Here is a 57,671-nt window from a genome sequence, read left to right as displayed (position 1 = left end):
CCAAGTTGCGCGTGACTCAAAACTCAACTCGTTCGCAGGAGCACATTCAAATTGAACAAACGCATAACTTGTGGGATGTCCGAACTTGCCACGAAATTCGTGGTCAACAACCTGGGCTGAGGCAAGACGCATGTAGGCTCGTGATAGCTTCGGAGCCCGAAGCCGTTCCATTTCGTCATCTTGAAGCCGTTCCATTTCGTTCTGATTGAGATGAATGCCCATTGCCGGTTTCTGCGAGTATGTTTGCACAAAGCCTGTTGACGAAAACAGGCGATTACACCAACTACTTCGCCTCGGCCCTATAGGGCTGGCTTGTTGGTGTAATTGCGTTCTTCACCAAAGGTCCGCGTAGGCACGCTCAACGATCCTTTTGTCCCGAAGCACCTTAGTCAACGTTCGAGGACGAATTCGACTCGCACTTGCGTCCGCATCCTCACTGGCATACCGAGAATGCTATCTGGCTTGAATCGCCACTGCTGCACTGCATCCAAGGCTGACTCGATGAGTAACGGGTTGCCGGAAAGGGCGCTCAAACTAAGAACGGTCCCGTCCTTCGCGATCAGGGCGTCAAGGATCACCTGCCCTTGAATCCTTATATTTCTCGCCAGTTCTGGGTAAACGGGTTGAACCTTCCAAATCGGTAAAGACTGGGCCTCCGACTGAGAGAGTGTCCGTGTTCCATTCTCTGGTTGTTCACCAGTGGGTTGTCGCGTGTAGGTTGTCCTGATGTCCCTGCTTAGGAAGGCGATGACTTGATGTGAAGCAATCGCGTAGGCTCCGGTTGGCTGCAATTCAAGATATCTGTGGAGCAACTGCAATGCTTCATCAGGCACAGTCGCTTTTGCATGAACTACTTGCGCCTTGCTCAGTAGGTTTGTGCCTTTGAAGTAGTAAGCCATCGCGAACTGAGGATTTAACCTGATCGAGTCACTGTAGGCGGCATTCGCCTGCTCCAAATCTCCAGTGTTTGTCAGTATCGCGCCGATATTGAAATAGTATTGATAGGCGGCTGTGGAATCTACCGCCACAGCATTCTTATACGCCTGCACAGCTTCACCGGTCATGCGCAACTTGACATATGCTTCGCCTAAATTGTTGTAATAGGCCCCAATCGGCTTAATTACAATCGCTTTCCTATAAGCGGTGGCTGCTTCCTGATAGTTGTTGGCACCTTGATAGGCTTCCCCCAATTTGGCCCACAGCAGGTCCCTCGAAGGATCAAGCGTCGTTGCATCCTGCAGCACAGAAATCGCGCCCGCCCAGTCCCCCTTTTCTCTATCCGCCTTCGCTATCGCAAGCATCTTATTCAAACGCGCCTTGATTTTCTGGTCGCTCCGATCCGGGTGCGGTGGCGGAGTTTGCCCAAACAGCGTGGCTGCAAGCAATATCGCCATCAAGGGATTGATCGCTACCTGCATAACGCACGGTCCTAGTGTGAGGTTGTCTATAACGGTTGACGATTATATGACACTACACTCGTGCAATTGTTGAAAGCAGGCGTTTACACCAACTATTCGGAGACGGGCCACTCCGGTCGGCAGTACTTACCTCCCAGCCGCTTTCAGAATGACCATCGCGCACAGGCCTACGACACCGGAAACAATGCCCGTCCAGAATACCAACCGACAGAAACGCGGTAGGACGCTCCGGGGAAACAGGGCTTCATAGGTCTGCAAAACGTCATTACCGCCACGGAAACTCAGCCACTCGATTCTGTTTCTGGATGAATCCCCTTTCATCAACTGGACTCGCATGGCCCAATGGAACACAATGCTGACGATCGCCAGCATCACCAATGCCGAGAACGCGAATGCGACCATTTAACGGCCTCTCCGAGGCCCGCGAACGTCCGTATGATATGCCAATCAAGGGTAACTGGCGAAATCAGGCGTTAGCACCAACTACTCCAAGAGGGCATTGCGAGCGGAGTGTAGTTTCCGCCTAAGCAGCTGGGGCTCTTCATTGAGCCATCCGTCCCCAAGGGTCCGAGCCCTGTCAAACTCGGGAGCACGCGGCTGGCGAAATCCCATGGTCGCGACTTTCGTGGAACCCCACCACCCTTACGCAGAGAACGCGCAAGGATGGGGCACCCGGCTGGCCAATTCTGCTCAGACCCTGGATAAAGGAGACCGGAGGAGGGCTGGCCGAAATGAACTCTACTTGGAGGCCTTGGACGGAATTTGAGCCATTTCTCTTGCGCTTTGCGCAATAACTCAATAAGGACGCTCTAAACCAAGGAGATCCTCGGAGGGTGAAATGAAAGCCAATAGTCTGCGACTAGTCGTCGTACTAGCGAACATAGCGTTCCTTTTTCTCGGATTGAGCGCGCACGCCCAAAACAGCTGCACATACACATTCCAAACTAGCAAGAAAGGGAAGACATTCGAATTCTGTGTCAGCAGCACCGGAAACATCGCGGAAATTACTGCGAACGGCGTCAAACAACTTTCAACTTCAGGTGTGTCCGGGTATACGGTCAGAATCAATTCCGATTTTGGTGGCGGCTGTGGTTTCGATTACGGCTCTCTGGGCAATGGCGGCTGGGATGGACCAGTTCGGGTCACACAGCCAAATGGAACCGGCACCCTGCCTATCTTGGTTTTTTATGACATGGTTCCATACCATCTGACCGAGACGATTACCCAGGTCGCTGCCAGTAACTTGGTTCAGGTGAAGATGGCAGTCTTTAGCGAGGTGGGACGAGGTGTCAACCCCGCGACAGTCACAGTCACGCGAGTGGCAGATTTCGACATCGATAATACCGCCAATAACTGGCTCGATCATTCGCTAATCCTCTCATGGGCCTACAATCAGGATGGCACCCGGGCCACACTCTATCCCTCCAATTACGCAGCAGCATTCATTGAAGAGGCCGGAGTGGTAGCAAATCCGAAAGCCGGTTTCGACTTTTGCAATATCTCGAGTGCATCCACGCCATTTCACGGTGACGGGGCCGTCTATTCGCGCACCATTTTTGAGGTGCATCCACAAGCCACAAAATCGGTTACATTCGCGTATCAGATTTTTTGAGAGACGGCCAAAAGCAACGCCGCCGTGATGATGGACCTTTTCTTACCATGAATTCTTGGCTCAAGGCGGTGTTGCGACTAACAATTGTTGAAGTCAGGAAATTTCACTAAGGTCGCGACTTTCGTGGAATCCCACCCTTGCGCAGAGAACGCGCAAGGATGGGGCACCCGGCGATTGTTGGTGAGATTGCGATGTTACGTCAACTACGGTTAAGAGGGCTGCTTTCTGGCGAGTCGAGTGTACGACGGACCCTACTAGTCGAACCGGTGGCTAGCGAGCTTACGGGGGAGGCATCGCAAAGATTGCGTCATCTAGAGGTACGTTAACCTTGACCTCGGTGACGTCCGAGACATATTTCTTGCCGGTTGGCCTAACGACATTTTCTATGTGCCAGGGTAGTCTGGCCCCCTCGGTTTCTAGATAGTTTGAGTAATAGGTCTCGACCGGTCGGTCAAAACTGGTATCTTTCCTGAGCAAGAGACCCGTTTGCTGGTCAAAATAGAGAGTGGCCGGGCGACGGCCGACTACCGCCACCACGTAAGCCTGCCGATTGAGAATATCAACCTCCCCGCGAAAGTCAGTTTTCGTGAACTTATCGCTCCAGTGCACAATATCTTCGAAGTTCACTTCATCCTTGGGCCAGTTCTTGACTTGCTTGGGTTTATGATTGCCTTCCTTAACCCATCGTACTTTCCCGTCATATCCCTGTCGGAGTTCCACAGACTTGTGCTCGATCATTAACTCCTTATCGGGCAGCTTTGAATACTTCTCGACATGTATTCGATCCCCGTCCCAGTCGACAAGAGTGCCCTTGCTGAAGCTGGTTTTGATGCTATCGTGTGCCGTTGTACCGCCAACGGCTTGAACAAATCTAGCGAGAACTTGCTCAGCCGTCGGCAACGGTTTTGGATGGCTCTGTTGGGATAAACAAGGGAGGGTCAGGCCCAGAGTGAGTGTGAAGCACCCTAACAAACCCGCAATGCCGCGTTGCATTTGTGACCCCTTCCAGATCCTCCGGCAGGCTTCGAGTCGACAACAATGTCCGTTTCGCTCCGATAGTAGCCACAATTAAAGGGCACTACAAGTACAGCAATCACCCAATTCGGCTGATGATAACGATGATCCGTGTGGTAGTTGCTGTAATCAGGCGTTAGCACCAACTACTCCACAACGGCAATGCGAGCGCAGTGTAGTTTCCGCCTAAGCAGCTGAGACGCTTCATTGAGCGCATCCGTCCGCGAGGGTCCGAGCCTTGTCAAACTCGGGCGCGCGGCTGGAGAAATTCCATGGTCGCGACTTTCGTGGAGTCCCACCCTTGCGCAGAAAACGCGCAAGGATGGGGCACCCGGCAATCAATGTGCTGATTTGAGTTGGGCTAGGATCGTCTGAGCGTTGTTAGCTGAGCTCGCCGCACTCTCTCGAATCCCAACGTTGATGTCACTGTCATCTTTCACGCGGTTGAGCTGCGGAATTGCCCCTTCAGCGGTTGTTACGGCATCGGCGGTTTTACCCAGCCGGAAAAGTGCAACTGCGATCAGCACTCGCGCATTCGCCTGGTCCATTAGCTGAATCATCGCGAACTCATGGGAACCGCTTAACTTCTCAGCTTTGGAATAGTTCGTTTCTGCCTGTCGCAAGGATGCCAATCCACCTTCGAAATCACCAGCGTGCATCTTCGATACGGCAAGGTCTTGCTGGGCGCTTGCACATGTTGACACCGAGGTTGTCTCAGAGGCGCAATCCTCCTTCACGCTTTCTAGCAGTTTCTGGAAGATCGGTATCGCATCAGTGGGACGATTTGCCTGAACGTAGCCATTGCCAACTTTTCTCAAAACCCGCTGCTCCTGTTCCGCCAGAAGAGGCTCCTTGCGAACCATTTCTATGGCTGCCTCGTATTGCTTAACCGCATCGCCCGCGTGGCCAGCCTTAAGAGCTTGGTCCGCGTTGGAAAGAATCGTGTTGAGACGATCTTCCAAGGCGAGTTGGCCCTTGGAAATTCCACCTGACACCGTGACGGAGTCTTTGCGTTGCGGGAGCTGCGCCTTCTCCTGGGCGAATGCTCCGGCAGAGCAGAAAAGAATCAATGCGAGAAACACACACACTACGGGCATCAGACCGCCTACCTTCCCGTGGACTATAAAGCACTGGATGAGATTAGCAAAGATGGATGGAGCACCCCGGCGTTCGCACCAACAACTGCCCCATGGAGTCTGTCGCTCGATCGGTCTTATTCCAGTCGGACAACGAACACGTCCACCCTGTGGCGTCCTTTCGCATCGAGGCCCAGCGTCTTGAGCGCATCCGAAGTAAATGCGAGGAACTTTCCGTCCTGGGACACTACGCCAACCGCGTATTTGCCAATGAAGTAGCGGGACCTTCCACTGTTGTAGGTGCTGCTGAAGCGATAGACGATTCCGCTGACGGGATCGACACCGATCACCTCATCTTCCCATGGAGCCTCCGGAGGCCAGGGACGCGAGTTGGTGGAGAAAAACGGGTTCAGATCATTCGGATCGACATTATTCCAACTGGCGTGTTTGTCTCCTCTAACATTAGAAGGCAGCATACGAGCCGGAATGACAGTCCGGTTGTCGGTGGGATCGTCATACGGCTGAGCGCGCCATTGTCCGAAATGTTCTGCTGTGATTAATTGCAAATAGCCCTTCGCGCTGTGCCCGAGATCGACTCCTGCTTTTACGTTCAACGTCGGAATATTCCAGAAGTAAGGGCCGTCAGCGCAAGCAGTCCAACACTTGCCACTGGAGAGGATCGCCACATCGCCACCCGCAGATGCGCTCATGGCGTGCAGGCCAAACCTGTCCGGGACAGAAATTTTCCCGCTCGGTCCCCAGTCCCCGGTCACTTCGCCGGTCTTGGTATTCAACACGCGACATCCCTGGCCAATCGTATAGGTCCCTGCGTAGATGCCCAAATCCTGACCATTGTCTGAGAGCGCCGCGGTAAATACGGTGTCGTCATTGTTCACCGAAAGAGTTCCGGACCAGTTGATTTGGACGGAAGGCGGCAAGCAGTTCGCGAAGTCGTAAACTTCAGAAATCTTTTGTTGCCGGAAATCTACTCGTTGAAGGATCGTTTTGGGGCCGTCTGAATGCGCGCTCGTAAGTAGGAACAGGATTTGAGGGTCGAGATGGCTGAACGACAACGATCTGGTTTCGAAGGCATATTGCCAGTCAGTTCTTAAACGCGACTTCATCGTCGCAGGGTCAAATGACATGACCAGACTGGTCGCATTGGTATCGCGCACCACCAGCATGGTGGAATCTTTGTTCCACAGATTTGGAGTTCCAGAGTCGGCGGTCTGAAGAGATCGATTCTGGAATGTGGTGCGGTCGGTCATCCGGACAATCTGGCTTCCAAAGTTGGGATCGACGACGATGACATTGGCGCGGGACCATGTCATCTTGATCGGCTTGATTGGCTTGAGGTCAGTGCGCGCGTGGTAGAAGGCCTGAGCGCAGCAGAGCGCACTCATGAGCAGGATCACTGCCGCAAGTTGCATTTGCTTTCCGGTCATAGTGTCCTTGAACTGAACCAGTGGTCATTTTCCAAGGGGATCGCTAGCGCCAATGGTGGAGAGGCAGAACAATAACGGACGAGAGTGCTACTCCAAGGTCCACCATTGTTTTGATTGATTGTGCCGAAAACGAAGGCGCGAAACATACTCACAAGTGCATCGAATGCTCGCGGGCAGAACAGCCAGTATGATTTTTTTGGCGGGGGCAATGAGTGCAATCGCGATTTTTCGCGAATTGAGAGATCACTCGGAAGCATCGACTGGCTCACGTTTTCTTCGAACCCATGGTTCTCCGATCTTGTCGCGCTCGGCGTACCAACCTAAAGGTAGGTCTGCCAATTCAGCAATGCTGGGGTCGCGGTCGATGGGGTGGTGAAAGCATGAGATCACACCACCGGGGCCGCTCATACTGTTACCCAACAACTGCCACGCGCCATCTTCCGCATCGTGTGATACGAACGTCACCGGCTCGGTCCCCTCGTTGACTGTCTTGGACAGGTAGACTCCTGTGTGTGGAGGGTCCGGGAACTTCCAGCTGAATAGGCTGCTCGTCGGGTCAGTTGATGCCCAAAAATCATTTTCGGCTCTAGCCATTGGGGCGTTCGGCTGCATGAGCGGTTGCTCAAACGCTCGGTCAAACCCCTCGTCCTCAGGGAACCGGTTCTCAAGGTCTGGATACACGGCTTGCAGCACGGGAAACTCAACGCCGTCGTAGTACCAGACGGCCCAGTCCATCAGGTGTTCCACCCACTTTGGATCCACGGGTCGGAACTCGCAATCGACCTCCCCTATTAGATCGTGGCGTCGACCCTGACTGAGATCAACGCCGGACCGCAAAAGCTTCGCTCCTTCATTGAGAGCAGAGTGCGCGGTTTTTGGGGGTAGTCCGACGGTAATGATTTCCGGTTTGCCACACGTATCGAAAATGCCGATCGTGTATGACCACCCAAGATCGTGCTTCGAACCCGTAACGCTCACAACCGAGCAACCAAACTCCTCGACGTGACTGATTGTGCGATCGTCCTCCGGGCCTAACTTGCTTTCCCTGAACTTCCGCGTTCGCGCAGTTTGGAACTTGTTTTTACGGAGAGCCATATTGGACAGAAAGGCTATCATTGCTCAGTTGTTGTTAACAGGCGTCAACACCAACTACTCTCCCTGCTCGGGCCACGGGAGACTCGATGGCCGACGAGTGAAATTGATTCCATAGCAAAGTCGGCTCCAAGCTCCGAACAGACTTTGGGGGCAAACCAAAGGCTCGGGAGAAAGGAGCCGAACGACGATCAATATAGGAATCGGGACTTGCGGCAACTGCTGTGGCACCGGCCGTGGGTCACGCGAATAGTGTGCGGATCGCCGGGGCCGTCTTTGCCTCTGTTACTTGCCTGCAGCCTTCTTCTCTTTCGCTTCCAGTTCCCGCACCGCAGCCATGGTGGACTGAGAAAAGTCTTTGCGGTTGGTGTTCTTTGGACGGCGCTTGCTTTTGCTGACATAGTGATTTTGAGCCATGATTTCTCCCTGCTTTTGCTGGCGGTTGGGGACGCCTGCCCTTAATTAGATGAAGAGAATGCCGGAGGTTCCCCAGGCGGTTCCAATATCTGGACCTCCATCATAGCCGATAGGCGCCATAAACGGGCAATCGGGGCAGTGCGGGCGAGGCTGGCCTGGATTTCTGCGGCTTAGATATCGAGTCCAGCGGCGGCATTCCGGCTGCGCTGGCGTTCCAGTACTTCTTCCGATCCGGCCATCTGTTCGAGGATGTTCTGCAGGCGGCTGCGGCTTTCGTGGCTTTCCTCGACGAAGCGCAGAGCCGCTCCAATGCCCATATCCATGCGCACGACTTCGCCATTCAGCGCGACGGACGTATGCTCGACCGAGAAAGTCAGCCGTACTTGCGACTTGGGCAATAGGATCGAACTGGTCTCGACATAGCACCCGCCCAGGCTCAAGTTGGTGAGGATGCCAACCATCCCGCCCTCTTGTCCCGGCTGCGTGATCTCGGCGGTCAGACGGCCCTTGTGGCGGGGATACAGACGGCGATTCTTGCGGGTGGGCTGGCTTTGCTTTTGCGTATACATCCGCCGATCGGCTTCGGTCAGCAGCTTCTCCGCATCCAGCCCGTCTTCCGGATACACCGACTTGCCGACGCTCAACGAGAGGATATCCTCGCGGCAAACTTCAATGCCGACCTGGTGAACAAGCTCGCGCATCTGTTCCGCTTTGCGCGCGGACGCTTCGGGAGTCAGTCCGGGGGCAATCACGACAAACTCGTCTCCACCCATGCGGGCGACGTAGTCGTACTCGCGGCTTGTCTCCCGCAACGAATGCGCGAACAGGCGCAGCACTCGGTTTCCTTCGAGGTGTCCAAATCGGTCGTTGATCTGCTTGAAGCCATCCATGTCGCTGACCATCACGGTCAGCGTCGTGTTGTCGCGCTTGCAGCGGGCCAGTTCGCGATCCAGTTGCAGGAAGAGCGAACGCGCGTTCGGCAGGCCCGTCAGGTAATCCGTGGTCGCGGAATTCTCGGCTTGCTCGTATTTCAGTGCGTTCTCAATCGCCAGCGCCATCTTCGAACTCACCGCGAGCAGGATGCGCAAATGGTCAGAGGTGAAGAAGTCTTTGTCCGCGTGATATAGAGCGACCACACCGACTACGCCCTGCAATCCTTCCAAAGGCACAGCCAGCGCGGAACTCAACGTACTGTACTTTGACGGATCGTTCAGATATCCGGGCTCGACCGACGGATTGCCATTCAGGATCGGCTTCAGATTCTGCGCTACCCATCCCGACAACCCTTGCCCAATCGGAATCCGCAACGATGCGAACAAGCGGAAGTTGTCGCCGTTCACATATTCCGGCACCAGTTCCTCGCCATGCCGGACATAAATCGCAATCGCGTCGTAAGGCGCGAGCGCGCGCAGCTTCACCGAAAATACCGAAAGTGTTTCGCCCAGGCTTAACGAGGCTCCGAGGTCCTGACTCAGTTCGAACAAGGTCTGCGCTTCCTGGCGGGCAGCCGCGATCGAACTCAGGAAATTGCGATCGGCGAATTGCGTCGGCTTGGTAGTGGTTGCGAATCCAGCCGCCGGCTCCAATCCGTGTTCGACCTTCATTCCGGTCGACAACTTCGCAAGTCCCAGGCTCTCGATGCGCTCGCGGACCAGTACCTCGAGTTCGGAGTAACGACGCTCCAGCACGTTCACGACTTTCGGATCAAACGACTTGCCGGACTCTTCCGTCATGCGCGACATCGCATCGTCCAAGGGCAGCGCTCGACGGTATTGCCGGTCGGATGCCAGCGCATCCAGAAAATCTACTGCCGCCAGAATGCGCGCGCCAATCGGGATTTGAGTTCCCTTCAAGCCCAGCGGATAGCCGCTGCCATCCCATTTTTCGTGATGAGCGCGAACAATCGGCACGACCGGATACGGAAAGCGGACGCGTTCCAGAATTTCCGCCCCAACCACGGGGTGGATCTTCATCTTCTCGAATTCTTCCGGCGTCAGACGTCCCGGTTTCGAGATGATGTGTTCCGGAATCGCCAGCTTTCCGATGTCGTGCAGCAGAGCGGCGGCCTGCAATGCTTCCCGCTCCTCGGGACTGACCTGCAACTCTTTGGCGACTTCGAGCGCGTAGATACGCACACGCTGTAGGTGATCGTGCGTAGTCTGATCCTTGGCTTCAATCGCCAGTGCCAGCGCCTCAATGGTGCGCATATGCAGGTCAGCGATTTCTTCGACGTGCCGCTTTTCAGCTTCCAGTTTGCCAAGATACAAGCGGTAGGAACGGTAGATCAGGTATACGACGGGCAGGATGAGCAACGATGTTTGCCAATCCGTAAAGTCGTGGAGCCAGCTCATCATCCCCGCTACGCCCGCACCGACCAGGTAGTAGGGGAAACTCCAAAAGTAGCAATCGGCCCAAATCCTGCGCAGCGACTTCCGCTCGGTCAGGGAAATGACAGCAGCGACCGGAACTGTATTGGCGACAAAATAGACGCAGGCAGCGAGGAACAGCAGCGTGGACGGGTTACCGACTAAGCGATGAAGTACAGGAGTGCGATAGGAAACAAACGTCGCCGCGATCGCGAGCGCCGTCGAACAGACATTGAACGCAACTTGAATGGGAGCGGGGCGCTGCCGGTCCAGGCACTGGACAACGACAGCGGCGCATCCGAGCGCCATCGTCTCCGAAAAACTCAGCTCCAGAACGCCCAGCAGCAGGAATAGAAAGTTCACCGACATCGTGCCGGTGATGCCGGGTAGATTCACTTTCAACCGTGAAGCCACCAGCGCGATCATCAGGTAACACAAGAACTTCAGGGGATTGTGGCTCGCACCGTGCAGGACCGTATAGGTGAGCACACTGGTGCCGCAAAGCACCACGACCGCGATGAAGGCGCGGGCTCCCGAGTTCATCTCCCTCCATGAATGAGGGCGACTTGCCATTCTTACGGTCTCCTGCCCGGGATCCCGGCGAGCGATTCCCAAGGGCAAAATCGAGGGGGAACTTTATTGATATCAGGGGCTGGGTATGGCGGGAAGGGACCGCAGGTTTTAGGGACAAACTTCCGTAACTAATCGAGGTGACCAATTCTCTTGACGTTGCATTTTCCAGCCAAAAACGCGACCGCCCGGGAGTTGCTGGGCGGTCGCGGTCAGGAGCGATACTGGCGAGCAAGCACTGTTGAAAGTCGAGTCTCTCCTCCTACGAAAGGAAGAATTCTTTGGCGATTTCGGACCACTGCTGATCTGGAATCTGGTCGGTCAGATTGTCGACGGCCACGCCACCATCCTGTGCCAGGGCTCCCAGCATCATTGGCATTCTTTTCTGCAGGCGGCCGGCGGATTCTTCGGTCCACCACTTCGCCAGCGTGCCAGCCAGCAGGTTGCGGAAATTCGTCTTGGCATCCGGAGAGTGGACTGTTACCAGCCAGCCTTCTCCGTACGGGTCAGTGCGGGTCAGCAGGGGGTTGCCGGTCAAGGTGTCATTCACGTCGGCAACGCTGCCTTCGATCGGAGAAACCATGTCCACTGCGGCGCCGTCGCGGAATATGGTCGCGATTTTTTGTCCCTGGCGGATCCACTGTCCGCGCTGCGGCAGGACGATGCGCTCAACTTTGCCGATCAGCTTCGAGGCAAAATCGTCCATGCCCACGCGCACCATGCTTGGCCCCTCGCTCAGCGCCCAGGTGTGGCCCGGGTGATAACGCAGATTCGCGGGAACCTGGAAGCCGCCCACAACTCCGGGCTGCAATCGCGGCGTATTCTTGGCCACCTGCAGCGCAGGCTGCGGTACCGTTTTTCTCTGGCTGTAGAAGTGATCGATCGTTAGCAGTGTCGCAAAAGTTAGGAGAACCAGGATGACTGTCATAACCCACCTCGTTGTTCGAGGGCTTCTTGTTTTCTTGCCGCTCGCCGCTATTCATAAAGGCATTCACGGGGCCACACAGGCCAACGCGCGGATGTAGTTGAGCGACAGCAGTCATCCCTATCAAAAGAAACATCTTCCAAAGCGACGGGAGGCATGACCCGTTCCCCCCGCTGAAATTCGCCCGATGACGCATCGATGCGTTTCACAGCAACTTCCCGAAGCAATTCGCAACACGCTCCCGATTTCAAGATCGAAGTGCTTGAGCTGCATGGGTTTGCGAGTTTCAGTACGATTGTTGCGCTTCGCCACACGGCGTGATGAAGAACACTACAGCAATCCTTGCCCGCGATATGGGGAGAGTTGCAACACGATCCTGCGAGGAGCATGCACTATAACAACCCAACGCCGTCGAGTTGTCTCGTGGGTGGAAACGTCAGCAAAAGGACCGCGGGTGATCCCAAGTGAGCAGGCAGAAATCGAAAAAATTAGGCGAACTACCGACCTGCCTGCATCGTATAGAAACAAAGGGGCCGTGTGTTTGACTTGCCCTGGAGCCCAGCCTAACATCGGAGAATTCTCCCGTCGGGGACTTCCTTCACCATGATCGGCCAGACCGTCTCCCACTACCGTGTGCTCTCGCAGCTGGGTGGCGGCGGCATGGGCGTAGTGTATGAGGCGGAAGACCTGAACCTGGGTCGGAAGGTCGCGCTTAAGTTCCTGCCTCCGGAAACAGAAAAGGACGCCAGCGCTCTGGACCGCTTCCAGCGTGAAGCCCGGGCCGCATCCGCACTTAACCATCCCAATATCTGCACGATCTACGAGATCGGACAAGATCAAGGCCGCCACTTCATCGCCATGGAATTACTGGAAGGCGAGACCCTCAAGCACGCCATCCATGGCCAACCCTTAGAGTTAGACCGGCTGCTCGATCTCGGAATCCACATCGCCGATGCGCTTGATGCCGCACACTCGAAAGGCATCATTCATCGGGACATCAAACCTGCCAACATCTTTGTTACCCAGCGCCATCAGGCCAAGGTTCTGGATTTCGGGCTGGCCAAGCGAACCGTGCAACACTCGGCGTTGACCGCCATTACAGTCGGATCCACGGCCACGGTCGATCAGCCTTTCCTGACCAGCCCAGGTTCCACCGTCGGAACAGTGGCGTATATGTCGCCCGAGCAGGCCCGCGGCAAAGAACTCGACGCTCGCAGCGACTTGTTTTCCTTCGGCGCGGTTCTTTACGAAATGGCCACTGGCGCGATTCCCTTCCGCGGTGATACATCAGCAGTAATTTTTGAGGCGATCCTGAACCGCCCGCCGACATCGCCGGTCCGTCTGAACCCGGACCTTCCTCCGCAGCTGGAACAGATTTTGAATAAATTGCTCGAGAAAGATCGGGAACTCCGCTACCAGAGCGCGGCCGAAGTGCGCTCCGACCTGAAGCGCCTGAAACGCGATTCGGAATCCGATTCGATTCTCGCCGCCGCTGGATCCTCGTCTTCGAACCTTCGCTATGCGCCGCAGCCGAAGCAGCCGAGGAAGTTTCCTGGCTGGCTGGTTCCCTCGATCATCGTTGCGATGGTGGTTCTCGGACTCGGTTTCGTTTACATCAAGCGCAGCCGTGCACTTACGGAAAAGGACGCCATCCTCATCACCGACTTCGTGAACACCACGGCCGACCCAGTCTTCGACGGAACGCTCAAGAAAGCGCTCGCCGTCGACTTGGGACAATCGCCGTATCTCAATGTGTTCCCCGAGCAAAAGGCTCGCCAGACCCTACAATTCATGGGGCGCAATCCAGACGATCGCATCACCACCGACATAGGCCGCGAAATCTGCCTGCGCGATGGCATCAAAGCTCTGCTCACCGGATCCATTGCCAGCCTGGGCAATGACTACGCGATTACTTTGGAGGCCGTCCACGTCAGTACCGGCGAGACGTTGGCTCGCCAGCAAGTGCAGGCCAACCGCAAAGAAGATGTTCTGAATGTGCTGCACAAAGCGGCCAGCGAACTGCGCGGACAGTTAGGTGAGTCACTCGCTTCAGTGCAGAAATACGATATCCCACTCTCGCAAGCGACAACCTCCTCGCTCGATGCTCTGAAGTCTCTGAGCATGGGAGATAACAAGCACGCGATGGGCGACGAAATTGGAGCCGTGCCCCACTACCAGCGCGCCACGGAACTTGACCCGATGTTTGCGATGGCCTACGCACGCCTGGGAGCGGTGTACAACAACCTGCAGCAAACACAATTGTCCGAAGCCAACCGGCAAAAGGCGTTTGAACTCCGGGATCGCGCCAGCGAACGCGAGAAGCTCTACATCACGTCGCACTACTACAGCGACAGCGGACAACTGGAGAAGGGCATCACTGCTCTCGAGATTTATAGCCAGACCTATCCCCGCGACGGAGTTCCCTGGAACAACCTGGCCAGTATCTACAACACGCTGGGACAGTTCGATAAGGCGCTGGAGCATGCGCGCCGCGCGGTCGAAGTCGATCCCGACATGATCGTCGGATATTCCAACATGGTGCAGGCCTATGTTGGGCTCAACCGCGTCGAAGAGGCCCGCGCCACTATCAATAGCGCGCTGCAGCGGAAACTGGGCGGAGCTTCCCTTTACAACACGCTGGCCACCATCGATTGGGCCGAAGGGAAAGACGCCGAGATGGAAAAAGATCTCCAGCTTGGTGCGGAGACTCCGGATGGCGAACTCATCACCATTCAGTTTCGGGCGGCAGTAGCGACCGCTCGCGGCCAGGTGCGCCAGGCTCGTGCGTTGACGCGCAAAGCGCAAGACATGCTCGATCGGCTCCACCTCACCGGCCGCGCCGATCTGGAATCACAACTGGCAGCGTTTGAATCGGTCGTGGGCAATCAGACCGAGGCGGTGAACAGTTCCAACGCCGCCTTGCGTCTGTCGCAAACGTTGAACGTCCGGTGGAACGCGGCTTTGGCACTAGCGCTGGCCCGGCAGGATCAACGAGTGCTCGGCATCGCCGATGATATTCAGCGCGACCGGCCGAACGATACGATCGCGCAAAATGTCGCCGTTCCCACCATCCGTGGCAGTGCCTATCTCTGGCCGGGCAAAGCGGGGAGGGCCAATCCCGACAAGGCAATCGACCAACTCAACACTGCCTTGGTCTATATGCGAGCCAGTCCGGGAACGCTATACACCCGAGGCGTCGCTTATGCGCAAGCGAAGCGCTACTCCGAGGCAGAACAGGATTTTCAGCAGGTTCTCAACCTGAGGATCGCGCGCGGGCCGGACATGATCACCGCCCTGGCACAAGTGGAATTAGGACGCCTCTACCAGAAACAAGGAGATTTCCCCAAAGCCCGCATTGCCTATCAGAATTTTTTCACGATGTGGAAAGACGCCGACCCTGACGTTCCACTGCTGCTGCAAGCGAAGGCGGAGTACGCGAAAGTGCAGTAGGCATCGAAGAGAGAAATCAGTCTCAATCCCCACAGCGTCGTAATCAATGGCCTCGATATTCTTCGCCGTGCCATGCGGCCTGATCTTCAATTCGCACCACGGAGATTTCGGGGCGGGTTGGCGAATAACGAATTGAGATATTTTGTCCCTTCCAGCGAAGAACCTGCGCGTCAGATTTTTTCTCGCTCCTGTCCCGCAATTGGAATTGTCCGGAGTAATACTCCGCAGCGACTGTATAGGAATAGGAAATGTCGGTCAGCCACGTGCTGTCATGCTGATAATTTGAGGCCGACTCGACCTTGCCAAAGGTCGCGGGCCATTGGCGGGCACTTCGTCTGCGCATCCACACGGTGATGCCGCCACCGGCTGCAATAGCGAAAAAGACTGCCTCGCGCGCCAAGCCTAACCATGCGATCGGGTCGCGGCGAATTGACATACATCCTCCGGGGTACCTCGCAGCGGCTACTGCAGAAACATCACCAGCACCTGGCCGTCCGACTGGTAGCCGCCGCCCGTGGCATTGCGGGCGTCCTGGACTGCATCCGTTGGAGTGAAGTAATGCATGACCCGAATCTGGCCTGCTCTCTGTAATGAGTCGCCGATGTGGTCGCGCTCTCCATCCACGAGCGGATCGATCTTGTGCGTAACTTTTCCGTTGCGCTGATCTTTTTCAAAGCCGATATCGTGTGTTCCCGCCCCTGCCCATACCGGCAAGCCTTTGTACGTGGCCGTCGACTTCCATATACGGAAATGATGGCGGCTCGCAACCATTGCGTACGGCTCGGCTTGTTCATATCCGAAATCCTGGACGCGCCCGAAAAGATAAAGCTGGCTCATCGGCATCTGCAGATAGTCCTCTTTTTGTGTGGCCATCAGGATCGCCTTCGCGACCGCACCAGGAGTCGAAGTATCCGCAACGTGCCAGTTGGCGGCGGCAAGAGCATCCTGTACCTGCTTCTCCGAGCCAATCAGGATGAAGTTCACCATGTCGCCGAGGTGCTGGAATTCGTCATTGACTCGCCGCGGCAGCGCTTGCAAGTCTTTGCTGAGCGCATCATCCAAGAGCCCCCGAGAAACAGCCAGCGTTGCGGAGGGCGCGGCTGCGGCTTTTGTAGTCTCCGCCGAACCGGACGACAAATTTGCGTCCGACGCCATTCCCTGATTGTCGGCCGTCGTCGTCTTTGCGCCGCCGAATTGCCCACTCATAAAAATCTGCGCCGCGCTCGCCAGTTTGGATTTGATCGATCCGGCCTCATTCGCTGCACCCGGCGATACATGAATCTTGACGGAGTACTTTCCGGTACATCCTGCCGCCGCGCCGAGATTCGATCCCAAGAAGAGTCGTCCAGCCTCGGTGACCTTCAAATTTCTTGCGGCGCCGACAAACAGGAGAGTGTCCGATTTCTCCTGCAGTTTCGCCAGCAACGCTCCCGGCAGCGCAGACTCAAGCGGCAGTTTGCCCGCATTTGCCAGGTCGGCCAATCCCTGCGGATCACAAAGATTGTTCCCTGTTCCGAGTGAACTCGCGGAAATCTCAACCAGATCGCCGAGATGCAGATCGATACCGGAGTCGGTCCAACTCTGGGAGGGCGTTATTTCCAGCGTCTTGTCGACTGGCGCGGCGACGGTGGGCGTCGTTTGACCCCACATCATGGGTGCCATCACCAAGGCCAGACAGCATCGCGAGAGGGCTTTCATACTTTCTCCTGGGACTTCCAATTATGTTCCCGCGAGGGAGCTCTCGCCAAGAGCGGCGACGTCCCTGAATGCCCATCCAACCCATCCGGACGGTTGGTCGGTAGCCACCAAAGAGTGGCGGATCTTACACATTTTACAACTACTTGCGTGAGTGATAATCATCACTGATCGATGTGCTGCCGGTCACCGCTACCCTTGTTATTCAAGCCGAAACTGACGATGAAGCGTCAAGGGAGGCGCGGTCATGATGTTAGCTTATCGACTCGTCCGTCTGATCGAGACCCACTCCGACGAACTCGCCGCCGGACTCCTGGAGCAAGTGCAAAACTCCGAACTGACCCGTTCTTACCGGCATGTTGCGCCTGAAGAGCTGAAATCCCGCGTCAGTGAAATTTACCGCCACCTGGGCGACTGGCTCCTCGGCAAAGGACGCTACGACATCGAGCAACGCTACGAACAAATTGGCACTCGCCGGGTTCACCAGGGTGTTCCGATCAGTGAGTTGGTCTGGGTGATCGTCCTGACCAAGGAAAACCTGTATACGTTCCTGAAAAAGGCAGCTTTGCCGGAGAGCACGGTAGATGTCTTCGGGGAACTGGAGATGTTACAAATGCTCGATCAGTTTTTTGATCGCGCAATTTACTACGCGGCGATCGGATATGAGCGCGCTCTGGCGGCACATGAGATTCCGAGTCCGGTGAGCACGCACTAGGATTAACGTTAGAAAGTCTGAATAAGAAAGTGAAAGAGGATCGAATGTCGTTTGAGATCAATTATCAGAACAAAATCCGTACCGCCGAAGAGGCACTGCGTTGCGTCGAGTCTGGGATGCGAGTCTACATTCAGCCGGGCTGCGCCGAACCGGAGACGCTGGTCGAAGCACTGATGCACCGCGGCCCGGATGTCGAAGATGTTGAGATCGTGCACATGATGACCATGGGCACCGCACCCTACGTGGCGCCGGAAATGGCTGGGCACTTCCGCCACAACGCCGTATTCATCGGCGGCAACGTGCGCGACGCCATCAATGATGGGCGCGCGGACTACACTCCGATTTATCTCAGCGAAATCGAGGAACTGTTTGAGAGCGGCGCGATGCCGATCGACGTCGCGCTGGTACAGGTCTCGCCACCGGACGCGCATGGTTTTTGCAGCTTCGGAATCGGCGTCGACACCACCTTGACCGCGGCCAAAGTAGCTCGTTTTGTGGTCGCGCAGGTGAATGATCAGATGCCGCGCACCAATGGTGACAGCTTCATTCATGTGAACGACATTGACATGGTAGTCGTGCAATCGCGGCCCCTGTGCGAGATCAAGCGAGTTCGCATTACCGAGATGCATACCGCCATCGCCCGCAATGTTGCCGGGCTGATTGACGACGGGTGCGTTTTGCAAACCGGCATCGGCGGAATTCCGGATGCAGTTCTGCCCTTCCTGATGGATCGCAAAGATCTGGGGATCCACAGTGAACTGGTTTCCGACGGAGCGATTCCTCTGATCGATGCGGGAGTTATCACCGGCGCGCGCAAGAATTTCAAGCCTCGCAAGATTATCGTCGGGTTCATTCTGGGCACGAGGAAGATGTTCGATTACGTACACAACAACTCGATGTTCGAATTCCATCCCACCGCGTACGTGAATGACCCTAACTTCATCGCGCGCAACGACCGCATGGTGGCCATCAATTCCTGCCTGCAGGTGGATTTGACCGGACAAGTCTGTTCCGACTCGATCGGCAACCAGTTCTACAGCGGGATTGGCGGACAAGTCGACTTTCTGCGCGGCGCTTCACGTTCCAAGGGTGGCAAGGCGATCATTGCGCTTTCTTCCACCGCCAAGAGTGGGACCATTTCGCGAATCGTCCCCATGCTCAGCCCAGGCGCCGGAGTGGTCACTTCGCGCGGCCTGGTGCGTTACGTCGTCACCGAGTTTGGCGTCGCGTACCTGCATGGCAAGTCGATTCGGGAGCGCGCCAAAGCTCTGATCGATATCTCTCATCCTAATTTTCGGGAAGAACTTTACACCTATTGCGAACAGACCAAGTGGTTGCAGCGTCCGCAATCGATGTCAGCAACGAGGTGAGTATGGCTGGACAAGCACGAGGCAACATTCTGATCGGCACGGAAGAGTGCAAGGGTTGCGGACTGTGTGTTGAATCCTGTCCTCCGAAATGCCTGGAACTGCGCCCGGATTTGAATACCTACGGAGTACATCCCGCGCGTTACACGGGCGAAAACTGCACCGGCTGCGGGATCTGCTTCTATTGCTGTCCCGAGCCAGGTGCGATCACGGTCTACCGGCTAGTGCCGGCAGCCAAGCCGGTCGCCGAAGTAGAAATGCATGGGGGCTTACATGCGGCAGCTTTGTAAAGGCAACGTCGCCATCGTCAAGGGCGCCATCCTTGCCGGATGCCGCTCCTACTACGGATATCCCATTACTCCAGCCAGCGAGATTGCCGAAGCGGCCGCGCTCTACATGCCGCAAGTCGGCGGAACGTTCTTGCAGGCGGAGAGTGAAGTCGCCGCCATCAACATGGTGTACGGCGCGGCTGGGGCCGGCGCTCGCGTCATGACCGCCTCCTCCGGTCCCGGCCTTAGTTTGATGCAGGAAGGAATGTCCTATCTTGCAGGCGCCGAACTGCCGTGCGTGATCGTCGACATCGTCCGTGGAGGACCGGGGCTCGGCAACATTGCTCCCGAACAGAGTGACTATTTTGCCATGGTCAAAGGGGGCGGACACGGTTGCTATCGCAACCTCGTGCTCGCCCCCGCTTCCGTTCAGGAGATGGCCGACCTTACCGTGCTGGCCTTCGAACTGGCCGACAAATATCGCAATCCAGCAGTGGTCATGGCCGATGGCTACATCGGGCAGATGATGGAGCCGCTCGATCTGGAGTTCCGCGAGCCAGAGATTCCAGAACGCCCGTGGGCTGTGAAGGGAACGCCGGAAACGCGCAAGAATCTCATCAACTCGATTTTCCTGGAGCCCGACGCGCTCGAAGAACATATTCGAAAACTCGAAGCAAAATACATTCGAGCATCTCAGACCGAAGTACGGTACGAGACCTTCGAAGCTGACGACGCCGAGATCCTGCTGGTCGGTTACGGCATCACGTCACGCATTCTGCGCTCCGCAGTCGAGATGGCCCGGCGCGAAGGCTTGAAAGCCAGCTTGTTGCGGCCGATCACGCTGTGGCCCTTCCCCACCCAGGCCATCGCCGAGGCAGCCAAGAAAGTTCAGAAGATTCTCGTGGTCGAATTGAGTAACGGGCAGATGGTGGAAGACGTGCGTCTCGCCGTCAACGGCAAGGTGCCCGTCGAGTTTTACGGACGGACCGGCGGCAACGTCCCGTCCGTAGAAGAAATACATTCGCAAGTCATGCAGCGCGTACTGGCGCTGGCGTAGCACATATAGGGCGGAGACTCCTGTCCGCCGGCCGATGGCAGATTGGCAAGAGAAACGGGAGGGCACGGCTTCAGCCGTGCCGCTCGATGCAGAAAGAACTGGGGCTTTAGCCCCCGGGGCGGAGTGAATATGGCAGCGGAAACGAAGCCCGACGTCAAAGAATCAGAAATCCTCGCGGCCGGCTACCAGGTCAGCCACTCGAAGTCTCCTCTCTTCTACGAAAAATACGAACGCAAAGGCGAGCTCCAGGGCCAGACCCACTATTGTCCCGGCTGCGGACACGGCGTCGCTCACAAGCTGATCGCCGAAGCTCTCGCCGATCTCGGACTGCAGGACAAAACGATTTTCGTCAGTCCAGTCGGCTGTTCCGTTTTTGCGTACTATTATTTCGATGTGGGCAACGTGCAAGTCGCCCACGGTCGCGCTCCTGCCGGAGCCACCGGCATCAAGCGCACGCACCCCGACAAGATCGTCATTTCCTATCAGGGCGATGGAGACCTCGCCGCCATTGGCACCGCTGAAATCATTCACGCCGCCAACCGCGGCGAAAAGATCACGGTCTTCTTCGTAAACAACGCGATCTATGGCATGACAGGCGGCCAGATGGCGCCGACGACGCTGGTCGGCCAGAGGAGCACGACATCCCCTTGGGGACGGCGTCCTTCGAATGAAGGCTTCCCGCTCCACATGGCCGAACTGATTTCCGGCCTCGAAGCTCCTGTGTATGTCGAACGGGTGGCGCTCTCCGACAACAAGAACGTGATGAAAGCTCGCAAGGCGATTCACCGGGCGCTCGAGATTCAGCGCGATGGCATTGGCTTCTCGTTTGTGGAGATCCTTTCTCCATGCCCCACCATCTGGGCGAAGGATCCGGTTGAAGCCCGCAAGTGGGTTGCGGAAACCATGATTCCGAATTTCCCCTTGAATGTATTCAAGGACAAGAAGCACGAACCCGTGGAGAACGCTGTCGTCCCACAACGCCCCGTGTACGAGGTGCTGGAGATCAGCAACGCGCCGGTCGGACCCGATGCTCCGATACAGTCCATCCCGGCCAACGCGCACGATGCTTCTGACCAATCCATAAATACGCCAGCCGAGACCGCGAAGTTGGAGGACATCAACGCGGCCAGCGCGCCTCGCCCTCATGTCCATCACTTTAAGGAGTTTGAAGTCAAGGTCGCTGGATTCGGTGGACAAGGTGTCCTGTTACTCGGCCAGTTGATCGCCGAGATGGGCATGAGAGAGCGACTGGAAGTAAGTTGGCTACCGTCCTATGGCCCTGAAATGCGATCGGGCAGCGCGCACTGTCATGTGTGCCTGTCGAAGGAACGCATTGGGTCGCCAGTCATTTCGCATCCTGATGTTCTGATTGCCTTGAACGAAATCTCGTTGCGGAAATTCGCTGCGCAGGTCGCCCCTGGGGGCTTGATCCTCTACAATCGCGACCGGCTTCCCGCTGACTTTCCGCTTCCACAGGCCCGCATCGTCTGCCTGCCTGCTTCAGAAATCGCGGACAAGCTCGGCAACACCAAGGCCACTAACATCGTGATGCTGGGAGCGCTGCTCGAAGAGACCGAGTGCTTGCTCCTCGAAACCGCCGATGACGTTCTGAAAACGAAGATCAAGAAAGTGGCCATGCTGGAGGTGAATCGCAAAGCTCTTGCTGCCGGACGCGAATTCATCGATAACTATGTCCGCGTCGGCGCAGTAAGTCAGCCGGACGGATTTTCGTACTAAGACGAGCGATCGATAGGTCGTTACGCAAGCAGGAGTTACTTGCAGTCAACAACTTTCTGCTTCCACCTGAGCACGGAAGTGAGTCACAGAGGTAATCTTTCGCAACACTCCCCCGAGCATCATGATAATGAGTGCTGCATGCGCTTTCTAGTACGCGGGGGACTTGTGAATGAGCAGCGGCGGTACCTTCTCTCAGTTGGGCTCGCCTTCATATTCTTGGTGTCGCTAGTTGCATTCGGTCAAACCGACAATTCCACCGCAACGACGCCGCTCGGCGACATCGTAAAGAAGAACAAGCAGGCCGGGACGCCCAAAGCGAAAGTCGTTGTCAACGACGACAACCTGACTTCGCATCGAGGTCCAATCCCGGCGATCTCTCTGGAGGGCGTCGACAATTCCGACGAGATTGTCCACGCCATTCAGGAATTCAAGAAGACCCACACTCCGGCCGAAACCGAAGAGACGATGCGATTGTGGTACGACGAATTCGACACAATGATGGCAGACGTCCTCGACGACAATAATCGCCTGGTCAAACGAAAAGAGGATCGCGCCCTCAACGAAGCAACCGGGTCTTACTACGGAACCGATGGCGACTACGAACGAGCCATGCGGCGCCGCAATAGCGCCATCGCGGAAGATCGCTCGGACTTCCGCAGGGAACGCAAGAACGGCATGATGATGGCCAGGATTCAGCAGACCTTCATGAAAGTCCGCAACGCGATGCAGTCGATTGGCCTGAGATACGAATGGTTCAAAATCCGCAACGGAAACGGCAACGGCAGCTTTTGATTCCGCGATCCTGGGCGAACCAAGAAAAGCACTTTGACCAACACCGCCGTTCTTCGACAATCGAGCCAACGTAGCGCCCGCCCCTTCGTCTCTGCCGGCTTCGTCAAATTCGATCTTTTCAGCTGCATGGCTGGAAGTGTGCCACTGCGAAGCTCGCCCCAGGGAGAAGTACTTATGTCGGGACAAGTTGTTCTTTATTTTGAGGATCAGGCAGACGCGTTGCGCTTCGCCTTGGCGGCTGGCTCAGTGATGGCCGGAGACGGAGCGCACACCACCGACGACCTAGCCACCAACACCGCGCGCGTCACGCGTATCCAACTGAACGCCACCAATGCTGGCAAAGGGAAACGCTCCGATCCGCCGGAACGCGTCGCCTAGGCGCTGATTGCACTCGGAAAGCGTGTTTGAAAATCCAGCAAGCCGACCCACTCCGGGGTGATGGTCACTTGCACCATGCTGGACATCATCGTCTGCACTTGTTTGATCCAGGCTTTTCCCTGTTCTACCCCGAAGTAGCGCTCGGCTGCAGCCGCGTATTCGGGCACGATTCCGTCAACCGTTGTCAGCCGTGCTGTACCGCGCACGAGCAGAACTTTGTGCGGAAAGGTGTTGTCGTCGATCGTGAGAGCGACCTTGGAATTCTTGGCGAGTGCTTTCAGCTTGGGTGCTTTGGGAGGAGTGGCCATCACGAATTCCCGCCCATTCCAGTGGAACCAGATGGGCACCACTCGAGGCGTTCCGTCGGAAGCAATGTAGGCCAACCGTGCCGGAATGTTCGATTGCAGCAGTTCCTGGGCAATGGGGTTTTGCAGGAGTTCCAAATCTCCTTGTTTGACGGGCATGGATTGTCTCCTTCTTACCTAGAACATCGTAGAGCAGGCCTCAAAAGCGACACCATCTTACGCCAGTGTCAGGGATAGGCTCGCCTCATCTATCTGCACCCCGGTTTTTTGCGCAGGATTTACAATGTCTGCTCTTATGCCAACCGCCGAACACGCCACCTCCACCGCACTCGACCTGACTTGGGTTCGTTCGCAATTCCCTTCGCTTGCGCAGACCGTCAACGGGCATCCCGCCGTTTTTTTTGACGGCCCTGGCGGCACGCAAGTTCCGCAGCGCGTGATCGACGCTATTTCCGAATATCTGGCCGCCAACAACGCCAACACCGGCGGGGCTTATTCGACCAGCCGCAACACCGATCGGATGATTGCCGAAGCGCGCGCGGCGATGGGCGACTTCCTGAATTGCGACGCGGACGAAATCGTCATTGGCCCGAACATGACCACGCTGACCTATGGGATGTCACGTGCATTCGGCCGGGAACTCGAACCCGGAGACGAAATCGTGCTCACGCTGCTCGATCATGATGCGAATTTCTCTCCCTGGAAGGCGCTGGAAGAAAAAGGCGTCACCATCCGCACGGTTGCCTTCAACCCAGCCGATTGCACGCTTGATATGCACGATCTGGCGCGAAAGATTAATAGCCACACGCGCCTGGTCGCCGTTGGATACGCCTCCAACGCAGTGGGAACGATCAACAATGTCGCGGAGGTTGTCCGCCTCGCCAAGCAGGCCGGGGCGCTCACCTACATCGACTCCGTCCACTACGCCCCGCATGGACCGATTGACGTACGCGCACTCGATTGCGATTTTCTGGCTTGTTCGACCTACAAGTTCTTTGGTCCTCACATGGGCGTGCTCTATGGCAAGCGCGAGCACCTGACGCGGTTGAAACCGTACAAAGTGCGCCCGCTCACCGACAGCAGTCCGAACTGCTGGGAGTGGGGCACGCTGAATCACGAATGCATTGCCGCGATCAAAGCCTGCGTCGACTACTGGGAAGCTCTTGGCCGGCGCGCGAAACCGGGTGTCGCGAATCGTCGAGCCGCCATTCTGGCCGCGCACGAGGCGATTCATGGACACGAGCGTGCATTGCTGGAACGGATGATGGCGGGATTGCTTGCGATTCCCGGCCTGAAACTTTATGGCATCAGCGATCCGCGCCGATTTGACCACCGTTGCGCGACTTTCGTCGTCCGCGTAGAAGGTTTCACGCCACTGCAACTGGCCACGAAGTTGGGCGATGGCGGATTCTTTACCTGGGACGGAAACTACTACGCGCTCAACGTGACCGAACAACTGGACGTCGAAAAAACCGGAGGCTTTTTGCGGATCGGGCTTGTCCACTACAACACGATGGAAGAAGTGGAGAGGATGCTGGGGGCGCTACGGGAGATTGTTGGAGGCTGATGAAGCGGCCGAGGCCGCGTCACATGCCGTCCCTTGCGGGACTCGAACGGAACACATGCTTACCTGGCACTCCCGTGCTGGGCTTCCCAGTTCCGCCGCTGCGCGGCTGGATAGAACGCTGCGAGTTCTCTCCTCGATGCTATCGGCGGGAGTGCTTTGCGACTCTCTTCTTGACGACGCGCTTCACACGGGTCGGTCTTCGACGAGATGCCGGAGGCCGGGCACGCTTCTGACCGATCTCAACCACCGAATTCCCTTTCCCAATAATTGCCGCCTTTGCAATCCCGATGAACAGCCCGTGCTCCACCACTCCGGGCATCTCGCTCAAAGCGCGCGCCAGCGCTGGCGGATCGGCGATCTTGCCGAAGCTGCAATCCAGTATGTGATGCCCTTCGTCCGTAACAAACGGCGTTCCGTCCGGGCGGTTTCGTAGTTTGCAACTCGCGCCCAGCGCGGTGATATTTCTCTCGATTACGGCCCTTGCGAACGGGATGATTTCCACCGGCAACGGAAACTTTCCCAGCGCCGGCACAAGTTTGCTCGAATCCGCCACGACGACCATCCTCTTGGATGCCGTGGCAATAATTTTCTCGCGCAGCAGCGCACCACCGCCGCCCTTGATGAGCCGCAGTTGCGGATCGACTTCATCCGCGCCATCGATGGTGATGTCGATCTCCGGATGTTGGTCGAGCGTCGAGAGTGGAATGCCGACAGCGCGAGCCAATTCGCCGGTCGCGACTGACGTGGGAATGCCAATGATTTTGAGTCCATCCTTGACTCGTTCACCCAACGCGACAACTGCGAAATATGCGGTCGATCCGGTACCGAGCCCTACGATGGTTCCATCCACGACCAATTTCGCGGCCGCACGTCCTGCCAGTTCTTTTTCGTTTTGATTTGCCATAGTGGTTGCGTTATCCCTGAGCAATCTTGATCCACGCCAGATATCCCGCCAGCACGATCCCAAACACGGCCAGCAAAACCGCCACCAGGTCGATGATCGTTCCGGCGGGCTTAAACGAGTCCGTATCGATTTGCTGACGCGTCTGCCGGTAACGGTACAGGCCGGCAAAAATCAGCAGCACGCCGGCCACAATCGAGATCATTCCCAGCCACGCTGTCAGTCCGGGAGTGGAAACTTTCTTACCTTCAAACTGGAGAAATTCCTGGAGCGCGATCGAAAAACGGCCCACCGCAAATCCAAACACGATGGTGGCAACGCCGGTGCGGATCCACGCCAGGAACGTGCGTTCATTCGCAAGGTGGTCGCGGGCGTTGTTGAGTTCGGGCATGACTATCTAAATTACATTAAGTTCTGTCATCCCGAGCGACGCGAGGGATCTGTATTCTGCCGGCCTCTGCAGATCCCTCACTTCGTTCGGGATGACAGAGTTAAAAAGTTGTTTGCTATCCACGCGCCCTCTACCCGCCAATCATTTTCCCCATGATTTCCTTCAGCAGCTTTGCTGCGACCATGGCGGTGATCTGCGTGTGGTCCTGCGCTGGATTGTATTCGACGATGTCGGCGCCCACGATCTTTCCGGTGATCGCCTGAATATGCATGAGTGCATCGCGAACCGACATCCCGCCCGGTTCGCGGTGTGAGATGCCGGGAGCGAAAGCCGGATCGAGCGCGTCCATGTCAAAAGAAATGTAAACCGGACCATCGATCTTCATCCGGTCGAGCGCGGGCAGGTGACGCATCTCAATCACTTCGACACCGAACTTCTTTACCTGTTCGCGCTGGTGTCCATTCAGGGTGCGGATCCCTACCTGGATCAGGCGTTTCGCCCAACCATCTTCCATAACGCGGGCAAACGGGCAAGCGTGGGACAGGCGGTTGCCTTCCAGTTCGTCGTACAGATCGGGGTGCGCGTCAAATTGAATGACGGTCAGCCCCGGCATACGCTTGCCATACGCGCACAAGATCGGCAACGCGATGGAGTGGTCGCCGCCCAACGAAATTACGCGCAGGCCTTTGTCCAGAAGCTCGCCGACCTTCTTTTCGATCGCGGCAAAGGGTTCCTGGAAAGTGAACTTGAGATCGCCAGCATCGCAGTACGCACCCTCGGCACCAAGATCGACTCCAGTCTCGGTCCAGGAGTTCGACGAATCAGACCGAAAAGAAACGCGGATAATCGGCGGCGCTCCGGCCGCTCCCCTGAGCCAGGAAGAGTTCGCGTCGAATGGGATTCCAAGAAGAACGGGTGTATCCGGCTTAGCAGTCGCAGGAAGCGATGGCATGGAATCACCTCTACCCTCTATTTGTAAACCTGAGCATTGTGCACCACAGTGACCGCAAACACATCCTTTTGTTTGGCCCGGTGGAGCTTAATCGGCCACAGATTTCCGCACATCCGTTATCCTATAGAGAAGAACTTTTATGGCTACTTCTACGCAAAATAAAGCTCGTGGCGGCGCGGCTGCCGGAACCGTGGAAACGCTTGAACGGGAACGGGTTTACGAACTGTTCCGCCAGTGGGGATACCTGGAAGCAGAACTTAACCCCTTGGGACTATTGCCTCCGCAACCGCACCCCGACCTCCAGATCGACAATGAATGGGCCCGGGACGCGCGCCGCATCTATTGCGGAAGCGTGGGCGCGGAATTCATGCATATCGCCGATCCAGAGCGCAGGCGCTGGATCCAGGAACGGCTGGAAGGCGAGCCCGAGCATGTCGAACATGAACTTGCGCTCGACCTGCTGATCCAGGCCGACCTGTTTGAGCAGACGCTGCAGGCGCGCTATCTCGGGAACAAGCGATTTTCGCTCGAAGGCAACACTTCTCTCCTGCCGCTGTTGGACGAAGTCCTCGACGTGGCCGGAGAACATGGCGCTGTCGAACTCGTCATGGGGATGAGCCATCGTGGACGATTGAACGTCATCATCAATATCGCGAAGCGTCCACCGGAAGAGATCTTTGGCGAATTCGAGGATGTTGATCCGCGCAGCGTGCTCGGGTCCGGCGACGTGAAATATCACATGGGCGCGACCGGCGAGTATGTCACAAAGAGTGGAGCGAAGATTCACATCCACCTGGCGTCCAATCCGAGCCATCTCGAGGCAGTCGATCCCGTCACCGTCGGCCGCACTCGCGCCAAGCAGGACCGCGCGGGAGACGGCGGCAAAGTGAAGTATCTTCCCGTGCTCGTCCACGGCGACGCGGCCTTCGCCGGACAAGGCATTACCGCCGAGACTCTGAACTATGCCGACCTTGCCGGCTATACCGTCGGGGGCACGATCCACATCATTGTGAACAACCTGGTCGGATTTACGACCAACGCTCGCGAAGAACATTCGTCGCGCTTTTCAGCGCAGCTCGCGCGGCGGCAGGCGATTCCGATTTTTCACGTCAACGGCGAGAATGTCGACGCCGTTCTTCGTATTGCTCGGATCGCCGCACAATATCGTTACAAATTTGGCAGCGACGTAGTGATCGACCTGATCGGCTATCGCCGCCACGGCCATAGCGAGGTCGATGATCCAACCGTCACCCAGCCGCTGATGTACAAGGCCATCAAAGCGCATCCTCCGCTATGGGAAATCTACGCCAAGGAAATCGGTGTCGGTGATATTGGCGCGCGCGTGCAAGCCATTAAAGCCGGCTACGAAGCAGCGCAAAAACGCGCCGGACAGCTCACCAAGAAACCGGTCCTCCGCGAACTCCCCAAGTATTGGGATACCTACTTCGGCGGACCTTACAAAGCCGAGTACGAAGCGCCAACTGGGATTCCACAAGAAGAACTGTTCGAATTGACGAAGCGTCTGACCACGTATCCCGACGGATTTCACATCCATCCGAAAGTGAAGAAGTTACTCGAACAGCGCGTTGAGATGGGCACTGGCAAGAAGCCGCTCGACTATGGCATGGCCGAAGCACTCGCCTTCGCCAGCCTGGTGAAGCAAGGTATTCCGATCCGGCTCAGCGGCCAGGACTCGCGTCGCGCCACTTTCAACCAGCGCCATTCGGTGCTAATCGATACCGAGGACGAGTCGGAACACGTACCGCTTCGACACATCTCGCCCGACCAGGCCCGCTGCGACATCTACAATTCCACGCTCTCGGAAGCCGGCGTGATGGGATTCGAATACGGTTACAGCCGCGACTATCCGGAAGCCCTTGTGTTGTGGGAAGCGCAGTTCGGCGATTTCGCCAACGTCGCACAGGCCGTGATCGATCAGTTCGTGTGTGCCGGAGAGGACAAGTGGGGATTGTTGTCTGGCCTCGTATTGCTGCTTCCGCACGGCTACGAAGGACAAGGACCGGAGCACTCCAGCGCCCGCATTGAACGTTTCCTGCAACTCGCGGCGCGCGACAATATCCAGATCTGCCAGCCGTCCAACGCTGGACAATATTTTCATCTGCTGCGGCGGCAAGGATTGCGCAAGTGGCGCAAGCCGCTGATCGTGTTCACCCCGAAGAGTATGTTGCGCCATCCGGATGCGTTGTCGCCACTGGAAGATCTGACGCATCAGAAGTTCCTCACGGTGTTCCCGGACACGGAAGTGCGAGACACCAAACGGATTCTTCTCTCCACTGGAAAGATCGGCCACGAACTGCGCGTCGAGCGCAAGAAACGCAACGACTTCGACACCGCCATCATCTTCGTGGAACAGATGTATCCATTCCCCGAAGCAGAGCTGGCCGCGGAGCTGGAACGTCACTCATCGGCTCGCGACATCGTCTGGGTACAGGAAGAGCCGGCCAATATGGGTGCGCTGTTCTACATGTTGCCGCGCCTGCGGAGAATCGCAAACGGCCGGCCTGTCTTGTCGGTGAAGCGGTCGGCGAGTCCCAGTCCGGCGACGGGGTCGGCAAAAGCTCACGAGGTCGAGCAAAAGACCCTGCTGGCGCTGGCATTCACGACACAGGGCTAGGGGCGACGACGCCCTGTAGTTTGCAGCTAACAAAAAGCCCAGGCTCTTGCCTGGGCTCCCTGATCTTGTATCCAAAATCTATGGCCAGCGCTTGGCAGCGTCTTCCCATCCTGCGGCGCGAGGCGGAGCAGCATTCACAGCCGCTGCGGCCACGGCCGGCGACGGGATGCGGATGGGTTGTTGCGGAGCCGTCAGGGTCGGCTTCGGCTGCTCAGACATCGTTTCCTTCGGCTCCTCAGAAAGCAAAGGGGCCGCAATCCGCAGGGCTTCGACTTCCTTTTCGAGCCGGGTTAGTTCCAGTTCTTTTTGCCTTAAAACCTCATACACATTCTTCATTCTGGGCACCTGTAGAGTCGAAACAACTTATGCGCAATGTATGGCTAACTCGCGGAAATGTCAAGGAAAACAGGCACTCTTGAGTCCTCGCTCCGGCTAGCGGAATACCACCACCAAGACCACGAGCGACAGGATCAGTACCAGCACGGCCAGTACGTTGACGTGGTTCGTAACCCACGATTCCTTGGGCGGCGGCGCGTTCAGAAACGCAGGGATAAACTCAGGCGCAACTGTCTCTCCTGCCTCAGGGTGCAGATGGCGCTTGTTCTCGCAGTCCACGCATAGCGAGCGGCCTTCAGAAACAGGAAATCCACAGGAGGCACATTTTTGCACTCGTCGCATCGCCTCGGGCACCGCAGCTGGCGGAGTCTCCGGAACCGTCTCTTGAAATAAGGCGGAGTGCACTTGCGCAGTTCCCAGCGGGTGGTCCAGAGCCGGAGGGACCGGCACGGACTGGTCGACGATCGCGGCATGGGAAGCCGTGTCCGCCAGGTCTGATGCCATCGCCACAACCGGCACTTCACTCGCTCGTTCTTCGTGAGCCTCGGTCATGGTCGGAGGCGGCGCCGGAACCGGCTCAGGAATCACCACCGGAGCAACCGCCGGACGCGGCTTCCTCTCCGCCAGATCGAGAGCCGTCATGGTTAAGTCGGCCATGCGCTCGAGAGCAATCAGGTCACGCTCCTCGAAGGCATAGGCGTGGTCCGAGAACAACTCAAACAGGCCGCGCACCTCTCCCTTTCGGGTCAGCAAAGGCAATACAACAATGGATGCGATCCCGAGCTGCCGGCACGTTTCCAGATTCACACGCGGATCGGTTTCCGCGTTATCACAGCGCAGCAACTGCTTGCGGGAAATACTTTCGCCAGTCAGTCCCGAGCGGACTTGCAACCGCGCGCCCACGCCTGGTGCCGAGGAACCTGCACTCGCGCGGCAGACCATTTCCTCACCGTGTGTAAGCGCCAGCGCCGATCCGGTCGCGCCCGTGATGTATTGCGCGCGCTCCACCAGTAACTGCAGCGCGGCGTCCAGCTCCTGCCCGTCGAAATTGCCCCCTGCGGGCAGATCTACGCTGGCCGCCAACTCTCCCGGCGTGGTGACTTCTTTTCTCGGCGCGAATGGCGCCTCAGGTTGTGCAGATCCCGACATAGTTATCGATAGTGCAATGCAACGTGTACCACGACTAGAGTTTTAACGAGTCTCGCCTTCAGCACAGTCAGTGTCAAGGGCGACTGGCACAAGTTGCTCAGCCCGCATAGGCCAGCCAAAGCGCGCCAACCACGACCGTGGCCACTGTAATCGGCAATCCAACCCGAAAATAATCCCAGAAGCTGATGTGGACATCCGGCTTGGCGCTCTCGACCACAATGATGTTAGCGACCGATCCTGCAATCGTTAGATTGCCCGCCAGCGTTGAGGCCATCGCCAGGATCAGCCATGCCTTATGCGGCTCCGCGAAGTTCTTCACCAGCGATTTGAGCAGCATTACAGCCGGTACATTGCTGACCAGGTTGCTGAACAGGGCTGTCACTACAGTAAATACACCCGGACGATGCAGGTTCCAGCGCTGTGTGAATTGCAGTAAGCGGTCGACCAGGCCGACTTTCTCGGCACCACCGACGATGATGAACAAACCTACAAAAAAGACAAGGAGTCCCCAATCCACTTCAGCGTAGAGTTTGCGTGGCTCGCTGCTTCGACTGATGAGCACTACCGCCGCTCCGACTGACGCTGCGAGCACTGGAGAGACTCCGGCAAGAAAAGCAATTACGACTCCACTCACCACCAGCAACGGCTTGAGCAGACGAGACAGATCAAGTGCCGGAAGTGGAATTGCGCCCGGCACCGCGTTGGATGGTTGAAGCTCGCGAGAAAATATCCAGCGCAGGATGAGCCAGTCCAGTACCAGGCCCATCACGGCAACCGGGCCCAAGTGGAACAGAAAATCACGGTAAGCGATTCCGGAGTAAGAACCAATCAGCATGTTCTGCGGATTGCCCGTGATGGTAGCGACGCTGCCAATATTCGACGACGTCGCCACTGCCAATAGAAAGGGCAGCGGTTGCAAGCGGAGTTTCTGCGTCAGTGAGAGGACAAAGGGCACCATCACCAAACAAACAATATCGTTGACGAAAAATGCAGACAGCGCTCCGCAGGTGAGAATCACTGCCGGCAGCAACATCCCAGGCTTCAGGCGCCGCAGGACAAGTTCGGCGTTCCACTCGAAAAATCCCGCGAGTTTCAAGCTGCCCACCACCAGCATCATCGCGAACAAGAGGACGACCGTGGCGAAATCCACCGATCGAATTGCTTCGTCCGGACGGCTTACTCGCAACACAACAACCGCGATCGCACCAATGATGGCGGCGCCGGTGCGATCAATCTTGAGGCCTGGAAATTTGCCGAGCGCGAAGACTACATAGCTGGCAAGAAAGACGATCGTACCGGCAAGGACCTGGGTCTGCGGCAAGAACGCGGCGGCCGGATTCAGCATGCGTCCTCAGAATATCAAGCCGGGACAGAATCTTAGACGGTAGAGTTCGCGGGGAAGAAATGCGGAGCCCACACAGAAGACGCCTTGGCTCAATGCTAAGTGCTAAGTACTCATTGCTGCTTTATGCCTTGTCATCCTTGTGGCGGAGCCAATCGATGAACATCTGCTCCAGCGGCTTGTCGTAGGCCATGAGCAGGTGGCGGACGCTGCGTCCGCTGACGAAATGGCAGACTTCTTCGGCGAGATTCTTGGCGTGGTCGCCGGCCCGTTCCAGGGACTGCGTCATGAAGATGACCTGCAGGCTGGCTTGACGCGCGATGTTTTCAGGATTCTCGATATGCCGCATGAAAATAAGATTACGCAAGCGATCCATCTCCGCGTCGGCGCGCAGGACTTCGATGGCCTTCTTCACATCCCGCTTCGAAAAGGACAGGGCGACATCGGCCAGCATTTTTTCCAGCAACGTAGCCATCTGTGTCAACTCACGGGCATCCTCGCAATCGAGGCGGCTGCCCGCCGCTTGCGCGCTATTGGCAAAGCTCAGCAACAGGTCGCCGATCCGCTCCAGCCCGATGACAACTTTCATGCATGCCAGCAACTGCCGCGCTTCGACTTCTGGAACCTGAGCGATGGTTGAGGTCACGCCAGAGTCGATCTCGGCGTCGATAGCGTCCAGTTCGCGCTCGCACTGCCGGATGTTGTTGAGGCGGGCCATGGAACCAGTCGCGATTCCTTCAGCGGCAATCGAAGCCGCCTCGCGAGCCAATTCACAAGCCTCCACCGTCCGCCGGATCAACCGGACGCTGGCAGGGTCAGGAGCAGGCATTTTCAGACTCGCAGTGCTCATAGGCGCGACACCAGACGATGGGATTCTGTTCCGCTTCGATGGCCGATTCATGCTGCGTTCATAACGTGGATCGGCACACCACTCGAATCAAGCATATGCCCTTCGCGCGCTCGATGGATTAAGAACCTGTGAATTTCCGCCCGTAAATGGGATTACTCGGAACTGTCATCCAGGCTGGGAGCGCTGGGAAGCGTGAAAAAGAACGTGGAACCATGGTTCAACTCGCTCTCGGCGCGAATGGTTCCTCCATGTGCCAGTACGATGTGTTTCGCAATCGCCAGGCCCAATCCTGTGCCGCCGGATTCGCGAGAGCGCGCTTTGTCAACCCGGTAGAATCTCTCGAAAAGCCGGGGAAGATGTTCCGAAGAAATTCCTGGCCCAAAATCCCGGACAAAGAACTCGACGAACTTGCCGGCCTCCCGTGTCCCCAAGACGACTTTCTTGCCGGCCGCAGCATACTTGAGAGCGTTTTCAATCAGGTTGGAAAATATCTGATGGATGGCTTCCCGATCTGCCGCAACCGGCGAATGAGGAGCGGCATCCTCTTCCAGCAATTCGACTCCGTAAGGGCGCGCCACGTCGCGGAAGCTTTCCATCGCGTCCTCGAGAAGTTCGCCGGCCGTGACGCCTTGAATATCAAAACGCTGTTCGCCGGATTCGACTCGCGCCAGCGTCAGCAGATCCTCGGTCAGGCGCGACATGCGGGCCGCGTTCTTCCGGATGATCTCAATAAACTCACGACCGTGGTTGCTTTCGGGACCACCATCAAGCAAAGTCTCCGCGTAGCCCTGGATGGACGTCAGCGGCGTACGCAGTTCATGGGACACGTTGGCGATGAAATCGCGGCGGGTTTTCTCCATGCGCTCGGTCTCGGTAAGATCGCGCAGCACGGCCACGGCGCCGCCTCCAGGCATCGGCGCGGCAGTCACATCGAAAGTGCGGCCAGGGGCAATCGTGTTGGAGCGCACGGCGTTGACTTCCTGTCCGCCCACCGCCACTTGAATCGCCGACAAAAAATCTGGATCACGAACACTGTCTACAAGCGGCGCGTTCAAACGAGGAGCCCACGGCAAAAGACGGTTCATTCCCCGATTGGCCCATTGCACACGAGCATCGGCGTCCACCGCAATGACCGCATCCTGCATACTGTTCAGCAAAGTTTCGAGTTCGCGCTGGCTGGTCTGCACTCTCAGAAAGCTTTCTTCGATGCGGTGCGTGGTTTTGTCGAGCGCGGCTGCGACTTGTCCAATCTCATCGCCCGAGGTGGATGCAATGCGGGCCGTGAGATCGCCGGCGGCCACGCGCTCCGCGAAGTCTACGATCCGTCGCAATCGCCGGGCGACATAATGCGAGGCGACTCCCGCCACCAGCATGGCCGCTGCAAACGCAATCAGTGAGCCCCACAGAAGCGCAATGTTCAGTTGCTGGGTGGTCGCATCAATCTCTGACAGCGTGTAGGCCAGTCGCACTGCACCGCCTGAAACCGGGACAGCCACATACAAAAATGGGATGCCCAGTGTATGGCTGCTGCGTTGGTCAATACCGAGATGACCACCGAGAGCTGCGAGAAATTCGGGACGCTGCCTGTGGTTTTCCATGCTGCGCGGATCACTTTCAGAATCCGCGAGCACCTTGCCGGAAGAATCAATCACCGTCGCACGGGCGCCGGCCGCCTGTGCTTCTTGTGCAGCGATATCTGCCAGGCCATGCTGGCGGTCAGATTCCACTCGTTGCGCAAATAGCTGGGTTTTTTCTTTGAGATTTCGTTCGATTACCTCGTGCAGAGTTTGTTCCCACATGCGGCGAACAGTGATTTGCAGAGTAGTGGCGGTGACACCAATCACCACCAGGAAGATCAACATCAATTTCAGGAAGATCCGACTTCTCAACGCGGAACCTCAAAACGATACCCCGCCCCGCGGACCGTCTTCAAATAACGCGGGTCTTCGGGATCAGGCTCAATCTTCTCGCGGATACGCCGCACGTAGACATCAACCGAGCGCGGTGTGACGTAAGCGGTATCGCGCCAGACCGAATCGAGCAACTGATCCCGCGTGAACACTCGTCCGGCATGCCGCATGAAGTAATCGAGCAGGCGAAATTCCGTCGCCGTCGTCGGGACCGCTTTGCCGCGTACGGTCAAGATCATGGCCGACGGATCAATCTGGATCTCATCAATGGTGGTGGGGAGTGGAGGCAGTGGCCGCTCAAACCGCCGCAGCACAGCCTTCACCCGGGCGACCAGTTCACGCGGACTGAAGGGCTTCGGGATATAGTCATCCGCGCCCAGTTCCAACCCAAGCACGCGGTCCGCTTCGCCGCTCTTGGCAGTCAGAAAAATTACGGGAACCGACGCCAGAGTCGCCGACTGCCGGATCTGGCGGCACAGTTCCAAACCATCCTTGCCGGGCACCATGATGTCGAGCAGAAATAATGCAGGACGCTGGCGTTCCGCATCCGTGACGACCAGATTTCCTGTCGAATACAGCCGCGCATTAAAGCCCGCACCTTCCAGATGATGACGGACCAGGCGGGAAATGTCAGGGTCGTCTTCCACGACAAAAATCGTTGGCTTCACGGCGTCCATTGTAGCTGGTGAAGGGTTGGATTCGAAACCAGCACACGCCAGCTCACTCCCAACCGCCCGCTTTTGTAACACCCCGTTAACAAAGGCATAACGGCAGGTCCTAAGGCTAATGACAAATTTCTCCGATGAGCTAAACAGCGCTCTGGACAGGCGTTTTGCCGATGCTGAAGCCGATCTTGTCGTGTGCCCTATCGCTCGCAGTAGCGGTCGGGCCCTTGCTCAATGTGACGACACCCTCCAGTTCTCAGGCTGGCGACCCTCCCCTGCTCACAATTCAGAAGACAAGACGCGAGGTGCAACTCGAATTTCACATCTTCCTGGACGGACGAGCCATCCGGAACGTGCAACGAAATCAAATCGTCGTCTATCAGGACGGAAAGCAAGTCACCGAGATCACAGGCTTCTACGAAGAACAGGATCTGCCGCTGCAACTCGTCCTGATGATCGATACCAGCGCATCCATGACCAAAGAATTTGCGCCGGAACAAGCCGCAGCGATGGGGTTCTTGCGGCGCATGACCCGCCTGGTGACCGATCAGAGCATGGTGGTAGCGTTTTCCACTCATGCCACTCTCAATCCTTCGCTGGACGGTTCGGCGCCGGCCTCGTTTCGCCAGATCGCGCTGTTGCGGCCTGCCGGGCTGACTGCTCTGTTTGATTCGATTTGCGAAGTCTCTGCGCGGATATCCGAATCCAGCCCTCAATCGGGACGATCCCGTAACGTGCTCATCCTGCTCAGTGACGGCGCCGACACCTACAGTCTGAACTCACTGGAGCAAGCGATTGCCGCCGCGCTAGATTCAAATCTGACAATCTATGCCATTACGGATCACGCGCAACACAAGGTAAGCCGGGGGGACATCAACCTACAGAAACTCGCTGCTGCCACCGGAGGACAGGTATTCTTTCTCAAGAAATTCAAGTCCACCGAGGGCACCTTTGTGGAACTGGAACGCGAAATCCATTCGCAATACACGGTGACATTTGCCCTGCCAGGGGATAGTTGTGGATTTCACTCTGTCCGCGTAGAAACCACGGATCCAAAGATGCAGGTCCGTTCGCGAGGGGGATTTTATCGGGACTGTTCCGAACACCACTAGAACTCAGCTACGAACCCCGGACTCCGCCCAGTTTCATTCCCGGCTCAACAGAAAAATCCATGGGCAGGAAGTCCTGGACCAGAAATTTCGGATAGGCAGCCGCGGCGATCATTGCGGCATTATCCGTGGACAGCGCTCGCGACGGGAAAAATACTGGAATCCCTTGCATGCTCGCTTCGCGCTCGAAGGTCGCGTGCAGTTCGCGATTGGCGGCGACGCCTCCACTTACGAAGAGCGTCCGAACCTCGTATTCCCGGGCGGCGGCAAGCGTTTTCGCCGTGAGATCTTCGACGATAGAACGCTGGAATGAAGCAATCAGATCGAGCACCGGACGGTCACACAGGCGTAGATAGTCTTCACTCTTCGGCTTCTCAATCTCCGCCAGTGCGCGCCTTCTCGCATCAATAGCTGCTCCCAAATTGTGTGTTTCGACATAGCGAAGCACCGCAGTCTTAATCCCGCTGTACGAAAAATCAAATCGAACCTGATCGCCTGTCTGCGGCCGGTTGCGGTCGGGATTCTTCAGCTGCGACCCGGGGAAATGGATTGCCGATGAATTTCCGTGCGCCGCTAATCCGTCGATAATCGGCCCACCCGGATAACCGAGTCCCAGCAGTTTCGCAACTTTGTCGAACGCCTCGCCGGCAGCGTCGTCGCGGGTATGCCCGATATTCTGATACGTCCAGCCTCGCTCGGCAGAATCGCGCTGGGCAAGATAAAGATGTGTGTGCCCTCCCGACACAACCAGCGCCAGCACGGGAAATTCCAGGTCGCGATCGCCCTGCTGCAGGCGCTCGAGCAGCACGGCATGAATGTGCCCTTCAATATGGTTCACCGCGATCAACGGCTTTTCCAGCGCGAACGCCAGCGCCTTGGCAAAACTGATTCCGACCAATAAAGCTCCAACCAGCCCCGGCCCCTGCGTGACCGCAATCGCGTCCACATCCTCATAGGACCGCTTCGCCTCGGCGAGAGCCTCTCGCACGACCGGCACAATGGCTCGCAGATGCTCGCGCGAAGCCAGTTCCGGAACCACGCCGCCATAGGGCTGATGCGTCGCAATCTGCGATGCCACCACATTCGACAGAATCTGTTCGCCCGAACGCACGACCGCTGCTCCCGTCTCGTCGCAGGAGCTTTCAATACCGAGGATGATCGCGTCAGGCATAATGAGGTCGAGTGCAGCGCCCGCGTACAATTGGCGCGGTAATTGAACTGGCTGCCGATCAGTGCTTGGGAAGGGCACGGCTGTAGCCGTGCCACCAGAACGCCATTGAAATTGGGCTTTAGCCCCTGAGGCGCTGCCCGCAACAACCGGTCTTTTAGTTTAGACGATCGATTGCTTGCAATGCTTTTTGAGCACTGAATACTGAATGATTTCTTCCAAACAACACGCCACCAATATCGTCCGCACGCTGCGCGAGCGCAAACACCAGGCTTACCTCGCAGGCGGATGCGTGCGCGACCAGGTGCTGGGCCGCGAGCCCGCCGACTATGACGTCGCCACCAGCGCCACTCCGCAGCAAGTGATGGAAATCTTTCCCCAGACCTTCGCCGTGGGAATCCAGTTTGGAGTCGTGTTAGTTCCGCTGCCCAAGAATGAAGACGGCGCATCGGCAGTCAGCCCGGGAGAAAAAGTTCCAGCCGTCGAGGTCGCAACTTTCCGCTCCGACATCGGCTACTCCGACGGTAGGCATCCCGACGAAGTTCGTTTCAGCAAGAACCCGCAAGAGGACGTGCAGCGCCGAGACTTCACCATCAACGGCCTGCTGATGGATCCAATCACCAACGAAGTCCTCGATTTCGTCGGAGGCCGCGCGGACCTCCAAGCGAAAATCATCCGCGCCATCGGAGAGCCCGAACACCGTTTCGCCGAAGACAAGCTCCGTATGTTGCGAGCCGTACGTTTTGCAGCGCGCTTCGAATACGCGATCGATCCAGCGACATTCGCCGCCATCCAACGCCTCGCGCCACAGATTCATCAGGTATCGCGGGAGCGGGTGCGAGAAGAACTTACCAAGATGCTCGTCGAAGGCCGCGCCCGGCGGGCTTTTGAGTTGCTCGACCAGAGCGGATTACTAAAGGAAGTCCTGCCGGAAATTTCCAAGATGAAAGGTGTCGAGCAGCCGCCGCAGTTTCATCCCGAAGGCGATGTCCTCGTCCACACGCTGTTGCTGCTCGACAAATTGTCTGTGGGATGTTCGAAAACACTGGCCTGGGGAGCCCTCCTTCACGATGTCGGAAAGCCGCCCACATTCCGCATCGCACCGGACCGCATCCGTTTCGACGGTCACGTTGAAGTAGGCGTCAAGATGGCCGCTGAGATTTGCAACCGCCTTCGCTTCTCGAACGATGACACCGGGCAGATTCTCGCCCTCGTGGACAATCACATGCGCTTTGGCGACGTAACGAAGATGAAAGAGTCCACGCTGAAAAGACTTTTACGCTTGCCGGAATTCAGCGAGCACCTGGAGCTGCATCGCATCGATTGCCTGTCCAGCAACGGGATCACTGAGTCCTACGAATATGCCCGAGAGAAGTCGCAGACCATGCCACCGGAAGCGATTCGGCCGCGACCGCTCATCAACGGGCGCGATCTGATTGAAGCGGGATATGAGCCGGGGCCGCGCTTCACAGAGATCCTCGGCGCCGTGGAAGATGCGCAACTCGAAGGCAGACTCACGTCACGCGAAGCGGCGTTGGAGTTGGTGAAGCGAGAGTTCGCTAACCCGTAGCGTAGAGCACTGAGTGTCGTCCCTACTGGACTCTGCTGGTATCACTCTCCTACCCGGCACTTCCCTGCCGGGCTTTCATGTCCCGCCGCTGCGCGGCTGGAACGCGTGCGCCCGCACAATTCGGACAAGAGTGTCCGACCGGTATTCCCCGCAACTCATTCTTCGTTGCGATCTTTGTCTTGCGTGGTAGTTTGCACAGAATCAGCAGTGCTCGCTTCCACCTTCGCAAGATCGATCGCTGCCGATCCCGATTGCTTCAGCCGCGCGTTCAACTCCGCAACATCTTTCGATTTGAACTGTTCCCATGCAGCAAGCTGTTCGGCCAATGCCTTCTCCAACTCACCAACCATCGCAGACTGCTGCGTTGTCGGAGCGGCGTCGGCACTATCGAGCGCACTGAGAACGGACGCAAACCCAGTGTTCAGGCGAGCAAGACTGCGCCCCTCGGGCATGCTCAGAAAGCGAGCACCATCTCCTTCTCCCTCCAGCGCTGCCGCTTTCTCCTCCGCTTCTGCAATCTTCTTGGCTAACTCAGCATTTGGATTCTTCGTCGCCAGCGCCTTCAATTGTGCGCGCAAGCCACGCACCTGTTGTACGGCCTGGAAGTCGCGATGAAGCGCATCTGCAATCTTGCGGTCGAGGTCGAATTGGCGGCGCAGGTCGACCGGAGAAGATTTCACTCTCGGATCCATTTGCAGCTTCAACGCCTGCGTAGAACTCTTGCCGTCGATCGTCAGCGAGATGCTGTATTGACCGGGCAACGCCGCTGCTCCGAGCGGATAGCGTGGCGTGGCGTGAACGATTGCCGAAATCGGATATTCGTGTTCGAGCACATCCGGCTCCGAATAATGTAAGTCCCATTGGAACCGGTGCATTCCGGCAGCATTGGAAAGTACGCGCGCCGGACGCAGCCAATAGGTAGGAACATTCAATTCCTTCGCATTGACCGGCTCTGGCTTGTCGTCGCTGGAAAAATGCCGAACCAAATTTCCAGCCGCATCCCGGATTTCCAGTACCACTGGTCCGGCGCTTGCGCTTCTCACCCAGTAGTCAATCATTGCTCCGTCCGGTGGATTCTGTCCGGCCGGTTCCTCCGGCGGTAGCGGCGTATCGGTATTGTTGTTGCGCCGGACGCGATATGTCAGTTGCGGTTTGAACAAGACCGGCAATGAATCCCTGGAAATCTGCGCATTCAACTGCCGCAGCGGCGTAACGTTGTCGAGAATCCAGAACGATCGCCCGTGGGTTCCGACGACGATATCGTCATTGTGCACTACCAGGTCGCGAATCGAAGTCGGCGGCAGGTTCTGTTTCAGCGATTGCCAGTGGTCGCCATCGTCGAAGGATACGTAAACAGAGCGTTCCGTCCCGGCAAACAGCAGCCCCTTGCGTTCTGGATCTTCGCGAACCGTGTTCACCGGTTCGTTGTCAGGAAGGCCCGCCACAATTTTTTGCCAGCTCTTGCCCTCGTCGTGTGTGCGGTAGATGTACGGACGCAGATCGTCGAGCCGGAACCGGTTGACCGCAGCGTAGGCAGACGCGGTGTCGAAGTGCGACGCATCCATCTGCGCAATCTTGCTCCACGGAGTCAGTTCCGGTGGAGTTACGTTTTCCCAACTCTTTCCGCCGTCGCGAGTCACGTGGATAAGTCCATCGTCACTGCCCGCCCAGATCAGCGCGCCATCTTTCGGCGAAGGCGCAATCGAATAAATCACTCCGCGATGCTTGCCCTTTGCCGGATCGGCGTCCACGAATTGCCCCAGGCTCGGCGGCACTCCGGGATCTTCGCGCGTCAGATCAGGACTGATAATTTGCCAGCTGTCGCCGCCATCCCGCGTAGAGAACAGCACATTCGATCCCAGATAAAGGACGTGCTGGTCGACTGGCGAGAAAATCAACGGAGCAGTGCGGTTGAAACGGTACTTGCCGGTTCGCAGCACAACCGGTGAGACATCGCGCGTCTGGCCCGTGTTGCGATCGAACACCGTCACCTTGCCGCCATAGATCAAATTCGGATGCAGCGGGTCAGGCGCAACGTATCCATATTCTTCGACTCCCACCGTCGTCCAGTCGCGGAACGTAATGGAACCAAAATCGCTGCGGCTGGCCGTGCCAACCGAGCCACTCTCCTGTTGTCCGCCATAGACCCAGTACGGAAACTGGTTGTCGGTTATGACGTGATAGAACTGCGCCGTCGGCTGGTTGTACCAGGAACTCCATGTCTTGCCGCCGTTCACAGTGATGGTCGCGCCCTGATCCACCGCCAGCGCGATGATGTCCGGGTTGTCTGGATTGATCCAGATGGTGTGATAGTCGTCTCCGCCGGGCGCTCCCTTGATTGCGGTAAAGTTCTTGCCCGCATCGGTGGACTTGTAGCTCGAAGTGTTTGCGACGTAGATCGTGTCTTTGTTTTTCGGATCGACGCGCACCATCGCGAAATCGTCGCCACGGCCCCAGACTCGCTCTTCTGTATTCACCAGTTGCCAGCTCTCGCCGGCATCATCGGAGCGATACACGCCGCCATTCTTCTTCGCATCCACCATCGCGTACATGCGATCGGGATCGCTCAATGAAACCGCCAGACCAATTCGCCCCAATCCATCCGTTTCACTGGGCAAGCCTTTTGCGATTTGCTTCCAGTTGTTGCCCCCATCCGTGGACTTGTACAGACCGCTGCCTCGGCCGTTATAAGAACCGCCGGTCGTCCAGGGCGGACGCCGCGCCGCCCACATGTCAGCAAAAACTACCTGCGAATTCCGGGGATCGAAAACAAGATCAATCGCGCCCGTGTCGTCATCCTTGGTGAGAATTTTTTGAAAATTCTGGCCACCATCGAGGGAACGATAAACGCCACGCTCTGCATTCGGACCATATGGGTGCCCGAGCGCCGCAACGAAAAGCCGGTTCGGGTCTTTGGGATCCACGATGATCGTGCCAATCTGCAGCGCATCGCGCAGGCCGAGATGCTGCCAGCTGCGACCAGCATCGGTAGATTTGTAGATACCGTCACCAACCGACAGGTCCGGCCGCCGCAATCCTTCGCCGCTGCCGACGTAAATAATGTCGGGATTCGATGGCGCGATCGCCAGTGACCCGATCGATCCGGTGGGCTGATCATCGAAGATTGGATTCCACGTGCGTCCGTAGTCCGTCGTCTTCCACACGCCGCCATTGTTCGGAGCCATGTAGAAAACATTCGGCTGGCTAGGAATTCCGGAGATCGCCACCGTGCGTCCGGCACGGAACGGCCCGATCATGCGCCAATGAAGGTCTTGATACAGCGCCGGGTCGAACTGCTGGCCGAAGATCGCGAATGGGAAAATAGAAACGCAGAGCAATACGAGCAGACTTCTCAAAAGCCGCTTGTTCACGATTTGATCCTCTAGGACAGCCAAGAATAAACCAGCACACAAGCCGTTGCCCAGCGCGCGCAACTGGGAGTGGCTCGTTTGAAACTGAATCCACTCCCATGCAGTCCGCAGTTGCTGATATTAAAGCCACCGGAGAGAGTCCCGGAGGTACAACTGACAATAGCCCGGCGTTTCAACGCCGGGTCACCCCCCGCGGAAGGACGAAAAAATCCCGGAGGGACGACTGAACTCGGGGACGTGGCCGGTGAGCCCCAGTCCGCAATAGCGCCACGAACCGAGTGCTGCATCACCAGTACGGCACGCTACCGGGCGTCGAGGTATCGTCGCACGGCATCCTGCCAGCTCGGCATTTGGATGCCGTAAGCGTACAAGCTGTCCGCCGATAAAACCGAGTAGGCTGGCCGCCGCGCCGGACGGGGAAATTCCGCGGTCGTCACCGCCTTGATCGCGGTCGACATCCCGGACACACTCAATATCTCCCGAGCAAAGTCGTACCAGGTGCAGTTGCCGGAATTGGTGACATGCACAATCCCTCGAGCCGATGCACGGCAAAGCTGCGCTAGTGCGGATGCCAGATCCGGAGTAAATGTCGGGCTTCCGCGCTGATCGTTCACGACAGAAATTTCCGGACGCGTGGCGGCCAGCTTAAGAATCGTTGCAGGAAACGACTTGCCTCCGGGACCGAACAGCCAGGACGTCCGCGCAATACAGACTTCGGGCAGCAGTTCGACAAGTTGTTCCTCGGCACGAGCCTTACTCTCGCCATAAACATTGGTGGGATGGCGCTCGTCGCCCGTTTCATACGGCACCGAGTTTGTGCCGTCGAAGACATAGTCGGTGCTGACAAAAATCAGCCGCGATCCAACCTCTCGCGCCGCCCGTGCCACGTTGACCGCGCCATCGCAATTCACCGCAAACGCCAAGTCACGATTCGATTCGCAGCCATCCACATCGGTGTAGGCGGCGGCAAGAATGATCCATTCGGGACGTAACGATCTCACAGTTTCCCGAACAAGCGCCGAATCTCGGATGTCCACATCCGCGGAGGAGAGCGCGGTGAGTTGTTCGCCTTGCAGTTCCTGCACCAGAGCTTGCCCCAACAGCCCGGACGCACCAAACACGGTGACGCGCATAGCGGCATTGTAGCGGGTGGAATTCCAGTTTCACTAGAAAGAAGGCAAGACTAAGGCGCCGACTTACGCTGCCGGCGCAGCGCATGAAAGATCAACGATCCGCTGATTCCGAAACAGACGACCGCTGCAAATGACACGACTTCCACGGTGAGTCGCGGCATTTTCAGGAAATCAGCGGTCAACGCCGTCACGGCGCAGAGAAGGCCAAGAACGTTGAGCCACAGCGGCGATCGCACCTGAAGATCCTGGCGGAACCGCAATTGGAGCAGGAGCGCGGCCATCCCGATCGCGGCTACCACCACCAGCGCGATAGGACTAAGAAAGGCATTCGGCTTGGTATAGATGACCACCAGTGCCAAGGCGAGGATCAGCAGTCCGGAAGCAATCACTGTCCATCGGCGCGATGCGGGGTTCGAAACGGGCAACCAGCAGTCTCCCTGCCTTGCGGCGCCCCAATTGTAACGCGGGGGCGCTGGTTTTGATGGATCAGGCGCTGCCCGGCATCCATTCCGCTCGGCGATTTTCGCCGTTGGAGACTGCATAGAGAACGAGTTCCACCCGAGTGGAAATTCCCAGCTTGTCGAAGATTCTGAGCATGTATTTCTTGACGGTGTGCTCGCTTAATCCCAACTCGTGCGCCGCCTCACGATTGCTCAATCCGTCAGCTACCAAGGCAACCACTTGCTCCTCGCGTGGCGTCAGGAGCGTCCGGCCTGTGGAGTTCACGACCCGCAACGTATTCACCTCGGACAAGGCAGCGAGCACATACCGCATTTGTTCGCTGTTGATCCATATTTGTCCGGCGGCAACACTCGTGATGCATTTGCACAGCATCCGAAAAGGAGCTTGCGTGAAAGGAAAAATACCGCGGACTCCACCCCTAAACGCGTTCACGACCAGTTCACGGTCATAACTATCGACCAGCAGCACCGGAGCCACCGCGGGGTAGGTAATACGCAACCAGCGCAGCAAGCCGAAGGTGAGTCCACGATTCTCGGTCAGCAAAATGACGTCGGCTGCATTTCCGAGCAAGAATTCTTGGACGGCAGCGACCTCCAGCGCAACCGTTGCAATGTGGAAATTGCGGCGGGCACGGAGAGCTCGCGCGAGCAATTGCGACTGAATCAGACCGGAGTCGGCGACCACGATCCGGATTTGCCTGGTTTCTTTCGGGGGCATTGCCGAGGCCGGTTGGCGGGCGCTTGCTGATTTCACGCGGGCCATCATACCCATCCGGAGATGCCCTGAATGTAGGCTGCGTCACATCACTTTTGTGATGAATCCAGCCGTCATTGTCTACTTTCGTACACCCACCCGGGTGCACCTGTTTTGCGGCAGACCCTTCTTGGCTTCGACGTCGCAATATACGCGCACATGCCCCGCCGAATGGCTCTTGCGCTCACGCCGGGAACAATTCGATCCCCACGAACGAGCCATATACCAGAGAACACCGTACTTACCAAGTCTTGCCCACAAGAAGGCTTCCAACTACCTTCAATGCGTTCAGAACGTGAATTGCGCCGTGCGAGCAACGGTCGAGTCGGAGATGACAACGTTCGTACAATGCGTGGTATTTGTGGCTGGCAGCATGCTCACCTGCCAGCTGTCCATGGCCGCTCCTGCGCAAGGGATGGCACCGTCTGCGGTTGTTGCACCTCGTCTTCCCAGCCCGTCCCCGGAACGCCTCACTGGAACGGGGTCTGCGGAAGGCCAGCCCGCGGCGGGTATTCCTGCACATGGAGAGACCAACAGCGTCGGCCAAGCGGATGGCAAGGGAGATCCTGCACTCGGAGGGGAACGTCATCCGCTTTACCGGCTTACCAAGTCTGATGTTCTCGACATCAATTTCACATTCTCACCGGAATTCAACCAAAGCTTGACCGTCCAGCCGGATGGCTTCGTCGCCCTGCGCGGCGCCCGTGCCGTGTTCGCCGAAGGACTCAGCATCGCAGAACTGCAGCAGCTGGTGGTGGCGGCCTACAGCCACTTTCTTCATGATCCGGAAGTCACGGTCACGCTCAAGGATTTTGAAAAGCCCTATTTCCTCGCCTCGGGAGAAGTCACCCGCCCCGGGAAGTACGAACTACGCGGAGATCTTACGGTCAACGAAGCCTTGGCGGTTGCGGGCGGATTGACCCAACAGGCACGGCACTCGCAGGTCGTCCTGTTTCGACGAGTCTCTCTGGATGTAGCCGAAGCCCACCTGATCGACGTGAAGAAGATGTTGAATTCCCGCAATCTTCGTGAAGACTGGCATCTTCGGCCCGGGGATTTCATTTTCGTTCCCCAGAGTCGCATTTCGAAGGTTCGGAAATTTGTTCCAGCAAGCGCGATGAACTGGTACTTGAATCCATTGCAATTCTGAAAAAATGATTCGCAGCGGTCGCATACAAATCGCGATAGAGAGAAGCGGAGGTCCCCACACAGGATGGCGATCCCCGGCGACATAACCATGGCGGAAGCAGGGCAGTTAGGCAATTCGCGAAACAATTCGTCACCCACCTTGCGCGAGTTGGCGGCGATCCTGTTTCGCCAGTCCCGTTTTGTCATGGCAGCATTCGTCGGGATGTTCGTCGCGACTCTGCTCTATGCAGCCCTCACACCTCGGTATGAAGCGCACTTCAAGGTCTTGCTCCGTCATGGCCGCTCCGATCCCGTCGTTTCTTCTCAGCCTGCCAGCCCCGATTTCAACCGTCCCAACGTCAGCGAAGAAGAGCTGAATTCAGAAGTTGAACTCCTGCGCGATGAAAGTCTGCTCAGGCAAGTCGTAGTGCAGGCCGGACTGGTCGCTCCGGGAGATGTCGTCGCCGGTCGGTCCGTGGCTGTGGAACAGGCCGTTCGAAAACTGGCGCACGCTTTGACCGTCGAGCCACTCCGTAAATCCAACCTCATCCAGGTGCGCTATCAGGGACGGGAAGCCCAAGAAGCGGCCAACGTGCTCGCGACGCTGTCTACTTTTTACCTGCGCAAGCATGTGGAATTGCAACGGCCCTCCGGCGAGGTGCAATTCTTCGAAAAGCAAACCGCGGCTTTCGAAAACAAGCTCGATCAGTCGGAAGCCGAACTGGTGCGTTTCGCTCGCGACCGTGATGTCGCTGCGCCTGCCCTGGAGCGCGACATCGCACTGCAAAAACTGGGTGAAGCGGAAGCAACCTATCGTCAACTCGATCAGGAGCACGTCGAGAGTGAGCGCCGAACGTCTTCGTTGCAAGCCCAGCTGAAGTCGTTTCCGTCCCGGTCGGTCACCTTGAAGCGTTGGGCGGACAATGCCCAGCTCCTCGAAAAATTGAAGACGCACTTGCTGGACCTTCAACTGAAGCGCACCGACCTGCTCACAAAATATGAGCCTTCTTACCGCCTGGTACAGGAAGTGGACCACGAGATTGAAGAAGCCCGCCAGTCCATTGCCGGTGAAGCGCTGACTCCGGTACGGGACGAAACCACGGATAAGGATCCGAACTACGAATGGGCACGAATGGAACTGGAAAAAACTCAGGTGCAGGAAGAAAGTGTGCGTGCCCGGCAAGCGCGAGCCTCGATCCAGATTGCGACTCTTCGACAGTCCGCGGAACAGATGCAATCCGACGCGGTTGCCCAGCAACGCCTCACCCGCAGCGCCAAAGCGGATGAAGACAACTTCCTCTTGTACCAGCGGAAGCTCGAGGAAGCACGGATCGGCGACGCGCTCGACGAGCGGCGAATCCTGAACGTGGCCGTGGTCGAACCGCCAGTCGCGCCCGCACTACCCGTGCACTCCATGTTCCTTTGGTTCGCGCTCTCAATCGGACTAGCGGTTCCGGCCAGCCTGAGTGCAGGCTTTCTCGCGGAGTATTTCGATCCCACCATTCGCACGCCAATCGAAGCCAGTGATTTTTTGGACGCTCCGACGCTCGCATGGCTGCCAGAAGTTGGAAAGTCCGGAACTGGATCCGCAGTATTGCGATTCGTTCGACCGAACGGTGAATTGTCATGACCGCGCTTGGACTCACTCCCGAAATGATGGCCGAACGCGAGGAGCAGAGTCCAACCGCGATCCGGGAAACCGTCTCTGCGCCACGAGTAGCTTCCATTCATGACGAACAGATTCAGAACCTGGTCCAGCAATTGTTCTTCCGGCAAGAACCAGCCTTGGTCCGCCACGTTGGATTCGCCGCCATCGAATCGCAGGCCGAAACGGCACAGCTGTGCCTCGACGTGGCTACAGCCCTCGCCGACACCGGACTTCACGAGGTCGGATTGATCGACGCCCGGCTGCAATCCGCGCCCTTACATACTCAGTTGCAGATACCAGCGGGCAATCGCTTGGATGCATCGTGGCTCATTGCTCCCCGCCTCTGGCTCGCGCCCCGCCGCAAATGGTTGGATGAAAGCTCGCACCCGATCTGGGACCCCAGCCTCACTCGACTGCGTGCGGTCACCATTGAATTCGACTATTCCATTGTGTGCCTGGACCCATTCTCGTGGCTCACTACCAGGCTGGGCCAGACCTGTAACGGCCTGGTGATGGTATTGACCGCAAATAAAACCAGGCGCCTGGTAGCCGCACAAATGCAGGAACAGCTGCGCCGTGCGCGAATCCCACTGTTAGGGACTGTATTAGCAGAACGTAGTTTCCCGGTACCGCCGGGCCTGTATCGCCACCTGTGACTTCTATGGCTGATCTTTCGCATGGACGACCTGACACCCTGAGCAGTGACTGGAATACGAGTTATGCGCGGATGATTCCGGGCACTCCGGCATCTCCGCTCGCGGATCCGACGGCCAACCTGCGTACTCGCGTCACAACCAACAACAAAGCACTGCGAGCGATCGATGGGAAATCCGGACTTCGCCAGTCCTCCCAACCACGCTGGCTGCAGTGGTTGATGCCGCAAATCCAGGCCACCGACCGGACCATACTCTTCCAGTTAACGCTACTGGACCTGCTGGTTCTGCTGGCCACATGCCTCCTGCCATGGGCCGTCTCACCTGTCTGGAGTCTCCGCCCCACCATGATGCCCGTTTACGGCGTGCTGTTGATTCTCTTTGCATTCAGCGAAGGACTCTACAACAAGGTTGGCGCGACGCCTGCGGAAGAATTACCGATCTTGATGAGATCCGCATTCTTCGCCATGTCCCTGGTCTTGATCGCGGAGTGGAACGGAATGCAATCCCTGGCCGCGCTCACAGCGCTCGGCACGAGCCTTGCTGGCCTGATGCTGTGGCGTCAGGTGAGAAGGAGAGGATGGAACGAGTACTTCCGCGAGACTGCACCGCGCAATGTCCTCATTGTCGGTGCCGGGCCCGCTGCCCGCACCATTGCCCGCGCGCTCAAGGAAGACCCGCTCCACTCATCCATGGTGGTCGGTTTTCTGGATGATCACGTACCTCTGTCCCCTCAAGTATTGGGACGAATCGCCGATCTCGACTGGCTCGCCCGATCGCAATTCATTGACGAAGTGATTCTGGCCGTTCCCAACGATCCGAGGTTGGTGCGTCAGGCGGCCGAAGTTGCGTTTCGTAACTATCTGGATATCCGCGCCGTTCCGGATTTACCTCCCGGCCTCTGGCCCAAAGCGAACGTCGATCGCATTGGAGGTATTCCGATCATCGCACTCCACCACGAATCGTTGCCCCGCGCTGCCCTGCTTCTCAAACGCCTCCTTGATGTGGCAGGCGCGCTTTTTGGGCTCGTCCTGCTTGCCCCCGTGATGGGTTTGCTCGCGCTCTGGATTCGTCTCGATTCGCCAGGACCGATTCTTTATTCGGCAGAACGAGCCGGGGCCAAGGGCCGTCCGTTTCGTTGTCACAAGTTTCGCTCCATGTCGACTGGAGCGGACCGCCTGAAAGACGCTCTCCGTGGCCGCAATCAACGGGAAGGTCCGATTTTCAAAATAGTCGATGATCCCAGGATTACTCGCTTCGGACATTTCCTTCGACGCTTCAGCCTCGACGAGCTTCCTCAACTCTGGAATGTGCTACGCGGCGAGATGAGTCTGGTCGGCCCGCGGCCGCATCCTGTGGACGAAGTCGATCGCTACCAGCTTCACCACTACCGACGCCTGGACATGAAGCCCGGCATGACTGGACTCTGGCAGATCAGCGCGCGCCAGAGTGCATCGTTCGATCTCAATATGCATCTCGATCTGACCTATATCGAGAACTGGAACCTACGCCTCGATCTGCGCATTCTTATGTCCACCATCCGCGTCGTGTTCTCTCCCGAGGGTGCCTGACCGCATATCGATGAACAGCCGTGCCACAAATTGGGAAGGCCCCGCAAGCGCTCCGGGCTGGTTGACTCTCGGATTGCTGCTTCGACCGCTTCAGTTCGGCATAGCGTTTCCCGGCGCCCTCTACGCAGCCGCGCTGACCATTTTTCTGTTTCGTCCACCCGATCTCGATCTCTATCATGCCGACCGGATTGCCCTGGGCGTATTGATGTTCTTCGTCGCGCTACGAACACTTGCGATGCGGGAACGGCTCCCCTACGTCGCTGGGATTTCGTTACCGATGTTCGGTCTCTCAATTCTTGCCATGATCCGTGCTTTGCGCGAACCCTTCGATGCCCAGACCTGGAGCCTGGTCGCCAGCAAGTTTCTTGTCCCACTGATCCTGTTTCATATCGCAATCCTGGTTTTTCGCGGAGTCTCGCCGGCCCACCATGCTGAGATCTTCGTCATCGTTGTCCTGGGCTACTTGATATTCACTGCCATCGCTTTCCTCGTGGATGCCCGGTCTCTGATATTCCCCAGTTTTATTCTCGATGAGAGCCTCGGCATCCACGCAGACCGCGCTCGCGGCCCCTTCCTGCAGGCTGTTGCCAATGGCCTCTCGCTCAATCTGCTGGGAATTCTGGCCGTAGTGTTCGCGAAAAAATACAAGAAGATTGTGTTGCTTCTGTGGTTGGTCCTTCCTTTCGCAGTGCTCGCAACCATGACGCGCGCGGTTTGGATCTCTTTTGCGATTTCGACGATCGCCCTTGGATTTCGCCTCGGCGTGCCGTGTCTACGCAAGGCATGTTTGGGGCTCGCGCTCGCAGGAGTGGCGGTTGTCCTCGCGATCAGCCTCACCGATAACTCACTTGCCAGGACTCTTCGTGAGCGTACTCAAGAGCGTGGTCCAGTCGAGGCACGCATGGCCGTCTACGACGGCGCGTGGGACATGTTCCAGGAACGCCCATTCGCGGGGTGGACCGCCGGGCGGATGTATTCGGAACTCGCGCGCCGTATGCCCGGATACCACCTGCGCACTTTCTACGTGCACAACACCTACCTGGCTCTACTCGTTGAGTTCGGAATTCCGGGCCTGGCTCTCTATGGAATCCTTTTCTTCAATCTCTTCCGCCTCGGCCGAAAGATCGCATCTCCCGATGAAAGCCCACCGCTCCAAACTCTGCGCAAGGCCTGGCCCATCTTGCTCTGTGTCTATTTGTTCAACGCATTCTTCGTGGACATGGCTTACCAGTTTGTAATCGGGATTCTGTTCACGGTTGCGGGGATGCTGTGTGCATCCGAGGAGGCGGGTCTGTGACCACTGTAGCCTACATTGCCAACCAGTTCCCTTCGTCACTCGAGCCCTACGTGATGGACGAAATCAGCGAACTCCGCAATCGCGGCGTGCGCGTCATTTGCTGTAGCGGAAAGCGAGTGTGCCCGAGCGATCTAACGGAACGCGAGCGGGAGTTGTGGACTGAGACGAAATTCTTGCAGCCGCTCTCTGACTCCCAACTCGTGACGGCAGTCCGCCGTCTTGGATCGCAACCGCAAGCTTGTTCGCTCTTGCTGAAACCCGTGTTGCGCGAGCTTCCAGCCTCCCCTGCCCGCCGCATACGGTCTCTCGGCCATACATTGATGGGAGCCGCATTAGCCGATGAGTTGGCACCACTGCATGTGGAGCACATTCACGCTCATCACGGTTATTTCGCATCCTGGATTGCATTGGTCGCAGCCCGACTAATGGGCATCGACTTCAGTTTCACCTTGCACGGATCCGATCTCCTCCTGCGCGCGGATCTGCTCGCCGAGAAACTGCATGAATGCCGCTTCTGTATCACGATCTCAGACTTCAATCGCGACAATATCTTGCGGAACTTCCCGTCCACTCCGGTCTCGAAGGTGATTGTCCAGCGACTGGGAGTCGATTTCCCTCCAGTTGAAAACTGCTCGATCCCCAAACCCGAACCGCACCGGTTCTGCCTCCTGTCAGTTGGACGCCTCCATGCCGTAAAGAACTATCCGTTCCTTATTCAGGCTTGTGCCGCCCTGCGCGACCAGGGCCTGGATTTTCTTTGCTGGATCGTTGGCGAAGGCCCAGAACGGCCCGCATTGGAGCGCCTGATCGACGACCTGCGATTACGCAACCAGGTCTTACTGCCCGGCCATGTTGCTCGCGCGGATCTGTCGGGGTATTACCGCTATGCCGATCTGGTCGCACTCACCAGCTCGAGCGAAGGACTGCCGGTGGTCCTGATGGAAGCAATGGCCCACGGAAAATTGGTGATCGCACCTTCCATCACTGGCATTCCCGAGTTGGTGCAAACCGGGCAAACCGGCTTCCTGTACCAACCCGACTCGCTGTTCGACTTTGTCAGCAATGTGCAAAGGATTCTTGAAAACAAAGCTTCTCTATCCGAAGTCGCACGCGCGGCCGCCGAACATATTCGCGTCAACTACGACCGTCAGCGCAACCTCTGCCAGTTTGCGGATCAGTTTCTGCAGCGCATTGCCCAACCGGAGTCCCCATATGCGAGTTCTGTACTGCAACAAGTACAACTTTCCGCTTAGCGGCACTGAAGCCTATCTCTTCGAACTGATGCGCCGCATGGAAACGCGCGGCAATGAAACGGCCTTGTTCAGCATGGACCACGGCCACCCCTCGGCATTCACCGGTCGCAGCTACCTGATTCCCTACTTGAACTTCAAAGACGCACAAGCCAGCGCCCTGAAGAGAGTGCGCATGGCAGCGCACGCACTCTATTCCCCGTCCGCGCGACGTCTCATGCGCGCTTGCCTTATGGACTACGCACCTGCCCTGGCTCACGTTCGCGGTATCTACCACCATTTGTCACCGTCGATCTTGTGGGAACTGAAACGGCAACAGATCCCCGTTCTCTATCATCTCAACGACTTCAAGGTTCTTTGTCCCAACTACAATTTCGTGGCTCAGGGAAGATCCTGTGAACTTTGCCTGGGCGGAAACTACTTTCATGCAGTCACGGAACACTGCTATGCCGGACCGCAGGCCAGTTCCGTCGTATTGGCTGCCGAAGCGTACTTGCATAAATGGTTGAAGACTTACCAACGCTGCGTCGACCTCTTTCTTGCCCCGACCGAATTCGTTCGCAGCAAGTTGATCAGTGCTGGATTCCCCGCTCGACAAATCGAAGTTCTGCCGCACTTTCAAGAGCTGCCTCCGCCGGAGGCGCTCGTCCCCGAGAAAGGCTACATCCTTTATTTCGGCCGGCTATCCCCCGAAAAAGGACTGGACGAACTCTTGTATGCGATGGCGAGACTGTCTCATATTCCGCTGGTGATTGCGGGTGAAGGCCCGGAGCGGACGCGGTTAGAGTCTTTGGCACGCGAGTTGAAACTCGATCAAGTCTTGTTTGCGGGGATGGTTGGCGGGGCGAAGCTTGAGCATCTCGTCGCTGGCTGCTGCTTCTCCGTGTTTCCTTCCCGGGCTTATGAAACGCTGGGGAAATCGATCCTGGAGTCGTACGCCTGGGGGCGTCCAGTCGTCGCTTCCGACCTTGGCTCGCGCCGGGAGATGGTGGAGCCGGGTGTTACTGGACTTCTGTATCCGCCCGGCGACCTTGAGCAACTGGCCGAGGCAATCGAGTTTCTGTTCACCCATGCAAGCCTGACCGCGCAAATGGGACTCGAAGGCCGACGGCGCCTGCACACTGCGCACGACCCGGACCACCACCTTGATGCGCTCCTCGAAATCTATTCGCGCGTCGCGGCTGCCAAGCGCCAACCTGTCTCTCTCCCAGTCGCTACAGTCCTGCCGCAGCCAGCTCACGCCCCTCTGCGCGTCGCGTTCATCGGAGGGCGGGGCCTGGTCTCCAAGTACAGCGGCATCGAATCGTATTACGAAGAAGTGGGCTCCGAACTCGCCCGTAAAGGCCATGAAATCACGGTCTATTGCCGCACCTACTTCACGCCCCCCCTTAAGGAGCACCTCGGCATGCGCGTGCGGCGGCTGCCGGCCATCCGCACCAAGCATCTCGAAACGGTGACGCACACGTTCCTGAGCACCCTGCACGCTATGTTTTCAGACGTCGATGTCGTTCATTACCACTGCCTCGGACCGGCATTGTTTTCCTTTCTGCCACGCCTGACCGGCAAGAAAACGGTGGTGACCGTGCAGGGCCTCGACTGGCAGCGGCGCAAGTGGGGCTGGATCGCATCCCATGTTTTGCGTTGGGGTGAAGCAGCGGCCGTCACTCTTCCCCATGCCACCATGGTCGTGTCCCAGACCCTGCAGCGCTACTATCAGGGACGCTATGGGCGCTCGACTGTGTATGTCCCGAACGGCGCCAGCCCGCGCCCCAGGCGCACTCCCAAGCGGATCGCAGAATGGGGCCTGAACTCCGATAACTACGTCCTCTTTCTCGGCAGGTTCTCTCCCGAGAAAAATTGCGATCTGCTGATCGACGCCTTTGAAGGCCTTGCGACTGGCATGAAGCTTGTTCTGGCGGGCGGATCGAGCCATTCCGACGAATATGTCGAGCAATTACGAAGTCATCAATCTGCACAAATTCGCTTGCTACCCTGGGTTTCGGGCGAAGACTTGGATGAACTCTTGTCAAACGCCGCCGTGTTCGTGCTGCCGTCCGATCTGGAGGGCTTGTCGCTGGCCCTGCTCGATGCCATGGCTGCCGGCGTGTGCGTTCTCACCAGCGATATTCCCGAAAACGAGGAAGTCGTCAGCGGCGCCGGCTTCACCTTCAAACGCGGAGATCGCGCCGACCTCACGCGAGTCTTGGACCTGCTGATCCGTAATCCTGATTTGCGCAGGGAGATGTCCGCAAAAGGCAGACAGCAAATCCAGCAGCGCTATCTGTGGCCGAGCATCACGCGCGCTATTGAAACAACGTACTACCAGGTTCTGGATCGAACCCTTCCGCCGGAGGTGATCGCAATAGGAGTCCGGGACGGTTCTTCCGCGGCCTGACCTGTGCACCACGCTTTTGCGCGCCGGCACGACTTTGTCCCCGGCTTTGATTAGAATCGATGGATGCTGCCGCTCTTGCGGGGCGGCTGTCCAGCATGGAAGATTTGATTCTCGTCACCGGCGGCGCCGGATTCATTGGTTCGAATTTCGTTTTGCAGTGGATCGCCGAGGAATCGTCTCGTGTCCTCATTCTCGACAAGCTCACCTACGCCGGCAATCTCCACAACCTGCAATCGGTAGAGAGTCACCCGCACTACAGTTTTCAGCAGGGCGATGTTGTCGATCGCGACCTGGTTCGTAGCTTGCTGCAAGGGCAGCGCCCGCGTGCGATTGTCCACTTCGCGGCCGAGACTCATGTCGACCGCTCGATTCATGGTCCCGACGATTTCATCCGCACTAACGTCAACGGAACCTTCAGCCTGCTCGAAGAAGCGCGCGATTACTATTCTTCTTTGAGCGAAAGCGAGCGTCAGACATTTCGTTTCCTGCACGTTTCGACTGACGAAGTCTACGGATCGCTTGGCCCTGACGATCCGGCATTCTGTGAGACCACGCTCTACGCGCCCAACAGTCCGTATTCCGCATCCAAAGCGGCTTCTGACCATCTGGTGCGCGCCTATCACCACACTTACAGATTGCCGGTTCTGACCACCAATTGCTCCAACAACTATGGTCCGTACCAGTTTCCCGAAAAGCTGATTCCCCTCATGATCCAGACTGCCCGCCAGGGAATGCCTTTGCCCGTGTACGGCGACGGGCAGAATGTGCGCGACTGGCTGCACGTAGAGGATCACTGCCGGGCGATTCGCAAAGTTCTCGCGAGCGGGCGCGCCGGAGAGACTTACTGCGTCGGCGGCGGGAATGAACAAAAGAATCTCTACATCGTAGAGACACTGTGCCGCTTGCTTGATGAGCTGCGGCCCAACGACCCCGTTGTCCCGCACAGCAGGCTCGTGGCTTTCGTCAAAGATCGCCCCGGCCACGATCGTCGCTACGCCATGGACACGCGTAAAATCCAACGTGAATTGAATTGGCGACCGTTGGAAACTTTTGAGAGTGGGATCGCCAAAACCGTGCGCTGGTATCTTGATCACGAAGATTGGGTACAGGACGTAACCAGCGGCAGCTACCGGCAATGGATGGCGAAGCACTACGCCACTGAACGTTGAAGAACGCGCGCTGAACACATGACCAACTCATCTCAGCCAAATCACAAAGGCATCATTCTCGCGGGAGGTTCGGGGACCCGTCTCTATCCCGTGACCCATGCAGTCGCGAAAAGCCTCCTGCCGGTCTATGACAAGCCGATGGTGTATTACCCGCTTTCGACGTTGATGCTGGCGGGCATTCGCGACGTCCTGGTCATCTCAACGCCCGAGGACATCCCGCGCTTCGAGCACCTGCTCGGTGACGGCTCGCGTTACGGAATCCGTCTGCAATACGCATCGCAGCCCAGGCCGGAAGGAATCGCGCAGGCATTTCTCATTGGACGCGAATTTATCGGATCCAGCGAATGCGCCCTCGTCCTCGGTGACAACATCTTTTACGGACACGATCTCGTGAAGGAGCTGCGCTCGGCTACCAGCGATAGCAAGGGTGCCCGCGTGTTCGCGTATCCAGTGCACGACCCGGAACGTTATGGCGTGGTCGAATTCGATCAGAACGGCAAAGCTCTCAGTGTGGAAGAAAAGCCGAAAGCGCCGAAATCACGCTACGCCGTCACCGGGCTCTACTTTTACGACAACCAGGTCGTAAACATCGCGGC

General features: G+C 57.3%; 48 protein-coding genes (2 of these 48 cut by a window edge). 22 read left to right on the top strand and 26 right to left on the bottom strand.

The window, feature by feature from the left end:
* From HY010_23445 to HY010_23435, 3 genes are all read right to left on the bottom strand, one after another.
* Nucleotides 1–132, bottom strand: the beginning of a protein-coding gene (locus HY010_23445; GenBank protein MBI3478694.1) for a hypothetical protein. It extends 258 nt beyond the left edge of the window; only the first 132 of its 390 coding nucleotides appear in the window; its start codon is at nt 130–132; its stop codon lies beyond the left edge, outside the window.
* 257 nt (nt 133–389) lie between these two features.
* Complete coding sequence (locus tag HY010_23440; GenBank protein ID MBI3478693.1) at nt 390–1,418, bottom strand: TonB family protein; 1,029 nt, start codon at nt 1,416–1,418, stop codon at nt 390–392.
* A gap of 126 nt (nt 1,419–1,544) precedes the next feature.
* On the bottom strand, nt 1,545–1,820 hold the full coding sequence (locus HY010_23435) for a hypothetical protein (protein ID MBI3478692.1): 276 nt from the start codon (nt 1,818–1,820) through the stop codon (nt 1,545–1,547).
* 436 nt (nt 1,821–2,256) lie between these two features.
* On the opposite strand from HY010_23435, the gene HY010_23430 reads away from it, so the two are divergent.
* Nucleotides 2,257–3,030 (top strand): hypothetical protein, encoded by a 774-nt coding sequence (locus HY010_23430; GenBank protein MBI3478691.1) that lies wholly within the window; start codon nt 2,257–2,259, stop codon nt 3,028–3,030.
* Nucleotides 3,031–3,309: 279 nt separating this feature from the next.
* On the opposite strand, the gene HY010_23425 is transcribed toward HY010_23430, so the two are convergent.
* The 6 genes from HY010_23425 to HY010_23400 form a co-directional block, all read right to left on the bottom strand.
* The gene (locus HY010_23425; protein ID MBI3478690.1) at nt 3,310–4,023 is read right to left on the bottom strand and encodes a hypothetical protein; all 714 of its coding nucleotides are present in this window, start codon (nt 4,021–4,023) and stop codon (nt 3,310–3,312) included.
* Nucleotides 4,024–4,382: 359 nt separating this feature from the next.
* Complete coding sequence (locus tag HY010_23420; GenBank protein ID MBI3478689.1) at nt 4,383–5,006, bottom strand: tetratricopeptide repeat protein; 624 nt, start codon at nt 5,004–5,006, stop codon at nt 4,383–4,385.
* 251 nt (nt 5,007–5,257) lie between these two features.
* Nucleotides 5,258–6,565, bottom strand: a complete 1,308-nt coding sequence (locus HY010_23415) for a hypothetical protein (GenBank protein ID MBI3478688.1) — start codon at nt 6,563–6,565, stop codon at nt 5,258–5,260.
* A 243-nt stretch (nt 6,566–6,808) separates the two neighbouring features.
* Entirely contained in the window at nt 6,809–7,660 is an 852-nt protein-coding gene (locus HY010_23410) for a DUF4262 domain-containing protein (protein ID MBI3478687.1), read from the bottom strand.
* 584 nt (nt 7,661–8,244) lie between these two features.
* Entirely contained in the window at nt 8,245–10,983 is a 2,739-nt protein-coding gene (locus tag HY010_23405; GenBank protein ID MBI3478686.1) for a diguanylate cyclase, read from the bottom strand.
* 289 nt (nt 10,984–11,272) lie between these two features.
* Nucleotides 11,273–11,938 (bottom strand): glycine cleavage system protein H, encoded by a 666-nt coding sequence (locus HY010_23400; protein ID MBI3478685.1) that lies wholly within the window; start codon nt 11,936–11,938, stop codon nt 11,273–11,275.
* Nucleotides 11,939–12,538: 600 nt separating this feature from the next.
* Here HY010_23400 and HY010_23395 point away from each other — a divergent pair.
* Nucleotides 12,539–15,385, top strand: coding sequence for a protein kinase (locus HY010_23395; GenBank protein MBI3478684.1), 2,847 nt, complete (start codon nt 12,539–12,541; stop codon nt 15,383–15,385).
* A 43-nt stretch (nt 15,386–15,428) separates the two neighbouring features.
* Here the strand turns inward: HY010_23395 and HY010_23390 are convergent, their stop codons facing one another.
* Nucleotides 15,429–15,821, bottom strand: a complete 393-nt coding sequence (locus HY010_23390; GenBank protein ID MBI3478683.1) for a DUF3592 domain-containing protein — start codon at nt 15,819–15,821, stop codon at nt 15,429–15,431.
* Between the two features lie 26 nt (nt 15,822–15,847).
* Nucleotides 15,848–17,083: an LssY C-terminal domain-containing protein gene (locus tag HY010_23385; protein MBI3478682.1), complete on the bottom strand. Its 1,236-nt coding sequence runs from the start codon at nt 17,081–17,083 to the stop codon at nt 15,848–15,850.
* Between the two features lie 244 nt (nt 17,084–17,327).
* Between HY010_23385 and HY010_23380 the strand changes: the two genes are divergently transcribed.
* The 7 genes from HY010_23380 (at nt 17,328) to HY010_23350 (ending at nt 23,395) form a co-directional block, all read left to right on the top strand.
* On the top strand, nt 17,328–17,795 hold the full coding sequence (locus tag HY010_23380) for a hypothetical protein (protein MBI3478681.1): 468 nt from the start codon (nt 17,328–17,330) through the stop codon (nt 17,793–17,795).
* Nucleotides 17,796–17,839: 44 nt separating this feature from the next.
* A complete protein-coding gene (locus HY010_23375; GenBank protein ID MBI3478680.1) occupies nt 17,840–19,165 on the top strand; it encodes an acetyl-CoA hydrolase/transferase family protein in 1,326 nt (441 codons plus the stop codon).
* A gap of 2 nt (nt 19,166–19,167) precedes the next feature.
* Nucleotides 19,168–19,452 (top strand): 4Fe-4S dicluster domain-containing protein, encoded by a 285-nt coding sequence (locus HY010_23370; protein MBI3478679.1) that lies wholly within the window; start codon nt 19,168–19,170, stop codon nt 19,450–19,452.
* On the top strand, nt 19,424–20,488 hold the full coding sequence (locus HY010_23365; protein ID MBI3478678.1) for a 3-methyl-2-oxobutanoate dehydrogenase subunit VorB: 1,065 nt from the start codon (nt 19,424–19,426) through the stop codon (nt 20,486–20,488). The genes HY010_23370 and HY010_23365 overlap by 29 nt, the downstream gene beginning before the upstream one ends.
* 129 nt (nt 20,489–20,617) lie before the next feature.
* Nucleotides 20,618–22,225, top strand: coding sequence for a 2-oxoacid:acceptor oxidoreductase family protein (locus tag HY010_23360; GenBank protein MBI3478677.1), 1,608 nt, complete (start codon nt 20,618–20,620; stop codon nt 22,223–22,225).
* A gap of 138 nt (nt 22,226–22,363) precedes the next feature.
* Nucleotides 22,364–23,017: a hypothetical protein gene (locus HY010_23355; GenBank protein MBI3478676.1), complete on the top strand. Its 654-nt coding sequence runs from the start codon at nt 22,364–22,366 to the stop codon at nt 23,015–23,017.
* Nucleotides 23,018–23,191: 174 nt separating this feature from the next.
* Complete coding sequence (locus HY010_23350) at nt 23,192–23,395, top strand: hypothetical protein (protein ID MBI3478675.1); 204 nt, start codon at nt 23,192–23,194, stop codon at nt 23,393–23,395.
* Here HY010_23350 and HY010_23345 read toward each other — a convergent pair.
* On the bottom strand, nt 23,392–23,859 hold the full coding sequence (locus HY010_23345; GenBank protein MBI3478674.1) for a pyridoxamine 5'-phosphate oxidase family protein: 468 nt from the start codon (nt 23,857–23,859) through the stop codon (nt 23,392–23,394). The two genes, HY010_23350 and HY010_23345, sit on opposite strands and share 4 nt — an antisense overlap.
* A gap of 136 nt (nt 23,860–23,995) precedes the next feature.
* On the opposite strand from HY010_23345, the gene HY010_23340 reads away from it, so the two are divergent.
* Entirely contained in the window at nt 23,996–25,267 is a 1,272-nt protein-coding gene (locus HY010_23340) for a cysteine desulfurase-like protein (GenBank protein ID MBI3478673.1), read from the top strand.
* Nucleotides 25,268–25,406: 139 nt separating this feature from the next.
* On the opposite strand, the gene rpiA is transcribed toward HY010_23340, so the two are convergent.
* From rpiA to speB, 3 genes are all read right to left on the bottom strand, one after another.
* On the bottom strand, nt 25,407–26,171 hold the full coding sequence (gene rpiA, locus HY010_23335) for a ribose-5-phosphate isomerase RpiA (GenBank protein MBI3478672.1): 765 nt from the start codon (nt 26,169–26,171) through the stop codon (nt 25,407–25,409).
* Nucleotides 26,172–26,181: 10 nt separating this feature from the next.
* Nucleotides 26,182–26,559, bottom strand: a complete 378-nt coding sequence (locus tag HY010_23330; GenBank protein MBI3478671.1) for a DUF202 domain-containing protein — start codon at nt 26,557–26,559, stop codon at nt 26,182–26,184.
* A 130-nt stretch (nt 26,560–26,689) separates the two neighbouring features.
* Complete coding sequence (speB, locus tag HY010_23325) at nt 26,690–27,511, bottom strand: agmatinase (GenBank protein MBI3478670.1); 822 nt, start codon at nt 27,509–27,511, stop codon at nt 26,690–26,692.
* A gap of 139 nt (nt 27,512–27,650) precedes the next feature.
* Between speB and HY010_23320 the strand changes: the two genes are divergently transcribed.
* Nucleotides 27,651–30,146, top strand: a complete 2,496-nt coding sequence (locus HY010_23320) for a 2-oxoglutarate dehydrogenase E1 component (protein ID MBI3478669.1) — start codon at nt 27,651–27,653, stop codon at nt 30,144–30,146.
* Nucleotides 30,147–30,224: 78 nt separating this feature from the next.
* Here the strand turns inward: HY010_23320 and HY010_23315 are convergent, their stop codons facing one another.
* The 6 genes from HY010_23315 to HY010_23290 all read right to left on the bottom strand — a co-directional run bounded on the left by HY010_23315 (nt 30,225) and on the right by HY010_23290 (nt 36,401).
* Nucleotides 30,225–30,482 (bottom strand): hypothetical protein, encoded by a 258-nt coding sequence (locus tag HY010_23315; protein ID MBI3478668.1) that lies wholly within the window; start codon nt 30,480–30,482, stop codon nt 30,225–30,227.
* A 96-nt stretch (nt 30,483–30,578) separates the two neighbouring features.
* A complete protein-coding gene (locus tag HY010_23310; protein ID MBI3478667.1) occupies nt 30,579–31,631 on the bottom strand; it encodes a GAF domain-containing protein in 1,053 nt (350 codons plus the stop codon).
* A 97-nt stretch (nt 31,632–31,728) separates the two neighbouring features.
* Nucleotides 31,729–32,976, bottom strand: a complete 1,248-nt coding sequence (locus HY010_23305) for an anion transporter (protein MBI3478666.1) — start codon at nt 32,974–32,976, stop codon at nt 31,729–31,731.
* 121 nt (nt 32,977–33,097) lie between these two features.
* Nucleotides 33,098–33,823 carry a hypothetical protein gene (locus HY010_23300; GenBank protein MBI3478665.1) on the bottom strand — a complete coding sequence of 242 codons (726 nt, stop codon included), beginning with the start codon at nt 33,821–33,823 and terminating at the stop codon, nt 33,098–33,100.
* A 152-nt stretch (nt 33,824–33,975) separates the two neighbouring features.
* Nucleotides 33,976–35,712, bottom strand: a complete 1,737-nt coding sequence (locus tag HY010_23295) for a HAMP domain-containing protein (protein MBI3478664.1) — start codon at nt 35,710–35,712, stop codon at nt 33,976–33,978.
* Nucleotides 35,709–36,401, bottom strand: coding sequence for a response regulator transcription factor (locus HY010_23290; protein ID MBI3478663.1), 693 nt, complete (start codon nt 36,399–36,401; stop codon nt 35,709–35,711). Before HY010_23290 ends, HY010_23295 begins: the two co-directional genes overlap by 4 nt.
* 170 nt (nt 36,402–36,571) lie before the next feature.
* Between HY010_23290 and HY010_23285 the strand changes: the two genes are divergently transcribed.
* Nucleotides 36,572–37,510, top strand: a complete 939-nt coding sequence (locus HY010_23285; protein MBI3478662.1) for a VWA domain-containing protein — start codon at nt 36,572–36,574, stop codon at nt 37,508–37,510.
* A 7-nt stretch (nt 37,511–37,517) separates the two neighbouring features.
* Here the strand turns inward: HY010_23285 and tsaD are convergent, their stop codons facing one another.
* The gene (gene tsaD / locus HY010_23280; protein ID MBI3478661.1) at nt 37,518–38,678 is read right to left on the bottom strand and encodes a tRNA (adenosine(37)-N6)-threonylcarbamoyltransferase complex transferase subunit TsaD; all 1,161 of its coding nucleotides are present in this window, start codon (nt 38,676–38,678) and stop codon (nt 37,518–37,520) included.
* Between the two features lie 205 nt (nt 38,679–38,883).
* On the opposite strand from tsaD, the gene HY010_23275 reads away from it, so the two are divergent.
* A complete protein-coding gene (locus tag HY010_23275; GenBank protein MBI3478660.1) occupies nt 38,884–40,245 on the top strand; it encodes a CCA tRNA nucleotidyltransferase in 1,362 nt (453 codons plus the stop codon).
* Between the two features lie 155 nt (nt 40,246–40,400).
* Here HY010_23275 and HY010_23270 read toward each other — a convergent pair whose 3' ends face one another.
* The 4 genes from HY010_23270 to HY010_23255 form a co-directional block, all read right to left on the bottom strand.
* On the bottom strand, nt 40,401–43,502 hold the full coding sequence (locus HY010_23270) for a glycoside hydrolase (protein MBI3478659.1): 3,102 nt from the start codon (nt 43,500–43,502) through the stop codon (nt 40,401–40,403).
* 416 nt (nt 43,503–43,918) lie between these two features.
* Nucleotides 43,919–44,749, bottom strand: a complete 831-nt coding sequence (gene rfbD / locus HY010_23265; GenBank protein ID MBI3478658.1) for a dTDP-4-dehydrorhamnose reductase — start codon at nt 44,747–44,749, stop codon at nt 43,919–43,921.
* A gap of 50 nt (nt 44,750–44,799) precedes the next feature.
* Complete coding sequence (locus HY010_23260) at nt 44,800–45,174, bottom strand: hypothetical protein (GenBank protein MBI3478657.1); 375 nt, start codon at nt 45,172–45,174, stop codon at nt 44,800–44,802.
* Between the two features lie 61 nt (nt 45,175–45,235).
* Nucleotides 45,236–45,964 (bottom strand): response regulator transcription factor, encoded by a 729-nt coding sequence (locus HY010_23255; GenBank protein ID MBI3478656.1) that lies wholly within the window; start codon nt 45,962–45,964, stop codon nt 45,236–45,238.
* Between the two features lie 331 nt (nt 45,965–46,295).
* Here HY010_23255 and HY010_23250 point away from each other — a divergent pair, with 331 nt between their 5' ends.
* The 9 genes from HY010_23250 to rfbA all read left to right on the top strand — a co-directional run.
* Nucleotides 46,296–47,114, top strand: a complete 819-nt coding sequence (locus HY010_23250) for a polysaccharide export protein (protein MBI3478655.1) — start codon at nt 46,296–46,298, stop codon at nt 47,112–47,114.
* 63 nt (nt 47,115–47,177) lie between these two features.
* Nucleotides 47,178–48,722: a hypothetical protein gene (locus HY010_23245; GenBank protein MBI3478654.1), complete on the top strand. Its 1,545-nt coding sequence runs from the start codon at nt 47,178–47,180 to the stop codon at nt 48,720–48,722.
* On the top strand, nt 48,719–49,396 hold the full coding sequence (locus HY010_23240; GenBank protein ID MBI3478653.1) for a hypothetical protein: 678 nt from the start codon (nt 48,719–48,721) through the stop codon (nt 49,394–49,396). The genes HY010_23245 and HY010_23240 overlap by 4 nt, the downstream gene beginning before the upstream one ends.
* Nucleotides 49,397–49,401: 5 nt before the next feature.
* Entirely contained in the window at nt 49,402–50,964 is a 1,563-nt protein-coding gene (locus HY010_23235; GenBank protein ID MBI3478652.1) for a sugar transferase, read from the top strand.
* Between the two features lie 10 nt (nt 50,965–50,974).
* Nucleotides 50,975–52,261: an O-antigen ligase family protein gene (locus HY010_23230; GenBank protein ID MBI3478651.1), complete on the top strand. Its 1,287-nt coding sequence runs from the start codon at nt 50,975–50,977 to the stop codon at nt 52,259–52,261.
* Complete coding sequence (locus tag HY010_23225) at nt 52,258–53,514, top strand: glycosyltransferase family 4 protein (protein MBI3478650.1); 1,257 nt, start codon at nt 52,258–52,260, stop codon at nt 53,512–53,514. The genes HY010_23230 and HY010_23225 overlap by 4 nt, the downstream gene beginning before the upstream one ends.
* On the top strand, nt 53,474–55,906 hold the full coding sequence (locus tag HY010_23220) for a glycosyltransferase family 4 protein (protein ID MBI3478649.1): 2,433 nt from the start codon (nt 53,474–53,476) through the stop codon (nt 55,904–55,906). Before HY010_23225 ends, HY010_23220 begins: the two co-directional genes overlap by 41 nt.
* A 104-nt stretch (nt 55,907–56,010) precedes the next feature.
* The gene (rfbB, locus tag HY010_23215; protein ID MBI3478648.1) at nt 56,011–57,075 is read left to right on the top strand and encodes a dTDP-glucose 4,6-dehydratase; all 1,065 of its coding nucleotides are present in this window, start codon (nt 56,011–56,013) and stop codon (nt 57,073–57,075) included.
* 18 nt (nt 57,076–57,093) lie between these two features.
* Nucleotides 57,094–57,671: the 5' portion of a glucose-1-phosphate thymidylyltransferase RfbA gene (rfbA, locus tag HY010_23210; protein MBI3478647.1), read on the top strand. It continues 322 nt past the right edge of the window; the window shows 578 of its 900 coding nt (coding positions 1–578); it begins with the start codon at nt 57,094–57,096; the stop codon falls past the right edge of the window.

The sequence above is a fragment of the Acidobacteriota bacterium genome (assembly GCA_016196065.1).
Classification (GTDB): Bacteria; Acidobacteriota; Terriglobia; order Terriglobales; family Acidobacteriaceae; genus Acidiflorens.
This window is presented reverse-complemented; position numbering and strand designations above follow the sequence as displayed.

Coding starts and splice junctions, on each gene's coding strand:
- HY010_23440 (MBI3478693.1), bottom strand. CDS start 1,418: ATGCAGGTAGCGATCAATCCCTTGATGGCGATATTGCTTGCAGCCACG.
- HY010_23435 (MBI3478692.1), bottom strand. CDS start 1,820: ATGGTCGCATTCGCGTTCTCGGCATTGGTGATGCTGGCGATCGTCAGC.
- HY010_23430 (MBI3478691.1), top strand. CDS start 2,257: ATGAAAGCCAATAGTCTGCGACTAGTCGTCGTACTAGCGAACATAGCG.
- HY010_23425 (MBI3478690.1), bottom strand. CDS start 4,023: ATGCAACGCGGCATTGCGGGTTTGTTAGGGTGCTTCACACTCACTCTG.
- HY010_23415 (MBI3478688.1), bottom strand. CDS start 6,565: ATGACCGGAAAGCAAATGCAACTTGCGGCAGTGATCCTGCTCATGAGT.
- HY010_23410 (MBI3478687.1), bottom strand. CDS start 7,660: ATGGCTCTCCGTAAAAACAAGTTCCAAACTGCGCGAACGCGGAAGTTC.
- HY010_23405 (MBI3478686.1), bottom strand. CDS start 10,983: ATGAACTCGGGAGCCCGCGCCTTCATCGCGGTCGTGGTGCTTTGCGGC.
- HY010_23400 (MBI3478685.1), bottom strand. CDS start 11,938: ATGACAGTCATCCTGGTTCTCCTAACTTTTGCGACACTGCTAACGATC.
- HY010_23395 (MBI3478684.1), top strand. CDS start 12,539: ATGATCGGCCAGACCGTCTCCCACTACCGTGTGCTCTCGCAGCTGGGT.
- HY010_23390 (MBI3478683.1), bottom strand. CDS start 15,821: ATGTCAATTCGCCGCGACCCGATCGCATGGTTAGGCTTGGCGCGCGAG.
- HY010_23385 (MBI3478682.1), bottom strand. CDS start 17,083: ATGAAAGCCCTCTCGCGATGCTGTCTGGCCTTGGTGATGGCACCCATG.
- HY010_23380 (MBI3478681.1), top strand. CDS start 17,328: ATGATGTTAGCTTATCGACTCGTCCGTCTGATCGAGACCCACTCCGAC.
- HY010_23375 (MBI3478680.1), top strand. CDS start 17,840: ATGTCGTTTGAGATCAATTATCAGAACAAAATCCGTACCGCCGAAGAG.
- HY010_23370 (MBI3478679.1), top strand. CDS start 19,168: ATGGCTGGACAAGCACGAGGCAACATTCTGATCGGCACGGAAGAGTGC.
- HY010_23365 (MBI3478678.1), top strand. CDS start 19,424: ATGGGGGCTTACATGCGGCAGCTTTGTAAAGGCAACGTCGCCATCGTC.
- HY010_23360 (MBI3478677.1), top strand. CDS start 20,618: ATGGCAGCGGAAACGAAGCCCGACGTCAAAGAATCAGAAATCCTCGCG.
- HY010_23355 (MBI3478676.1), top strand. CDS start 22,364: ATGCGCTTTCTAGTACGCGGGGGACTTGTGAATGAGCAGCGGCGGTAC.
- HY010_23350 (MBI3478675.1), top strand. CDS start 23,192: ATGTCGGGACAAGTTGTTCTTTATTTTGAGGATCAGGCAGACGCGTTG.
- HY010_23345 (MBI3478674.1), bottom strand. CDS start 23,859: ATGCCCGTCAAACAAGGAGATTTGGAACTCCTGCAAAACCCCATTGCC.
- HY010_23340 (MBI3478673.1), top strand. CDS start 23,996: ATGCCAACCGCCGAACACGCCACCTCCACCGCACTCGACCTGACTTGG.
- rpiA (MBI3478672.1), bottom strand. CDS start 26,171: ATGGCAAATCAAAACGAAAAAGAACTGGCAGGACGTGCGGCCGCGAAA.
- HY010_23330 (MBI3478671.1), bottom strand. CDS start 26,559: ATGCCCGAACTCAACAACGCCCGCGACCACCTTGCGAATGAACGCACG.
- speB (MBI3478670.1), bottom strand. CDS start 27,511: ATGCCATCGCTTCCTGCGACTGCTAAGCCGGATACACCCGTTCTTCTT.
- HY010_23320 (MBI3478669.1), top strand. CDS start 27,651: ATGGCTACTTCTACGCAAAATAAAGCTCGTGGCGGCGCGGCTGCCGGA.
- HY010_23315 (MBI3478668.1), bottom strand. CDS start 30,482: ATGAAGAATGTGTATGAGGTTTTAAGGCAAAAAGAACTGGAACTAACC.
- HY010_23310 (MBI3478667.1), bottom strand. CDS start 31,631: ATGTCGGGATCTGCACAACCTGAGGCGCCATTCGCGCCGAGAAAAGAA.
- HY010_23305 (MBI3478666.1), bottom strand. CDS start 32,976: ATGCTGAATCCGGCCGCCGCGTTCTTGCCGCAGACCCAGGTCCTTGCC.
- HY010_23300 (MBI3478665.1), bottom strand. CDS start 33,823: ATGAGCACTGCGAGTCTGAAAATGCCTGCTCCTGACCCTGCCAGCGTC.
- HY010_23285 (MBI3478662.1), top strand. CDS start 36,572: ATGCTGAAGCCGATCTTGTCGTGTGCCCTATCGCTCGCAGTAGCGGTC.
- tsaD (MBI3478661.1), bottom strand. CDS start 38,678: ATGCCTGACGCGATCATCCTCGGTATTGAAAGCTCCTGCGACGAGACG.
- HY010_23275 (MBI3478660.1), top strand. CDS start 38,884: ATGATTTCTTCCAAACAACACGCCACCAATATCGTCCGCACGCTGCGC.
- HY010_23270 (MBI3478659.1), bottom strand. CDS start 43,502: ATGATCGGGCCGTTCCGTGCCGGACGCACGGTGGCGATCTCCGGAATT.
- rfbD (MBI3478658.1), bottom strand. CDS start 44,749: ATGCGCGTCACCGTGTTTGGTGCGTCCGGGCTGTTGGGGCAAGCTCTG.
- HY010_23250 (MBI3478655.1), top strand. CDS start 46,296: ATGACAACGTTCGTACAATGCGTGGTATTTGTGGCTGGCAGCATGCTC.
- HY010_23245 (MBI3478654.1), top strand. CDS start 47,178: ATGGCGATCCCCGGCGACATAACCATGGCGGAAGCAGGGCAGTTAGGC.
- HY010_23240 (MBI3478653.1), top strand. CDS start 48,719: ATGACCGCGCTTGGACTCACTCCCGAAATGATGGCCGAACGCGAGGAG.
- HY010_23235 (MBI3478652.1), top strand. CDS start 49,402: ATGGCTGATCTTTCGCATGGACGACCTGACACCCTGAGCAGTGACTGG.
- HY010_23230 (MBI3478651.1), top strand. CDS start 50,975: ATGAACAGCCGTGCCACAAATTGGGAAGGCCCCGCAAGCGCTCCGGGC.
- HY010_23220 (MBI3478649.1), top strand. CDS start 53,474: ATGCGAGTTCTGTACTGCAACAAGTACAACTTTCCGCTTAGCGGCACT.